Consider the following 55,555-nt stretch of genomic DNA (forward strand, 5'->3'; position numbering starts at 1 on the left):
GGCGCTGTCCCAATTATGTGTTGGAAGGCTAATCTGGAAGTAGGTCATCACCGCGAGGACCTTCATCATGGATACGCCAGCCTTCCAACACCTGTTGTCCCTCTTTCCATTACTTACTCTGCGTCAGCGCCGTGTCGCTCAGCATGAGCTCGCCGCTCCACACCCGATTACGTCCCTCCATGCCCAGTTACCCACATGCTGCGGCTGTCCCCACTGCCAGGCGGATGCCACCCAGCTGGCCCCCTGGGGCTGGAGCCGTGGGCTGCGTCGTTACCGTTGTAAGCAGTGTCGGCGAACCAGCTCCCTCCTCACCAAGACGCCTTTGGCCAGATTACGTAAGGCTGAGCATTGGGAGGACTACGCCCAGACTCTCATCGACGGGCTCACTGTCCGCCAGGCCGCCGTCCGCTGCGGTGTTTGCAAGAACACCGCCTTCTTGTGGCGTCACCGCTTCCTGAAGGCGATGGCAAACCACCAGGCAACACGGGAAGAAGGCATTGTGGAAGTGGATGAAACCTTCTTCCTCGAATCGTTCAAGGGGCAGCGAGGGTTGCCTCGTCCGGCAAGACATCGTGGCGGGAAAGGGCGTACCCGGGGGACCGGGCGGGATTACATCCCGGTGATGGTGGTGCAGGACAGGGCGGGCCATCAAGCCGACTTTCAGCTGGAAAGGCTGGATGCGCAGACGGTGAAAGCGGTGTTGCAGCCACTCATCGCGCCCGATGCAGTGCTCTGCAGTGATGGTGCAGGGGTGTATGCCAGTTTCAGCCAAGCGCGGGGCATAACACATCAGGTGGTGTACAACCGTCGAGGTGAGCGAGTCATTGGGGCATACCACATCCAGCATGTGAACGGATATCACCGGCGGTTGAAGGAGTGGATGGAACGATTCCATGGAGTCGCAACCCACTACCTGAGGAATTATCTGGGCTGGCGCAGGATGCTGGAACGTTACGGCAGGGAGGTAAATACCAAGATGTGTTTGCATGAGGCGCTAGGGCACCCGATGCAACACGTAATTGGGACATAGCCATAAAAAAACCCGGCTGATGCCGGGTTTATACTGTGTGCTCCGCTATCAGCAGCGTGAAGGAGCGGTTTCTGTGCCAGATCTTGCGTTTCATGTCGGCCAGCTTGAGCTTGCGTCTCGGGCTCCAGGCACATTTGGTTTTTCGGGCCAATATGGCTCTTCTGCGTGCTCGCATCCTGTTCTCCTCCCTGGTCTTGCGTGGGGCCGAAAGGGCCCTTGGCAGGAACTGCAACGCAATGAATACATTGCAATAAGTTCGCTCCAGCGCCCCTCGTATACCCAAGGATGGTAACAGAGAACAGGGCAGGAAAACACACCCCCGGCGAGGCTAGGGGGTGATGATCTGTTTGACCACTTCGGCGATGATGGCCGGACGCTGTGCTGGCACGTCCGGCTCGCTGCTGTCGTCCTCGTCCAGCTCCTCGCGACGATGGGCCTTCTGCTGTTCGTTGTCGAGCCAGAGCAGGCTCTGGTAGTACTGGCGCACGTTGTTGACATAGTTGCGCGCCTCGCCGCCACGGGCATAGCCATAGCGCACCTTGCGATGCCAGCGTGACTGCTGCAACAGGGGCAGCACCTCTTTCACGTCGCTCCAGGCGTCCGGGTTCTTGCCCAGCTCCTTGGTCAGGCGGCGGGCATCCATCATGTGGCCGTAGCCGATGTTGTAGGCGGTGAGGGCAAACCACACTTTCTCGTCCGCCGGGACCGAGTCGGGCACCTTCGCCATCATCTCCTGCAGGTAGCGGGCGCCCCCCTTGATGCTCTCTTCCGGGTGGGTGCGATCGTTTACCCCCATCGCCTTGGCGGTCGGGCCGGTGAGCATCATCATGCCACGCACCCCGGTGTAGGAGCGTGCCTGGGGATCCCAGTGGGATTCCTGATAGCTGATGGCGGCCAGCAGCCGCCAGTCGATATCCTTGGCGTGGGTCTGGAACAGCGCTTGGTACTTGGGCAGCAGGCTCTTGGCCCGTTGCAGGAAGGTACGGGTGTCGACGAAATCGAAGTTCTGCACGTGGCCGAAGTACTTCTCGTCGAGCTTGGCGATGGCGCCATCCATGAAGCGCTGACCGAAGAAGTCGATGATGCTGGCGTAGAGGCTGTCGTCGGGCAGCTTGGTCATGGCCCAGGCCACGGTCTGCTTGCTGGCGAGGGTCAAGCCTTCGGTGAGTTCGGGGTAGTAGCGCTGGGTACGGGCCAGTATGGTGTCCTGCACCACCGTGTAGTCCACCTTGCCGTCGGCCACCTGCTTGAGCAGCTCTTCCACGTCCGCATCCCGATTGGTGCTCCACTTCAGGTTGGGGTACTGCTTGGCCAGCTCCTTCATCAGGTCCTCGCCGGTGGAGCCCGCCGGCACCACTATGCTGCCCTTGATGTCACCGAGGTTCTTGGGCCTGGGGGAGCCGTTGCGATAGACCAGCTTGGGGGAGACCTGGTAGAAGCCTGGGCCGAAGCGGAACAGCTTGCGCCGCTCCGGGGTCACGACGATGGCGGCGGCGGCGAGATCCAGCTTGCCCTTTTGCAGTTGCTCGACCAGCTCGGCGGTGCTGTAGGCCGGTACTATGGTCAGCTTGACTCCCAGCCAGTCGGCGTAAAGCTGCGCCAGCTCGTAGTCGAACCCCAGTGCGGTGTCGTCACGCTGGTAATAGGAAGTGGGGCCATAGAGGGTGCCAACCCGGATCTCGCCTCGCTGGCGGATCTGCTCCAGTTGGCTGGAGGGGTGGTAGAAGTCGCAACCGGCCAGGGCCAGCGTCAACATCATCCCGATGAACAGTCGAAAAATGCAGCGCAAGTAGGTGAGTACCCTTGTTGAAAAAATCGGCATTTGTCAAAAAAGAGGCACCTTTATACCAGAGAGTATGAAGGGAGTCACACCGCGCGAGATGAGAAAAACGTTTGTTCAGGATGGGCCTGATCCCTATAATACGCGCGTCTCAAATCCCCCCACACTCTAAAACTTGGTGAGAAAGGTATATGGAAATCTTGCGTGGTGCCCCAGCACTGTCTGAGTTTCGTGTCCACAAGCTGCTGCAGAGCTGCGCACAGAGAGGAGTAGAGATAGCAAGCGTCTATGCGGAATACGTGCATTTTGCCGAGCTGACGAGCCCGCTGTCGCCCCCCGAGCGAGCGACCTTGGGCCAGCTTCTGCGCTACGGCCCGACCATCCCGGAACACACCCCCAGCGGTCAGCTGTTCCTCGTTACCCCCCGCCCCGGCACTATCTCCCCCTGGTCTTCCAAAGCAACCGACATCGCCCACAACTGCGGCCTGAAACAGGTCAAGCGGCTGGAGCGCGGCATTGCCTATTACGTGCAGGCCAAGGGTGAGCTGAGCGTGGCCCAGCGCAGCGAGATCGCGGCCCTGCTGCACGATCGCATGATGGAAGTGGTCTTTGCCGAGATGAACGAGGCCGCCGCCCTGTTTGCTCACCACGAGCCGCGCCCCTTTACCCAGGTAGATGTGCTGGGTGGTGGTCGCGCCGCCCTGGCAGAGGCCAACGTGACCCTGGGTCTGGCCCTGGCCGATGACGAAATAGATTACCTGGTGACCAACTTCACCCGGCTGGGTCGCAATCCCAACGACATCGAGCTCTACATGTTTGCCCAGGCGAACTCCGAGCATTGCCGTCACAAGATCTTCAACGCTGACTGGACCATCGACGGCGAGCAGCAGCCCAAGTCGCTGTTCAAGATGATCAAGAACACCTTCGAGCAGACGCCGGATCATGTCCTGTCTGCCTACAAAGACAACGCCGCGGTGATGGAAGGCAGCCAGGGTGGCCGCTTCTTCCCGAGCCCCGCCAACGGTGAGTACCAGTATCACCAGGAGCGCGTCGACATCCTGATGAAGGTGGAGACCCACAACCACCCGACCGCCATCTCTCCCTTCCCGGGTGCCGCCACCGGCTCCGGCGGCGAAATCCGCGACGAGGGTGCGACAGGCCGTGGCGCCAAACCCAAGGCGGGCCTGGTGGGCTTCTCCGTCTCCAACCTGCGCATCCCCGGTTTCGAGCAGCCCTGGGAGCAGGACTTCGGCAAGCCGAGCCGCATCGTCAGCGCCTTTGACATCATGCAGGAAGGGCCCCTTGGCGGCGCCGCCTTCAACAACGAATTCGGTCGCCCTGCCATCCTGGGTTACTTCCGTACCTTCGAAGAGCAGGTGCCGAGCCACAACGGCGTCGAGGTGCGCGGCTACCACAAGCCCATCATGCTGGCGGGTGGCATCGGCAACATCCGCAGCGAGCACGTCCAGAAAGGGGAGATCCCGGTGGGGGCGGCCCTCATCGTGCTGGGTGGTCCGGCCATGAACATCGGCCTGGGTGGCGGCGCAGCCTCCTCCATGGCGTCCGGTCAGTCTGCCGAAGATCTCGACTTCGCCTCCGTGCAGCGTGACAACCCCGAGATGGAGCGTCGCTGCCAGGAAGTGATCGACCGCTGCTGGCAACTGGGGGACGACAACCCCATCGTCTTCATCCACGACGTGGGCGCCGGTGGTCTCTCCAACGCCATGCCGGAGCTGGTGAGCGACGGGGATCGCGGTGGTCGCTTCGACTTGCGTGCCATTCCGAACGACGAACCGGGCATGAGCCCGCTGGAAGTCTGGTGCAACGAATCCCAGGAGCGCTATGTGCTGGCCGTGGCCCAGGACAAGCTGCCTCTGTTCAAGGCTTTGTGCGAGCGCGAACGCGCCCCCTATGCCGTCATCGGCACCGCCACCGAAGAGAAGCATCTCACTCTCTCTGATGATCACTTTGACAACCAGCCCATCGATCTGCCGCTGGACGTGCTGCTTGGCAAGGCGCCCAAGATGCACCGCGACGTGCAGAGCCTGCCCGCCCAGGGCAAGGCGCTGCAACTGGACGGCATCACCCTCAGCGACGCCGCCGAGCGCGTGCTGCGCCTGCCGACCGTGGCGGAGAAGTCCTTCCTCATCACCATCGGCGATCGCACCGTAACGGGCCTCGTCAACCGCGACCAGATGGTCGGCCCCTGGCAGATCCCGGTGGCTGACTGCGCCGTTACCGCCGCGACCTACGACAGCTACCACGGTGAAGCCATGTCCATGGGCGAGCGCACCCCGGTGGCGCTGCTCTCTCATGCCGCCTCCGCCCGCATGGCGGTGGCCGAGGCCTTGACCAACCTGGCACCGGCCAATATCGGCTCCCTCAAGCGGGTCAAGCTCTCCGCCAACTGGATGTCCGCAGCCGGCCACCCGGGTGAAGATGCGGGTCTCTACGAAGCCGTGAAAGCGGTGGGCGAAGAGCTCTGCCCGGCCCTTGGCATCACCATCCCGGTGGGCAAGGACTCCATGTCCATGAAGACCCGCTGGCAGCAGGACGGGGAAGAGCGCAGCGTCACCTCGCCGCTCTCCCTGCTCATCTCCGCCTTTGCCCGGGTCGAGGACGTGCGCAATACCGTGACCCCGCAACTGCGCACCGATCTCGGTGAGACCGACCTTATCCTCATCGACCTTGGCAACGGCAAGCAGCGCCTCGGCGCCTCGGCCCTGGCCCAGGTTTACCGCCAGCTTGGGCAAAGTGCCCCGGATCTGGACAACCCGGTCCAGCTCAAGGGCTTCTTCAACGCCATCCAGGCGCTGGTGGCGGATCGCAAGCTGATTGCCTACCACGACCGCTCCGACGGCGGCCTTTTCGTCACCCTGACCGAGATGGCGTTTGCCGGTCACTGCGGCCTCGATATCCAGCTCGATCGCGTGGGTGGCGACCTGCTGCCGGCCCTGTTCAACGAGGAGCTGGGGGCCGTCATCCAGGTTCGTCGCGAAGACAAGGAAGCGGTGCTGACCCTGCTGGCCGGTCACGGTCTGGCAGCCTGCTCCCATGTGCTGGGCACGGTGCGCGAAGACGACCTCATCCTGTTCCAGCGTGCCGGCAGCGAGGTGTATCGCGCCAGCCGCACCGCCCTTCGCACCATCTGGGGCGAGACCAGCTGGCAGATGCAGCGCCTGCGTGACAACCCGGAGTGCGCGGATCAGGAGCATGCCGCCCGCCAGGACGCCACCGATCCGGGTTTGCAGGCCAGGCTCACCTACAACCCGTCCGACGACGTGGCCGCGCCCTATATCGCTCGCGGGGTTTCTCCCCGTCTGGCGGTGCTGCGCGAGCAGGGGGTCAACTCCCACGTGGAGATGGCGGCCGCCTTTGACCGCGCCGGCTTTACCGCTGTCGACGTGCACATGAGCGACATCCTCGAGGGGCGCATCAAGCTGGAAGATTTCCAGACCCTGGTGGCCTGTGGCGGCTTCTCCTACGGCGACGTGCTGGGGGCGGGGGAAGGCTGGGCCAAGTCCATCCTGTTCAACGACAACGCCCGTGAGCAGTTCCAGCGCTTCTTCGAGCGCGGCGATACCCTCTCTTTGGGGGTGTGCAACGGTTGCCAGATGATGTCCAACCTGCGCGACCTCATCCCGGGGGCCGATCTCTGGCCGCGCTTCGTGCGCAACCGCTCCGAGCGCTTCGAGGCGCGCTTCAGCCTGGTGGAAGTGCAGGACTCCCCGTCTGCCTTCTTCGCCGGGATGGCTGGCTCTGTGATGCCGATTGCCGTCTCCCACGGGGAAGGGCGCGTGGAAGTGCGCGATGCCGCTCACCTGGCTGCGCTGCAACAGAGCGGTCTGGTGGGGCTGCGTTTCGTGGACAACCGCGGCAACGTCACCGTGCAATACCCGGCCAACCCCAACGGCTCCCCTGACGGTATCACCGCGGTGACCAGTGCGGACGGCCGCGCCACCATCATGATGCCGCACCCGGAGCGGGTGTTCCGCACCGTGGCCAACTCCTGGCACCCGGACAACTGGGGAGAGGATGGCGCCTGGATGCGCATGTTCCGCAATGCTCGGGTTCGCCTGGGTTAAGCGCCAGCAAGAAACCAAAAACCGGCCCCAGTGGCCGGTTTTTTTATGGGCATGGGTCTGAGAATGGGGAGGGCAGGAGGAGGCGAGCACGATGGGGGCAAGGCCATCTTCAGCTCGCTGCTCGGCGAGCTGCTTGCTGGAGGATATGGCATGGATTGAGAGGACCGATCTGGTATCGCCTGCCAGACGGGCAAGCCGGACCGGGCCTTGGCGGACATAAAAAACCGGCCACGGAGGCCGGTTTCGCTGTGTGAACTGTGAACCTGAGGCTAGCGCAGCACCACGTGCTGGAAGCCCTGTACCAGACTGATGACGGGCTGGGGGTAGATGCCGAGCAATACCACCAGAATGGCTGAGAGCAGCACCACCAGGCCCCCGGAGGAGAAGGCCCAGTCGGCCCTGGCATCGCGCAGTTGCATGCCGGGTTCACGCAGGTAGAGGGTGACCATGACCCGCAGGTAGTAGTAGAGCCCCAGGGCACTGCCGAGCACGATGGCGCCACTGAGCCACCACAGCTTGGCATCGACGGTGACGCCGATGAGGTAGAACTTGCCGATGAAGCCCAGCGTCATGGGGATACCCGCGAGGGAGAGCATCATCACCGTCATCACCGCCGTCAGATAGGGGCGCTTCCAGAACAGACCGCGATAGCTGTGCAGGGAGTCCGCATCCTTGCCGCGATAGGGGCTGGACATCATGCTGATGACGCCGAAGGCCCCCAGGCTGGTGAACAGGTACATCAGCAGGTAGACACCCGCCGCTTCCACCGGCATCTCGCCGAGGCGGCTTGCCACCACCACCGCCAGCAGATAGCCGAAGTGGGAGATGGAGGAGTAACCCATCATCCGCTTGATGTTGGTCTGGATCAGCGCCAGGAGGTTGCCGACCACGATGGAGACGACCGCCATGGCCGCCAGCAGCCAGTGGATCATGGGATCCGAGGTGGCGGGTACTGCCAGGTAGAAGCGCAGCAGCACGCAGAACACGGCTATCTTGCTGACGGTGGCGAGGAAGGTGGCCACCGGTGCCGGCGCCCCTTCATAGACGTCCGGGGTCCAGAGGTGGAAGGGGGCGAGGGACAGCTTGAACGCAAAGCCGACCAGCATCAGGCCAAAGCCCCCCATCAGCAGCGGATGGTGAGCCGGGCTCTGGGCCAGGGTCACACCGAGATCGCTGAAGCTCAGGCTTCCGGCCTGGGCGTAGAGCAGTGCCATGCCGAACAGCAGGAAGGCGGTGGCACTGGCGGAGAGCACCATGTACTTGATGCTGGCTTCCAGCGAGCGCCGCTCGCGATAGGCATACCCCACCAGACCGAACATGGGCAGGGTCAGCATCTCGATCCCGATGAAGAGAGAGGCGAGGTGACGGGAGGCCGCCAGCACCAGACCACCGGCGGTGGCGATGAGCAGCAGCAGGTAGAACTCTTCCCGGTTGTCCGGATAGCCCTTGAGCCAGGTGCGACCGAAGGTGCAGGTGGCCAGGGCCCCGATGAGCACCAGCCCCATGTAGAAGACCGCGTAAGCGTCCACTTGCAGCAGGGGAGTGACCCCCTGATCCCCTTGGGCCATCACGATGGGCAGGGAGAAGAGCGCGAGGTTGAGGCCGATGATGGTGACCACGAAGGCGGTGTCGTCACAGCGCTTCCAGGCGATGGCCAGCATCAGGGCCACCATGGCCCCCGTGGTCAGCAACAGGGGCAGCAGGGCCAGCAGTTGAGAAACAGTAAACGTCATGACAGTGCTCCCGACATGGACAAGGAAGGCGAAAGAGAAAGCATCATTGCAGCGCCCCCGTGCCCGGCAGCGCGTACCAGTGCAGCACGCTCAGGAGGCTGCTGCTGGCGGTGTCGAGCACCGGCTGGGGATAAAGACCGAGCAGCACCAAGAGGCCGGCGATGGTCAGCATCATGGTCAGTTCCCGGGTATCCAGCCCCTTGAGCATGCTCTCCTCCCGGGGCGTCCCGAAGCAGGCCCGCTGCAGCATGATGAGGGAGTAGACCGAGGCCAGCACCAGCCCGAAGGTGGCGATGACGGTGATAACGGGGGCCACCTGGAAGCTGCCGATGAGGATCAGGAACTCGCCGACGAAGTTGCCGGTCCCCGGCATCCCGAGGGATGCGACGGAGAAGAACAGCATCACGCCGGGCAGGTAGCGCAACCGTCCCCAGAGACCGCCCATCTGGCGCAGATCCCGGGTGTGCAGGCGCTCGTAGAGCTGGCCGCACAGGATGAAGAGGCCGGCGGCCGAGAGCCCGTGGGCAATCATCTGTACCACTGCCCCTTGCAGGGCGAGCTCGCTGCCGGAGTAAATGGCGATCATCACGAAGCCCATGTGGGAGATGCTGGTGTAGGCAACCAGCCGCTTGATATCGGTCTGGGCAAAGGCCAGCAGGGCGCCATAGACGATGCCGATGAGGCCGAGCACCATGGCGTAGGGGGCAAACTCGGCGGACGCCTCGGGGAAAAGCGGCAGAGTGAAGCGCAGCAGGCCGTAGGCCGCGGTTTTCAGCAAGATGCCCGCCAAGTCCACGGAGCCTGCGGTGGGCGCCTGGCTGTGGGCATCAGGGAGCCAGCCATGGAGCGGCACCAGGGGCATCTTGACCGCGAAGGCGATGAAGAAGCCCAGCATCAGCAGCCACTGTACCGTGCTGCTCATGGGGGTGTTGAGCAGCTCCTGATAGTTGAAGGTGAAGACACCGGTGGCGGCGTGGTGGGTCAGTACCAGGCCCAGGATGGCCACCAGCATGATGAGGCCGCTCGCCTGGGTGTAGATGAAGAACTTGGTGGCGGCGTTGATGCGCGACTTGCCATCGGTGACCGAGTGGCCCCAGAGCGCAATCAGGAAGTACATCGGCACCAGCATCATCTCCCAGAAGAAGAAGAAGAGGAACAGATCCACCGCCATGAAGACGCCGAGCACGCCCCCCAGGATCCACAGCAGGTTGAGGTGGAAGAAGCCGATGCGCTGGACGATCTCCTTCCAGGAACAGAGGATGGCCAGCACGCCGATGAAGCTGGTGAGGATCACCATCAGGAGCGACAGCCCGTCCACGGCGAGGTGCAGGGAGATGCCGAAGCGGGGGATCCAGGGTTGTTGCCACTCGGCTGCCCAGACGGGGAGGCCGGGGTTGGCGAGGGTGAAGTCACCACCGAGCCAGATGGCGCTGGAGAGCACCAGACAGGCGCTCATGGAGGCGAGGGCCACCCAGCGGACAAACTGTCCGCCGAGCCGCTCCATCTGCCAGCAGAGCAAGCCGCCGATGAAGGGAATTAGCAAGATCCAGAGTAAGGTCACGATATCAGCTCTCATCTAGGTTCTAGTCGGGCAGGCGCTGAGCCTGCCACACAATATTGGGCTCATGGATCAGCCGAGCAGCAGCAGGGCCAGGATCAGGGCGGCGCCCATCCCCATGGAGGCTGCGTACCAGCGCAACTTGCCGGAGACGGTCCAGGCCAGCAGCTGATGCCCCCCCTGGGCCAGCACGGCGGGCAGGTTCATCATCCTGTCCAGCGGATCCTTGCCGAGCAGGCGAGTCGCCAGCAGGTAGGGCTTGACCCAAATCAGGTCATAAAGCCAGTCAAAGCCCCAGGCATTGAACCAGAGGGTGGACAGAGCCCGCCCCAGTGCACTCTCGGCGATCCCCTTCGCCAGGCGACGTTCGCCGAGGAAGAGGAAGGCGGCCAGCGCAATGCCTGCCACGGCGATGACGCCGGAGAGGATCTCGAGGCCATGGCGTCCCTCTTCGATGTGATCTCCCGGGCCGGCCGGCAGCACTCCTGCCAGCGGTGGCACGATGAGGGCGCCGACTCCGGTGGAGAGCACCAGCAGCACCAGCAGTGGCAAATGGTGGGCAAGGCCCTGTCCGGCGTGAGCCTGGGTCTGCTCCTTGCCGTGGAAGGCGATGAAGATGAGGCGGAAGGTGTAGAGGGTGGTGAGGAAGGCACCACCCAGACCGGCCCACAGCAGGGCGCTCTGGCCACTGGCCTGCACCTGCCAGAGGATGGCGTCTTTACTGTAGAAACCGGCGGTCACCAGTGGCAGCGCGGCCAGGGCCGAGCCCCCCACCAGGAAGCAGGCGTAGACCAGCGGCAGCGATTTGCGCAGGTCTCCCATCTTGAAGATGTTCTGCTCGTGGTGGGTCGCGATTATGACGGCCCCGGCGGAGAGGAACAAGAGCGCCTTGAAGAAGGCGTGGGTCATCAGGTGGAAGATGGCCCCTTCCCAGGCACCGACCCCCAGGGCCAGGAACATGTAGCCTATCTGGCTCATGGTGGAGTAAGCCAGGATCCGCTTGATGTCGGTCTGCACCAGGGCGGCAAAACCGGCCAGCACCAGGGTGATGGCACCGACCAGCGCCACCAGATGGAGGATCTCCGGGGCCAGCAGGAAGAGGCCGTGGGTGCGGGCGATGAGGTAGACACCGGCGGTCACCATGGTGGCGGCGTGGATCAGTGCCGAGACCGGGGTCGGGCCCGCCATGGCGTCCGCCAGCCAGGTCTGCAGGGGCAGCTGGGCGGATTTGCCGACCGCGCCGCCGAGCAGCATCAGGCAGGCGAACGACAGGGCAGGGGAGCCGTCGGCAAACATCGCAGGGGATCGCACCAGCAGCTCGTGAATGTTGAGGGTGCCGAGCTCGCGGTAGAGCACGAAGAGCCCGATGGCGAGGAAGACGTCGCCGACCCGGGTCACCACGAACGCCTTGAGGGCGGCGGCGCCGTTGTTGCGATCCTTGTAGTAGAAGCCGATCAGCAGGTAGCTGCACAGCCCCACCCCTTCCCAGCCCAGGTAGACGAACAGCAGGTCATCGGCCAGCACCAGGAACAGCATGCTGGCGATGAAGAGGTTGGTGTAGGTGAAGAAGCGCGAATACCCCTCTTCCCCGCGCATGTACCAGGAGGCGAACAGGTGGATGAAGAAGCCCACCCCGGTCACGACCCCCAGCATGGTCAGCGACAGCCCGTCCAGGGAGAGACGGAAGGCGGGCTGGAACTCGCCCACCGTCATCCACTGCCACAGGGTCTGGGTATAGACGCCGCCTTCCGGCATGGTATTGAGAAAATCGATGCCGACCCACAGGGTAGTGAGGGCCGAGAGACCGATGCTGCCGACACCGATGAGCGCCGAGGTGCGCTCGCCGAGGCGGCCGAGGGAGAAGGCCAGCAGCAGCCATCCCAGCAGCGGGAACAGGAAAGTCAGATATAGGAGGCTCATCCGCGCATCTCGCTCACAGTGTCCACGTTCAGGGTGTGGTAACGACGATAGAGCAGCAGTAACAGGGCGAGGCCGATACTGGCCTCCGCTGCCGCCAGAGAAATCACCAGTATGTACATGATCTGGCCGTCGGCCTGGGCCCAGCGGCTACCCGCCACCACGAACGCCAGGGCGGACGCGTTCATCATGATTTCGATACTCATGAGGATAAACAACAGGTTGCGGCGTATCAGCAGGCCGCACAGGCCGATGGCAAACAAAATGGCCGCCAGCAGGAGGCCGTGCTCCATGGGAATTCCACTCATCGCCATGCTCCTTGTGCTTGCTGGATGGAAAGGGGGCGGGCTGCCGGCAGCGAGCCATGCCTCACCACGGGGATGTCGCTCATTGCTGACCTCCTTCCTGTGTGGTACGAGGTACGGAGAGCACTTCCCCGCTCTTGTCCTCGCGGCCCAGGTGATAGGCGGTGACCAGACCCGCCAGCAGCAGGATGGAGGCGAGCTCCACCGCCAGCACATAGGGGCCGAACAGGGCGATACCGACTTCCTTGGCGCTGACCTCGGTCAGACCCAGTTCACCGCCGGTCACGCCGAGAATGCCGTGGGCCAGAAAGCCCAGCAAAATGAGGGAGAGCAGGGCCGGGCCACCCCAGGTCATGGGGGTGAGCCACTTCTTCTCCTGATCCTGGGCGCTCCCCAGGTTCAGCATCATCACCACGAACACGAACAGCACCATGATGGCGCCGGCGTAGACGATCACCTGCAGGGCCCCCGCAAAGGCGGCGCCCAGGCAGAAGAAGATCATGGCCACGGCGATGAGGGAGATGATGAGATTGAGCAGCGCATGCATGGGGTTGCTGGTGCTGATCACCCGCAGCGTGCTGTAAACGGCGACCAGGGCCGCGGCATAGAATGCCAGTTCCATGATTGACTCCTAGGGCAGCAGGCTCTTGACATCGATGGGCTTGGCTTCGTTCTCGGCATCCCCTTTGGGTTTGCCGTCGATGGCCATCCCGCTCATGCGGTAGAAGTTGTAGTCCGGGTATTTGCCGGGGCCGCTTATCAGCAGATCTTCCTTCTCGTACACCAGATCCTGGCGACGATACTCCCCCATCTCGAAATCCGGCGTCAGCTGGATGGCGGTGGTGGGGCAGGCCTCCTCGCACAGGCCGCAGAAGATGCAGCGGGAGAAGTTGATGCGAAAGAACTCCGGGTACCAGCGGCCATCTTCCCGCTCCGACTTCTGCAAGGAGATGCAACCGACCGGGCAGGCGACCGCACACAGGTTGCACGCCACACAGCGCTCGTCGCCATCGGGATCCCGGGTCAGTACGATGCGACCGCGAAAACGGGGGGCGGCGTAGACCGGCTGCTCCGGGTAGCTCAGGGTTTCACGGGGGCGCCAGGCATGGGAGAAGACCATCCCAAGGCTGCGCAACTGGGTGCCAACACCCTTGATAATGCTCGTAATTTTCATAGGTGCCTCACTGCACATTTATCAGCACTGGCGCCTGGGCGTTTCCTTGCCGCAGACGGCCGAATCATCGTCATGTCCATCTCGTTTTGCTCACGCATTCATCAGCACCACGGCAGCGGTGACCAGCATGTTGAGCAGGGTCAGGGGCAGGCACACTTTCCAGCCAAAGGACATCACCTGGTCGAAGCGCGGGCGGGGCAGGGAGGCCCGCAGCAGGATGAAGAACACCATGAAACAGGCGGTCTTCAGGGCGAACCAGATGAAGGGCGGCAGCCAGGGGCCGTGCCAGCCACCGAAGAAGAGGGTCACGATGAGGGAAGAGATCAGCACGATGCCGATGTACTCCCCCACGAAGAAGAGACCCCACTTCATACCCGCGTACTCGATGTGATAGCCGTCGGCGAGCTCCTGCTCGGCCTCCGGCTGGTCAAACGGGTGGCGGTGGGTGACGGCGACCCCGGCAAACAGGAAGGTGACGAAGCCCAGGATCTGGGGGATCACGTTCCACATGCCGGCCTGGGCCTCGACGATGTCACGCAGGTTGAAGCTGCCAGTCTGGATGACGATGCCCATGAGCGAGAGGCCAAGGAACACCTCGTAGGAGAGGGTCTGGGCCGAGGCGCGCAGGCTGCCGAGCAGGGAGTACTTGTTGTTGCTCGACCAGCCTGCGAAGAGCACGGCATAGACCGCCAGCCCGGCGATGGCCAGGATATAGAGCAGCCCCACGTTGAGATCCGCCACGCCCCAGGTGGGGGTGATGGGCACCACCGCAAACGCCAGGATGAAGGCGGTGAAGGCGATGATGGGGGCCAGCACGAAGATCCGGCGATCCGCAAAGGGCGGGATCCAGTCCTCCTTGAAGAACATCTTGACCATGTCGGCCGCCAGTTGCAGCAGGCCGAAGGGGCCAACCCGGTTGGGGCCGTAACGGTCCTGCCACAGTGCCAGCAGGCGGCGCTCGATGAAGCTCATGAAGGCGCCAGCCCCCACGATCCCCACGAGTACGACCAGGGCCTTGCCGACCTCGATCAGCAGATCCATCAGAGAGTCGCTCATGCGATGACCTCCTGCAGGTTATCGATCAGGGCGTGGTGCAGGGCGGTTGGCAGGCCGTTCACCCCGAGTGGCAACCCTGCTAGGCCCGGAGCCAGCGCATCGCTCAGGCGCAGACGCAGGCGCCAGTGGTTGCCACCCCAGGAGAAGGCCACCAGTGCGTCAGGGGACAGTGCCAGGCGCGCGGCATCCGCCGGGTTCAGTACCAGGGTGGGTTCCCCCATGCGAGCCTGGATGACCGGGCTTCTGGCGGAGAGCTCCTCGCCACCGAACAGCTGGTCATAGCTCACCACCTGCAGGGATGCGGCGGGCAGGAAGGGGGCCGGGATGGCGCCAAACCAGCCCAGGTTGCCTTCGCCCGGCTCCAGCAGGCGGCGACCGGGATCCCCGGCACGCAGGTTGCCGCCCACCTCGTCCTGGAACTTGTTCCAGGCGGAGGGGGAGTTCCAGCCCGGTGCCCAGGCAAACGGTACCTGGGAGAGGGGCTGGCGGGCACCGGCGTAGCCTTCCATGGAGAAGGCGAACGGCGAATCGGGATCCTGGGCGACTCTGGGCTCGCTCACGTTCTGGTTCGCCAGCATGGAGGTGCGACCACTGTAGCGGTGCGGCTCCCGGGCGAGCTTCATGCCGCGAATGCGCAGGCCGGCGTTGGGTGCAGCTTCACCCATGGTGGTGAGCAGCGGGGCGCTGGCGGCGCAATCGCGACTCACATCGTCGAAGGTGTTCCAGCGAACCGAACGCGGTTGCTGGCTCCCTTGCAAGGCATCCAGCCAGCGCCAGCTCTCGCGCACCTGGATATCGGCGTTGTAGAAGGCGGGAGCATAGACCTGGAAGAAGCGCTGGGCACGGCCTTCCATGTTGACCAGGGTGCCATCGCCTTCTGCAAAACTGGCGGCAGGCAGCACCAGATCCGCCTTCTTCGCGGTGGCCGTCTCCTGATGGTCGATGACCAGCAGGTGTTGCAGGCGATCCAGGGCGGCGTCCACCCGGCTGCGGGGGGCTCGGCGGTAGAGGTCGTTCTCAAGAACGACCAGGGCAAGCCTCTCTTCCCCTTCCATGCGTTCGAGGGCTGCCTCCAGCGGGGCGGCATGCCGGGCCAGCATGGCCAGCCCCAGGCTGTTGGCTTCCTGAGCCACGAGGGCAAGCTCCGCGGCCTGGCCACGGCCCTTGAGGGCGCGGGCGATGTTGCTGGCCGCATCGATCAGAGCCTCGTTGCGGGCACCATTGCCTGCGATGATGAGGGGCTTTTTGGCGTTGCCAAGCAGGTCGGCCCATTGGGCGGCGAGGGCCTGCTGTTCGGGGGAGAGATCCGTTGGCGCCGGTGCACTGGCGTCCAGCAGGTGGGCGATGGCAAACCCGAGGCGCGCCTGATCCGCGTGGGGGGCATGCAGGGTATCGGCGGCCACGTCGTCGAGACGGGTCTGATCCAGGCTGGTGATGAGCAGCGGGTAGCGTTCATTCTGAGCGAGCGTCTGCACCGCGGCGACCTGCCACAAGTCCACCTTCAGCTTGCGGGCAATTTCGCGCCCCTTGCCTTTCACTGCCTGGCGCAGGGCCAGGGCGATGCGGGCGGCGGTCTGGGTGACATCTTCCCCGAGCACCAGCACGGCGTCGGCTTCTTCCATGTCGCGCAGGCTGGGAGTGCGCACGCCGCCGTGCTCCAGAATGTCCAGCATCTTCTGCAGGCATTTCCATTCGCTCTGCTCGACCCCGGAGTAGAAGTTGGCGGCCCCCACCAGTTCGCGCAGGGCGAAGTTGCTCTCCAAGGAGGCGCGGGGTGAGCCGATGCCGATGACGCCGCTGGCGGTGCGCAGCGCATCCGCGGCCCGGTTCAGGGCGCCATCCACCGTGATGGCCAGCTTGTCACTGCCATCCTGCAGCAGGGGCTGGCGCGGGCGGTCGGTCAGATTGACGTGGCCGTAGCCGAAGCGGCCGCGATCGCAGAGGAAATAGTGGTTCAGGGCACCGTGGAAACGGTTCTCGATGCGGCGCAGCTCGCCGTAGCGCTCACCCGGGCTGATGTTGCAGCCGACCGAGCACCCCTGGCAGATGCTGGGGGCGAACTGCATGTCCCACTTGCGGTTGTAACGCTCGGAGTGGGTCTTGTCGGTGAAGACGCCGGTGGGACAGACCTCCACCAGGTTGCCGGAGAATTCGCTCTCCAGAGTGCCATCTTCGACCCGGCCGAAGTAGACGTTGTCATGGGCGCCATAGACCCCGAGATCCTCGCCACCTGCGTAATCCTTGTAATAACGCACGCAGCGGTAGCAGGCGATGCAGCGGTTCATCTCGTGGTTGATGAAGGGGCCCAGATCCTGATTCTGGTGGGTGCGCTTGGTGAAACGGTAGCGGCGGCTGTTGTGGCCCGTCATCACCGTCATGTCCTGCAGGTGGCAGGCGCCACCCTCTTCGCACACCGGGCAGTCGTGGGGGTGGTTGGTCATCTGCCACTCCACCACTGTCTTGCGAAACTCCTTCGCCTCTTGATCCTCGATGGAGATATAGGTGCCATCGGTGGAAGGGGTCATGCAGGACATGACCAGGCGGCCGCGCTTGTCGTCGGCATTCTGATACTGTTTGACCGCGCACTGGCGGCAGGCACCGACGCTACCGAGCGCCGGGTGCCAGCAAAAATAGGGGACGTCCAGACCCAGCGACAGACAGGCTTGCAGCAGGTTGTCTGCCCCGTCTACCTCGTACTCTTTACCGTCTACATGAATGGTTGCCATACAACTTCCCTGAAACCTGTTTTATGAAATCGGCTATTGCCCGATGCGTCCTGGCGCTTACCAGCGCTCGCCCAGCAGGTTGGGCTGGATACCCTTGAACAGCTTGTGATTGTCATGGGGGGCCTTGACCCCGGCCTCGAACTCGGACCGGAAATACTTCATCGCACTGCCAAGGGGCTCGACGGCGCCGGGGGCATGGGCACAGAAGGTCTTGCCCGGGCCCAGGAAACTGACGAGCTGTTCCAGGGTCGCGAGATCCTCGGGTTGGCCCTCGCCCCGCTCCAGCGCCCGCAGGATCTTGACGCTCCAGGGCAGGCCGTCGCGGCAGGGGGTGCACCAGCCGCAGGATTCGCGGGCAAAGAACTCCTCCATGTTGCGCAGCAGGGAAACCATGTTGATGCTGTCATCCACCGCCATGGCAAGGCCCGTACCCATGCGGGTGCCCACCTTGCCGATGCCGCCAGCGTACATCTGGGCATCCAGGTGCTCGGGCAGCAGGAAGCCGGTGCCGGCACCGCCTGGTTGCCAGGTTTTCAGGCGATAGCCGGGCTTCATGCCGCCTGCGCACTCCTCGAACAGCTCGCGGGCGGTGATGCCAAAGGGCAGCTCCCACAGGCCGGGATTGTTGACCTTGCCGGAAAAGCCCATCAGCTTGGTGCCGTGATCTTCCGAACCCGGCAGTGCCAGCCCCTGATACCAGGCCACACCGTTGCCGATGATGGCGGGGACGTTGCACAGGGTTTCGACGTTGTTGACGCAGGTCGGCTTGCCCCAGACGCCGGAGACGGCGGGGAAGGGGGGTTTGGCCCGCGGGTTGGCGCGCCGTCCTTCCAGGGAGTTGATGAGGGCCGTCTCTTCGCCGCAGATGTAGCGACCTGCGCCGGTGTGGACGAACAGCTCGAAGTCAAAGCCCGAGCCCAGGATGTTCTTGCCAAGGAACCCCGCGGCCTTGGCCTCTTCCACGGCGCGGCGCAGGTGGATGGCGGCATCCACGTACTCGCCGCGCAGGAAGATGTAGCCGCGATAGGCCTTGAGAGCCCGGGCACTGATGATCATCCCCTCGATCAGCAGGTGGGGCAGCTGCTCCATCAGCATGCGGTCTTTGTAGGTATTGGGTTCCATCTCGTCGGCGTTGCAGAGCAGGTAACGGATGTTCATGCTCTCGTCTTTGGGCATCAGGCCCCACTTCACGCCGGTGGAGAAACCGGCGCCGCCGCGTCCCTTGAGGCCGGCATCCTTGACGGTGCTGACGATGTCATCCGGGCTCATCTGGCCAAGGGCCTTGCGGGCGGCCTCATAGCCCTGTTTTGCCTGATACTCCTCGAGCCAGACCGGCTGGCCGTCGTCCCGCAGGCGCCAGGTGAGAGGGTGGGTCTCGGCGGTGCGGGGGATGCGGTTGGCGGTGCCGAGGGAGGCAAGCGTCTTGCCTGGCTGAATGCTCATGGGTAAGCCTCCAGGGTTTTCAGCAGGCTGACGGCATCGAGTCCGCCATAGGTATCGTCATCGATCATGATGGCCGGCCCCTTGTCGCAGTTGCCGAGGCAGCAGACGGGCAACAGGGTGAAGCGGCCATCCGGGGAGGTCTGACCGGGGGCCAGATTGACGACCTCTTTCAGACCGGCAAGCAACTGCTCGTGGCCGTTGATGTAGCAGACCATGCTGTCGCAGACGCGGATGATGTGACGACCCACCGGCTGGCGGAAGATCTGGCTGTAGAAGGTGGCGACCCCTTCCACGTCGCTGGCGGGGATGCCGAGCTCGGCGCCGATGGCGTGAATGGCGCCGTCAGGTACCCAGCCACGGGCCTGTTGCACTATCTTGAGCGCTTCGATGCTGGCGGCACGGGGATCTTCGTAGTGGTGTTTCTCGTGTTCGATGGCATCGCGCTCAGCCTGGCTCAGGACGAAATCTCCCTGCTGGCTGCTGCATGCCCCTTGCCCTTGTGGGGTCTGGTTATTGTGACACTGACATTGGCTCATGACTTGACCTTTTGTGGCTTGTCCCTTTACTGCGCGTCTTGCCCTTCGCCCCGGCTGCCGGGGCGAGAGGACTCAACGATCCACATCTGACATAACGAAATCGATACTGCCCAGGTAGACGATAAGATCCGACACCATCTGGCCGCGGATCACCGAGGGGATCTGCTGCAGGTGAGCAAAGCTCGGGGTGCGGATCCGGGTCCGGTAGCTCATGGTGGATCCGTCGCTGGTCAGGTAATAGCTATTGACCCCCTTGGTCGCCTCTATCATCTGGAAGGACTCGGCGGCCGGCATGACAGGCCCCCAGGAGACTTGCAGGAAGTGGGTGATCAGGGTTTCGATGTCCTGCAGGGTGCGCTCTTTGGGCGGTGGCGTGGTGAGCGGGTGATCCGCCTTGAAGGGGCCCTCAGGCATGTTTTTCATGCACTGCTCGATAATGGACAGGCTCTGGCGGATCTCCTCGATGCGCACGGTGGCGCGGTCGTAGGCGTCCCCGTTGCTGCCCACCGGCACCTCGAACTCGAACTGATCGTAACCGGAATAGGGGCGCCATTTGCGCACGTCAAAGTTGAGCCCCGTGGCCCGCAGACCGCCCCCCGTGGTGCCCCAGGCCAGGGCCTGGGCCGTGTTGTAGGCGGCGACACCGATGGTGCGGCCCCGCAGTATGCTGTTGCGCATGGCCGCCTTTTCATACTCCATCAACCGCTTGGGCAGCCAGCTCAACAGGTTGTCCTGGATGAGGCGGGCCCAGCCGGCAGGCAGATCGTGGGCCACGCCGCCGATACGGAACCAGGCCGGGTGCATGCGGGCTCCGGTGATGGCCTCGATGATGGTGTAGATCTTCTGGCGGTCCGTGAAGGTGAAGAAGACCGGGGTCATGGCCCCCACGTCCTGAATGTAGGTGCCAAGGAACAGCAGGTGGCTCTGGATGCGGAACAGCTCCGCCATCATCACCCGGATCATGTCGACCCGCGCCGGCACTTTGATGCCGGCCAGCTTCTCGACCGCCAGCACATAGGGCAGGTTGTTCATCACGCCGCCCAGGTATTCGACCCGGTCGGTGTAGGGGATGTAGCTGTGCCAGGACTGGCGCTCGCCCATCTTCTCGGCGCCGCGGTGGTGATAGCCGATGTCGGGCACGCAGTCGCGGATCTCTTCCCCGTCGAGTTGCAGCACCAGGCGGAAGGCGCCGTGGGCGGAGGGGTGGTTCGGCCCGAGGTTCAGGAACATGTAGTCCTCGTTCTCGTTGCCGCGGGCCATGCCCCACTCTTCCGGCTTGAACAGCAGGTTGTCCTGCTCCTGATCCTGCTTGACCGCATCGAGCATGAAGGGATCAAACTCGGTGGCGCGCGCCGGGTAGTCCTTGCGCAGGGGGTGCCCTTGCCAGCTCTTGGGCATCATGATGCGGGTCAGATGGGGGTGGCCATCGAAGGTGATCCCCATCAGATCCCACACTTCCCGCTCGTACCAGTTGGCGTTGGGGAAGTGGCGGCTGACGGTGGGCAGATGGAGATCGCTCTCCTTGAGCGCCACTTTCAGCATCACGTCGGCGTTACGGTCGATGGAGATGAGGTGATAGAAGACGGTAAAGTCGCTCTCCGGCAGGCCGTGGCGATGGCTGCGCATCCGTTCGTCGGTGGCGCTGAGATCGAACAGCATCACGAAGGGGGAGGGCAGCTTTTGCAAGAAGCCCATCACGTCCAGCAGCAGATCCCGGGAGAGCCAGATGACCGGCACGCCGGTACGGGTGCTCTGCACGGTGAAGCGCTCGGCACCGAAGTGGGCGAACAGCTCGCCGACCACCTGGGCATCGGAGTGATCGGCGGTTTGCCACTGGGCCATGGTGTAATTGCTTGGGAATTCTCGAGTCAGTTTCATGATCAGATCTCATCCGGCGTGCGCAGGTTGGTCACGTTGATCCGCTCGCCGCGCTTGCGTTCCTTCTCGGATTGCATCTGGGGACGGTAGATCCCCTGATCCCCCACCACCCAGGAGAGGGGGCGGCGTTCCTTGCCGATGGACTCCTGCAGCAGCATCAGGGCTTGCAGGAAGGCCTCGGGGCGGGGCGGGCAGCCCGGAATGTAGACATCGACCGGCAGGAACTTGTCCACCCCCTGTACCACGGAGTAGATGTCATACATGCCGCCGGAGTTGGCACAGGCCCCCATGGAGATGACCCACTTGGGCTCGAGCAACTGCTCATAGAGCCGCTGGATGACAGGGGCCATCTTGATGAAGGGGGTGCCAGCAATCACCATGAAGTCGGCCTGACGGGGGGAGGCTCGTATGACCTCAGCGCCGAAGCGAGCCACGTCGTGGGGAGAGGTGAAGGCGGTACACATCTCCACGTAGCAGCAGGAGATGCCGAAGTTGTAGGGCCAGAGGGAGTTCTTGCGGCCCCAGTTGACGGTGTCTTGCAGCACCTCTTCGAGGCGCCCGATCATGATGCCGCGGGTCGCTTGCTGCGCCAGTGGATCATCGACGGTCTGGCGCTGTTCCTGGGGGTAGCGCTCAACGGGCGCATCCGGGTCAATCCGGGTCAGGGTGTACTTCATGGTGCAACCTCAAAGAGATAATCGGTAGTTCAGTCTGGTTTCTTGTCAGTCAGGACACGCTTTTTCGGGGCCCAGTCGAGGGCACCAATGCGCCACAGGTAGAGGAGGCCTACCAGCAGCAGGGTGATGAAGATGGTGGCTTCGATGAAGCCGACCCAGCCGCTCTCCCGAACGGAGACGGACCAGGCAAAGAGATAGAGGGCTTCGACATCGAAGATGACGAAGAACATGGCGACCAGGTAGAACTTGGCGGAGAAGCGCAGGCGGGCGTTGCCGACGGAATCCACCCCGGATTCGAAGGGTTTGTTCTTGGCACGGCCATAGGCGCGTCCCCCCAGCAAGGCCGCCAGGCCTATCATGGTCAAGCAGATACAGATGGCGCCAATGACATAGGCAGCAAAAGCCCAGTGCTGGACGGCAATATCAGCAAACATATAGGTTTTTCCCTAACCAAATTAATCATGTGACTTAACAATGATGTTACGTAGTATGCCACTTTCGTACTGATTTACATGTCATTTCAAAGGATTAATTATTAATCAACGGGATGAAAATTGTGTTTTGCTAGCGGGGTCAACTTTCTCGTTTGAGAATTGTTTTCAATCGTTTTTATGTAGCAGAAAAAAACCGGATAGTTTGAAAATCCGGGGGATGGCAGGAAACAAAAGACCCCGCATGGCGGGGTCTGTTTCAGGGTTGGAGAACGGGGAGGCTCTGCTCTGCCGCCTTGCCCTGGGAGAGCACGATCTCCACCCGGCGGTTGGCCTGGCGGTGAGCCGGGGTATCGTTTGGATAACGGGGTTGGGTATCCGCCACCCCCTGGGCGATCAGCCGTCGTGAATCCAGCTTGGGGTTGGTCAGCAGGGTGTGGGTGATGGTGGCCGCCCGCAGCACCGACAGCTCCCAGTTGTTGCGATAGAGCTCCACCGGCGCCTGGGAGTTGTCGGTGTGACCGGTGACCACCACCATGCCGGGGATGTCCGCCAGCACGTCCGAGACCTTGTTGACCAGCGGAATGAACTGGGGCTGCAAGAAGGCGGAGTCGGCCGGAAACAAGGTCTTTTCGCCGATGCGGATGACCAGTTGGCTGCCAAGCTGCTCCACCTCGATCTCTTTGGACTCGATTTGGCTCTTGAGCTGCTGATCCAGCTTCTGCTTGGTGACTGTGACCCAATCCTGCTCCTTGGTCTTGTGGGGCCAGGACTCCGTGGCCGTAGGTTTCTCCGAGGAGCCGATGGTCTCGTTGAAAGGGTCGGCCGCCGCTGCGGGCGTCTGGGTATCCAGCACCTGCTCTTTCTGGGAGGTATTGGGGGTGGTCTTGGACTCGGGTTCCAGTATGCCTGTGCCCCCCTGCATCACGGGGGAGCCGGCGGGAAGGGAGACCAGCCCTATCTTGCCAAGAGATTCGATAAAGCCCTGAATGAGCACGCGAGTCTCCGACTGCTTGGCCATGGCGAAGGAGTAGAGCACCACGAACAGGGCGAACAGCAGTGTCATGAAGTCGGCGTAGGAGACCAGCCAGCGTTCGTGGTTCTCCGGCGCCTCAGCCTTTTTCTTTTTCGCCACCGTGGCCTCCGAGGTAAGGCTCAAGGGTCACTTGCAGCCGTTGCTGTGACTCGCCGTCCACGATACAGAGGATGCCGGTGAGGGTCATCTCTTTGTAGTGGCGGATCTGGTGGGCAAACGACTTGTAGCGGTTGCCGAAGGGAAGGAAGATGAGGTTGGCGGCCGACACCCCGTAGATGGTGGCGATAAATGCCACCGCGATGGCGCCCCCCAGCTTGTCGGGGGCATCCAGCAGGCCCATGGCGTGAATGAGGCCAAATACGGCCCCGACGATCCCCATGGTCGGGCAGTAGCCCCCCATGGCCTCGTAGAATTTGACGGTCTGTTCGATATCTTCCTGCTCGAACTCGATCTCGTTTTCCAGTACCTCGTGGATTTTGGTCTTCTCGTAGCCATCGACCATCATCTGTACCCCTTTTTGCAGGAAGGGATCCTTGATGTCGTCGATCATGCCCTCCAGTGCCAGCATGCCGCTGCGCCGTGCATTGCCCGCCAGGGTTTCAAGCAGTTGGGCCTGCTCCAGCATGTCGAGGCGCAGGGGAGTAATGAGCCACTTGAAGCGTTTGAGGGTTTTACCAACCACGGAGAAGGGAAACTGGGTCAGTGCGGCACCGACGGTACCGCCGATCACGATGAGAAAGGCGGGCAGATCGAGCAGGGCGCTGGGGTGCCCCCCTTCTATCATGTTGCCACCCAGAATGGCTGCCAGGGCCAGCAGCAAGCCAATAAGACTCATTTGTCCATATCCCTATGCGATGTGTGAGGCTAGTGTAGCCATTTAACTATCAGTTTTTCAAAACGATATCCAATCGGTGAGCAATATCCGAGAGGTTGCGCAGACCCGGTAGTGTCCGGTGGCATCGGCCTGTGCCGCTTGGTCAGCAGAGCAGGTTGACGGTGCCGACCTGGCAGGACGAGGCGGTTATCCAGGTGATATCACAATATACTGTGCTATCTGTGAGAGTATGTTGGTTATTTATATCGCCACTTTCTCTTATATTGGCGTAATGCGCTGCCAACGAGAGAGGGCTGGCTGCCCTCGGGGCATATCCCCTGTCGGCAGAGAGCAGAGAGGCGGAAGGGATGGGATTGGCTGGGCGGCACTCGGCCAGGTATCGCGGCAAGCCGTTTTTTCTGGCCCCGCCAATGACGGGTTTCTCCTGCCAGGGGGTTGGCAGACACCTTGAAGAAAAAACCGACCCTGAGGTCGGTTCTTCAATCTGTACGCTGGGTCGGGATTGACTCGCGCCATCCCTGGCGCTCGACCTGCGGGCGGCCTCTGGCCGTCCAGTCGGGCTATCCTGCCCGCCTGTCGACAGGGTTCGAACCGAGCCGCCCATCATCGGATAAAGTAAAAGGCCCCGTCTTGCGACGGGGCCTTTTACTTTATTTGGCGGTGAGGGAGGAATGATTCACCACTGCGTGGCACACCCCTTCGGGGCGGCCTGCGGTCGTTCATCGCAGCAAGCTGCTCTGCTCGAACCCGACGAGGCTTCTCACCTTCTCTCCATCGGCATCGGATGTTGCCATGTCACCAGATGCAAAAAACCGACCCTTAGGTCGGTTTTTACAATTTGGCGGTGAGGGAGGGATTCGAACCCTCGATACGTTGCCGTATACACACTTTCCAGGCGTGCTCCTTCAGCCACTCGGACACCTCACCAAATTTTTACTGCTTGAAGTGGCTTTCGGAGCACGCTGCGCGTGCATCTTGCCGACTTCGTCGGTGGGCAGCCTCTCGGATACCGCACCAAATTTTTGTCTGTGGTTTAACGTGTTCAGCCAACACGGTGTCCGCTGCGCCGTTGCGCTGGAACGGGGCGTAATTTAGGGGAAAGGGCTGCCTGGGTCAACCACTTTTCCCCTTATTTTTCATAATCTTTATCGAGTGCCTATCCCTTGAACAGAATGCCGATTTTTTAATCCCGTTCAAGGCTTGTCGAGAATGATCAGGCTGTCAGGCAGCTCGTTCTGATCCCGGGTTGCGGGGAAGGCGTCGGTCAGAATGGCGCTGGTGCGCTCCACGCACTCCAGAAACCCCTGCTCGACCTCCTTGTTGCGTACCCGAACCACGAAGTCGTCGATGATCTGCTGCCACTGGGTGTTGTCGATGTGCTGGGCGATCCCGTCGTCTACCAGGATCTCCACATAGTGCTCCGCCACCGAGACGAAGATGAGCACACCGAGCCGGTCCCGGGTGCGGTGAAGTCCCTGCTCGACAAACTGCAGGCGGGCCATCAGGGCGGCCCGGTGACGGCGTACCTTGTTGGGAATGAGCCGCATCTTGATGGGCGTCCAGTGGAACAGCAGGCTCAGTAGCAACCAGACCGACCACTGCACCAGCAGGATCTCGTACCAGCCAAGCCAGAAGCCGAGCTGGAAGACCAGCAGGGGGGTGAGCATGGCCAGCAGGGCGGCCCACAGGGTCGGGATATAGCGATAGCCATCGCTGGCCGGGGCCAGCACGGTGACCAGTTCGGCATCCGTGGCCTGCTCGGCCTGTCGAACCCTGGCCTGCAAGGTGTGGAAAAACTGTTTAGAAATCATCTTGTTGTCTCTTTTTCCCTGATTACCAACCGCCAGATGCACCGCCGCCGCCAAAGCTGCCGCCGCCACCACTGAAACCGCCACCACCACCGCCAGTGCGGCCGCCAAAGGAGCCGGCACCGAATCCACCGGCCATGTAGGCGGCCCGGCGACGTCCTCCCGGCCCACCGCCGCCGCTGCGCAGGTTGTGCAGCACGATCATCGCAATCACCACCAGGATGAAGAGCCAGGGACCTCCCTGCTTGTCGGCCTTGCTGGCGTGGTCCACGGGCTGATACTCCCCGGCCAGGGCCTGCATGATGCCCTGGCTGCCGGCGAGGATGCCGGCCACCATGTCACCGCGCTTGAAGGCGGGCAGGATCCGGGTCTGGATGATATTGGCGGCGATGGCGTCGGGCAGGGCACCTTCCAGGCCATAACCCACCTCGATGCGCACCTTGCGCTCGTCCTGGGCGATGATCAGCAGAACGCCGTTGTTCTTGCCTTTTTGGCCGATGCCCCAGTGGCGACCGAGCTGGTAGCCGTACTCTTCGATGGTATCCCCCGCCAGTGTGTCGATGGAGACCACCACCAGCTGGACGCCGCTGCGCTTCTCGAAGACGGCCAGTTGCTGTGCGAGTTGGTGGGCCTGCTTGCGGGACATCAGATTGGCCTCGTCCACCACCCGCCCGGTCAGGGCCGGGAAATCGGGGGCGGCATGCAGTGCCGTGGCACAGAGCAGCAGACAGAGCGCCAGCCAGCGTCTCATCACGTTCATTGGAAGCTGACCTTGGGCGCCTCATCGGCACCGGGCTTGGCGCTGAAGGTGGGTTTGGCTTCCAGATCGGAGTAAAGCAGCTTGGACCAGATGACCCCGGGGAAGGTACGGATCTCGGTATTGAACTGGCGTACTGCTTCGATGTAATCCCGTCTGGCCACCGCGATGCGATTCTCGGTGCCTTCCAGCTGGGCCTGCAGGGTCAGGAACTGCTGGTCGGCCTTCAGATCCGGGTAGCGCTCGACCACTACCATCAGCCGGGAGAGGGCGCTGGAGAGCTGCTCCTGAGCCGCCTCGAACGCCTTGAGCTGGGAGGGGTCACTCACCTGCACGCTGCCGACTCGGGCACGGGCATCGGTGACAGCCTTGAGGGTCTCCTGCTCGTGGCTGGCGTACCCCTTGACGGTGGCCACCAGGTTGGGAATGAGATCGGCCCTGCGCTGGTATTGGTTCTCGACCTGTCCCCAGCTCGCCTTGACCTGCTCATCCAGGGTCGGAATGGTGTTCATGCCGCAGCCGGTCAAACCCAGCAGCAGGGTCAGGGTCAGCAGGGCACGGGTACCACGCTGCCAGAGTGAAGTGGCCATCTTGTTGTTCTCCATTGATATTTCTCTCGGAAATAGGTTCACCATAACAGCTTGTGGTCAGCCCTCACAACGCCTGGGTAAGAGGGGGGCGCGGTAGCTCATCGACACCTTGGGCAACTGGGGTTTGTCCTTGAGCCAGGAGGCCAGCTCCTCCCCACAGCCATTGCCGGGGGGAATGGGAGCCTGGGACTGGCAGTCCGGACTGTTTGCCGGGCAGCGCAGGCGCACGTGAAAGTGGCTGAAGTGGCCGACCCAGGGGCGCAGCTTGCCGACCCAGGCTTCACCGGGTGCCTGTTTGCACACCTCGGCCTTGATGACGGGGTTGACGAAGATACGCGCCACCTCGGGGCGATCAGCCGCAAGGCGCAGCAGATTGAGCTGCCTGGGACCGAATCGGCCGGGTAGCATCCGGTAGCTGGGTTCGTCGATCAGCGCCCACTCCCTGGGGGCATCCTGCTCCCAGCGGCTGATGGGTCTGTCAGCCATCCTGAACCAGATGTCGGCATCCAGGCCGGTCTGGTGGCTGCGATGACCTGAGGTAAAGGGCCCCCCGTGCATCATGGCGAGGTCGGCGATATAGAGATCCGGCATGCCGGCCAGTCTGGTCTGGTTGGCCAGATGCTGCAGGTAATGGATGAGGTCGGGGTGACCGTAATAGCGAAGCCGTTTGGTGCGGATCACCTGATAACCTGGGCCTTCGAGGGGCAGGGCCACGGCATTTTTCAGGCAGCCGGCGGAGTAGCCGCCGATGGCCTCGGCATAGAGTGTGCTCGCGGACAAGAGCAGGGCGATGGCGAACATGGGACTCCCGGGATGGCGCCCAGTGCGGGCTCAGACAGCCCCAAGCATACCAAGAGTGGCGGCTGGCCGTCATCCGTGTCGCGGTGGCGGTTGCATCGCGGCGCGTCGCTCGCGCACAATGCGCGGCAACGCAGCGACGGCAAGGCCGTTCGCATCACAGAAGGAGAAGAGAAGATGAGAGTCAGTGAGCTGGCAGCGCAAGAGAACGTGAGCTGGCTGATGCCCCCGGCCCGGCGGTTTTACGGGGTGATGATCTGCCTGTTGCTGGCGAGTCTCGCCACTGTGGTGGCCGCCCTCTGGCTGGGATATCCCGACATGGGCCTGCTGCCCTGGGTCGGGGTGGTCTTTGGCGGTATCGTGCTGGTGATGATGGTGTTGCCGCGCAACTGGCAGCGCTGGCGTCTGGCGGAGCTTGCCTGGGATGAACGCCATCTCTATCTGCTCAATGGCGGCGAAGACCGGGCCTTGGCGCTGCCCAGGGCCGTGCTGGTGGGCATGGAGCGGGATCGCAAGGTGGGACACGATGGCCAGTGGCTCGATTTCAGCCTGGATCTCGGGCTGGATGAGGTGACCCTGGCGACGGCCACCAGCCTGCTCGGGTTGTCCCGGGAAGGGACTCACGAAGTGGCCCCCGGGGTCTATCGATTCGGGTTCAAACGTGCCTGGCATGGGCGTCGTGCCCTCGGCACATTGCTGGCCGAGCTGCACCCGATCTGACTATTTTCTCGACAATTCATCCCAATGCTCAGATACTGCCTCTGATTCGATTTGATCTTTCCTGCTCTGATAACCCAAGAGATCAAGGACTTGGGATACGAAGCTGGAAGTGCCATGGCATGATGCCGTGGCTGGTCCGGCAGGGGGGTTGTGCCCTTACTCCCAGGTCGGTGGATGCATAGATAAGGCACCTTGAATCGAGAGTGGATGGCATGAAGATTTACGTAGGTAATCTGTCGTACCGGATGACGGCCGACGAACTGACAACCGTGTTCAGCCAATTTGGGCAGGTAGACAAGGTCGATATCATCATCGACCGCGATACCGGTCAGTCCAAGGGGTTTGGTTTCATTGAAATGCCGGTCAATGGTGAGGCCGAGAAGGCCATCGCCGAGTTGCACGGCACCGAGGTCGGCGGCCGCACCATCACGGTCAATCAGGCCAAACCGAAGACGGATGCACCCCGTGGTCGCCCCCAGCGCCATCGTTGAATCGTCTCGATAACGGAAAACGGCATGGAATCCTCCATGCCGTTTTTGTTTTCAGGGTCTGGTGCAGACTCAGGGAACGTCATAACCCAGAGCGGCCTTGCGGATGCGGAACCACTGCTGGCGAGTGAGCTCAATGGACTCGGCTGCCACGGCGGCGGCGATCCGCTCCCGTTTGCCGGAGCCGATGAGGGGCAGCGGCTGACTCGGTAGCATCATCACCCAGGCGTAGACCACCTGCTCCAGACAGTCGGCGCCCACCTCCTGGCGGATCTGCTCGAGTTCCGCCCGCAGCGGGGCATATTCGGGGGCATGGAACAGCCGCCCGCCGCCAAGGCAGGACCAGGCCATGGGCTTGATGCGCTGTTGCTGGCATTGATCCAGGGCACCATCCAGCGTCCCCTCCTGATGGAGCGGGGAGATCTCCAGCTGGTTGGTGACCAGGGGGAAGGGCAGGCGGGATTGCAGCAGGGCGAACTGGTGGGGCGTGAAGTTGGAGACCCCGGCGTGCTTGATCTTGCCTGCCTGCTTGAGGGTGATGAAGGCGTCGGCCACCTCGTCGGCGTTCATCAGGGGGTCGGGGCGATGGATCAGCAACAGATCCAGATGATCGGTGCCGAGCTTTTGCAAGGAGGCTTCGGCACTGGCGACGATGTGTCCCTTGCCGGTGTTGTAGTGATTCAGGGCGTGGGCCGGATTGGCGGTGAGGGCGATGCCGCACTTGCTGACGATCTCCATGCGATCGCGCAGGGAGGGCTCCAGGCGCAGGGCATGGCCGAAGGCCTCCTCGCATTGGTAGCCACCGTAGATGTCGGCGTGATCGATGGTGGTGACCCCGAGATCAAGGTGATATTTCATCAGGTCCAGCAGGGCGGCGGGGGAGAGCTGCCACTCCATCAGGCGCCAGTAGCCCATGATGAGGCGGGAGAAGGTGGGGCCTTGCTCATGCAGGGCCAGACGGGATACGGACATGGTGACTCCTCTGGAGATAAAAATGCGAAAAGAAAGGGGCAAAATCATGTGCCAGCATCTTGGTCTCTTCCGGCGGACAAGGCAATAATGCCCCCTTCGCGAATTCGAACTATGGTTCTGACTCCGACGGGTCAAGATCCCGGTGTCAGTGAGAGGAGAAGGGGTGATGGAAGGATTTGCCGCCAGGCTGCAAAGCCTTATTGGGGAGGGGAGCGTGAGCGCCTTTGCCCGCAAGGTGGGGTTGAGTGAAGCCCTGATCCGCAAGTATCTGAAAGGGGCCGAGCCCGGCCTTGGCAAGGCGAACCAGATTGCCATGGCGGCCAACTGCTCGCTGGAGTGGCTCGCCACCGGTTGCGGGTATCTCTATCGTCAGGCCGAGGTGGTGGACAGGGACGCGCTGGCGGCGGCGGGGTCGCTGGTGCAGGAGACCCGTCCGGGAAAACCCATGCCGGATGAGGAGCAACTGGTGACCCTGCTCGCCTATTACCAGTTCCTGCGCAGCCACAAGCAGGCGGACGGTTTTCTGGACCTGGCCCGGGCGCGGGAGTTTGGGCGCCATCTGGCCGAGGCCTGAGCCTGACGGGGGCTCCCGGCAGTCCGCCATTCTTCTGATACCCTCTAAGCAGTGATCAAATCCAAGGACACGCAGATGAGCTATCTGATCCTGGGCAGTGGCGGGTTGGGCAGTGCGCTGGCACGGGCGCTGGCCAGACGGGGAGAAGAGTGGTTGCTGGCGGGCAGGCAACTGCCCAGGGGACTGGATCCCGCCTGCTACTTTCCGCTGCAGGAGGTGGACTCGCTCTCCTTTGAAGCCCTCTTCACCCTCTATGACAGCACCACCCTGCCGACAGTGGTGATCAACACCATAGGCCTGCTCCATGATCTTGCCCACATGCCGGAGCGGCGGGTGGAGGAGGTGACCCCCCAATGGCTCGAAGAGAGTCTGCTGGCCAATGCCTGGCCCCACCTGGCCCTTGGTGCCAACCTCAGCCGGCGCATGATGCCCCAGAGCACGCTCTGGCTCTGCACCCTCTCGGATCGGGCGGGAAGCCTGGAGGAGGGGGGCCAGGAGGCCATGTGCCATTACAGCTACCGCATGAGCAAGGCCGCCCTCAACATGGGCTCCCGGATCCTGGCGGGTGAGTGGGCTGGACGTTTTCCCGGCGCCGGTGTCATCACCGTGCATCCCGGCCTCATGAATACCCCCATGCAGCAACCTTTTCTTCAGGAGATGGATCCCACCTTGCTGCAGGACCCCGCCGAGGTCGCCGTCCGCCTGCTGGATCTGATGGCCACACTGACGCCGGCGCACTCGGGCCGTTTCGTGGATCTGCAGGGTCAGTGGCTGCCCTGGTGAGCCGCCGGGCTCACATTCCCGCTTGCCGTTTCTTGCCAGCCGGGTGTCGGCTGGTTAATGTCATCGTCCTGCATCAGGAGGATGACATGCGCTATATCGATTTACGAAGTGATACCGTGACCCAACCCACGGAAGCCATGCGCCAGAGCATGCTGCATGCCGAGGTGGGAGACGATGTCTATGGGGAAGATCCCAGCATCAATGCGCTGGAGCGCCGCGGCGCCAAACTGCTTGGCAAGGAGGCGGCCCTGTTCGTGCCCTCCGGCACCATGTCCAACCTGCTGGCCATGATGAGTCACTGCCAGCGTGGGGAAGGAGCCGTGCTGGGGGCGGCTTCCCACATCTATCGCTACGAGGCCCAGGGCTCTGCCGTGCTGGGCTCGGTGGCCCTGCAATCCGTCCCCATGCAGGCGGACGGCACCCTGGCCATCGAGGATGTGCGGGGGGCCATCGCTCCCGATGATCCCCATTTCGTCCAGACGCGCCTCGTCTGCCTGGAAAATACCCATAACGGCAAGGTGCTGCCATTGACCTACCTGCGCGCCATGCGCGAATTCGTCGACGAGAAGGGGTTGAAGCTGCACCTGGACGGGGCTCGCCTCTTCAATGCGGTGGTGGCGAGCGGGGAACCGGTGGCCGCCATCGCGGCGCCTTTTGACAGCATCTCTGTCTGCCTCTCCAAGGGACTGGGAGCACCGGTGGGTTCCCTGCTGGTGGGATCGGCTGCGTTCATCGCCCGCGCCAGACGGCTGCGCAAGATGCTGGGGGGCGGCATGCGCCAGGGAGGGATCCTGGCCCAGGCCGCCCTGTTCGCGCTGGATCAGCACGTTGCCCGGCTGGCGGATGATCATCGCCGCGCCAGGCGTCTGGCAGAGGGGCTGGCCGTGTTGCCAGGCATCACACTCAACATGGGTGAGGTGCAGACCAACATGGTATTCCTGCGCCTGACTCAGGAGGATCCCGCCACCTTGCTGGGTTTCATGAAGGAGCGCGGTATTCTCTTCTCCGGCTACGGGGAGCTCAGGTTGGTGACCCACCTGCAAATCACCGACGATGACATCGACGAGGTGATCGACGCCTTCACCGAGTACCTGAGTGGCTGACGCCATTTCCTATCGCAACAACAAGGGCGCCATCGGGCGCCCTTGTTGTCATGGCCGGGTCGGTCATCCCTGGCGCTGGCCGGTGATCAGCATGGCCTCGTCGGTGGCGTCATAGATCATGATGGCCAGGTGGGTGACCTCTCCGGCGAAGTCGGCCAGCGGCACCAGGGTCAGGTTCTGGTACATGTAGGGGGCCGATCCCGTGATGGGGCGGTAGTTGGAGAAGCGCAACAGGTAGGGGCGCTGCTCCCAGGTGCTGAAGGCACGGTTGTTGAGCTTGAACACCATGTTGGCCTTGCGCTCGAACCAGGTCTTGTCCACATCGGGGAAGAGCGAGAACAGCCCCTGATCGCGCACTTCGCCTGCCAGCCGGCCGCTGTGACTCTCCATGAAGCCGTTCCACACCTGGATCCGGTACTCCCTGTCGAGCACGACCAGCCCCACGTCCAGATTCTGGACGATGTTCATCAGCCAATGAAACTCCCGAATGTCCATGGTCACTCCTGGTGGTTGCTGCCGCGGGGCGGTCAGAGCATGTGCATGATCTTGTTGTTCATGGTGGCGATGGAATCTTCGGTAAACAGCAGCAAGAGATCGCACTGCACCGCATAGCCCTGCACCCGATAGTTGATCTCGATGGCCAGAGTGCGGCGCCAGCGGCTCTGGTTGGTCCGAATGAGATCCTGAATGGGCCTGTGCTGGCCAAGCACCACGGGGTGACCCTGGCTAAAAGGGGTGTCGAGCTGGTTGGCGTAGCCGCGCAGGAAGGCGCCAATCAGCACGTTGGCGGTGTCCATCAGCAGTTCCAGCTCGGCGCCGTGATCCAGCTCCCCCTGATGGTTCATCAGGCGGGCCAGGTCCTGGAAGCTGGCATCGTGGAACAGCAGCAGGGCCTCCCCGGCGATCCCGGCCCCGATGAAGCCCTGGCAGACCGCAGAGAGCGTCTCCGACTCGGCGGCGGCCGAGAGCGCCATGTGCAGCTCGGAGACCTCCAGCACGTTGACGTTGGGGATGGGGAGCAGCACGAAGGCGCCGAGCAGGCGGGCCAGAAGATCCGCCCCCTGGCCCATGGCGACGTTGGCCAGCTCCTGATAGACATCCCGCAGCTCGGGGGTGAACTGGATGCTGCTCTGGGCAGCCTGGTGGCTGGCGACGGGCTGGTGCTGGATGGCCGTCACCTGGGTGGCTGATTGCCACAGACCGTGGCGCTTGAGCAAGGCAAGGAGGGTGTCCGGGGAAGCCGGCTTCTTGATGAAATCGAGGGCGCCAAGAGCCATGACACGCTCATGGGCTTCCGGCTGGATGTCGCCGGAGACCACGATCACCTTGCTGCGCACCCCCTCTCGCTTGAGGGTCTCGAGCACGCCATAACCGTCCATCTCCGGCATGGTGAGATCGAGAAAGATCAGGTCCCCGTGCCCCATCAGGATCTGCTCGACCCCTTCCAGTCCGTCCGCGGCCTGGTGCAAGGTGACACCCCAATCGGCGGGCAGGGCGCGCACCAGCTGTTTGCGCGCGAACCCGGAGTCATCACATATCAATACATTCATAGTGTTAGCCGACCTGTGCAACGAGGATTGCGCTAAGTGTGGGTCATCAGCCGTCAGATGCAACGTGCAGCGGCTGCGCCGGTGAAAATTGATCGTTCTGCTGGCGGGTACGATAGCGCTCGGAGTGCTTCTCGACGAAATCGGCGAACATCTTAACACGCAACGGGGTGAACCGGGGCTGACAATGGAGCATGTAGAAGGGACGTTTTCCTGACTGCCAGTCAGGCAGGACGGGGACGAGCTGACCATCTTGCAGGAAGGGGTGCACATAGTGCTGCGGGGCGTTGACGATGCCGAGGTGGCGCTGGGCTGCCCGTACGGCGGCCTGGGTCTGGTCGATGCAAAGGCGGGGAGTGCGCTTGATGCAGATCGCCTGTTTGTCCCGCCCGCTCAGTTGCCAGTGCTGGTGGGGCCAGCAGTAGATGAGATCGTGCTCTTCCAGCTGGGTCGGGTGGGAGGGCACACCCATCTTCTCCAGATAGAGGGGGGAGGCGAACAGACCGTACTGGATGTGACCCAGACAGAGGGCGTTGGGCAGGGTCTGGGGGAGCTCGCCGTTGAAAAAGACCAGGTCCCTGTCCTGATCCGCCTGGAGGGCATGGTCGTTGGACTGGCGGATGTCGAATTGTACCCCGGGATAGCGCAGGCCGAAGTCCACCAGCATGTCGACCAGGATGGTGTTGGAGAGGGCGATGGGGGCCGCGAGGCGGATGAGGCCGCTGATGTCCGTCTCCTCACCCCGAATTTCGCCGGTGGCCTGCTCTATTTCCGCAAGGGGGGTACAGAGGCGCTCGTAATAGCGCAGCCCTTCGTCCGTGAGACGCAGCTTGCGGGTGGATCTGTGCAGCAGGCTGCATCCGAGCTGCTCTTCCAGTTGGGAGATACGTCGACTGATGGTGCCGGTCGGCATGCCCAGCGCAGCGGCGGCGTGGGAGAAACCGCCCTCTTGCACCACCTTGACGAACAGATAGAACTCTTCGATGTACTTCATAAGCGGTTTTAGGGGGTGTTCTGGCTGTAACAAGCCAGTGACCTTATGAAGAGTCACCGGGCTTGGCAAGCGCAATCCGGCGTTTAATTGATCTGGATTAGATTCGACTCGCGCTGGTATTGCTGGAGCAGATGGACGAAATCTTCCGGGGATCTGTCCAGGCTGTTGTCGGGCACCAGCAGATCGTACCCCAACAGATCACGCAGCCGTGCCATCCGGTTGCCGAGCATGGCGATCACCCCCTCATAGCGCTGGCCGGAGGGTGAGCAGAAGCGGCTCTCCTCCAGCAGTCCCTCTCCCAGGAGCCCACTGCCGCACCCTCCGGTCGGGCAGTCGGAGCGCTCGCTTCGCATGGCCTGCATCAGCACGGCGCGCTGCTCGGTCAGCAGACGGACGGCGAGCCGGGGTGTGATCAGCGTCAAAAAAGCGTCGTAATCCTTTATTTTCAAGCCGATGTAGGGCAGCTCCACCAGATCCCACCCCAAATGGATACGTGGTTGGTCAATTCGCTGAATATTTCTCCATTTCAGGATCCAGCCGCCGTACTTGTGATGGTATTGCAGGCAGTCCTGACACAAAGAGAGACTAAAATGAGGCTCACCCAGTTTCCAAACCCCGACAAGAATTGTCATCAGGCCCGCCAAGAGGAGGGAAATGGCGGGGATTAGTAGTTGTTCACGAAGAAAAAAAAGTATAAAAATCATAGCAATGGTTATCACCATGCCCAACAATACCAGTGTGAGTCCATTTCTTCGTACCATGGGGATCACATGTAGCGTTTTCATATGATTTCGGCCTTTTTTCATCCGTTTGTTATCCGATTATGGGCCGGAACGGATTTTGTACCAGCGTGAATACTCCTGTCAGGGGGCGCAAGCGACTGGTTCGACCATGAGCTTTCAGCATGAATCATCACTCAACATGAATACGCTAGACGAACGCCTGCTCACCGTGATGGATGTCCTCCACACGCCTGTCTGGGTCTATGACATCCAGCGTCATCATATTTACTGGGCCAACGATGCTGCCCTCGGGCTCTGGGAGGCGAGCTCCCTGGCCGAGCTGAAGTCCCGGGATTTCTCCGCCGACATGGCCGCCGCCATCGATCTGCTGCTGCAGCGCTATCTCGGTGATTTCCAGCAGGAGCGCAGTTACAACGAGTGGTGGACCCTCTCGCCCAAGGGGGTCAAGAAGCAGGTCTATCTGCGTCTTTCCGGGATCCAGCTTGCCGGAAGGCAGATGATGATGGCGGAAGCGGTCATCGATGCCGACACCCTCTATCAGGAGTCCTCCCTCGCCACCGGCGACACCCTGGCCTGTCTCTTTGACAACGAGGGGCGCCTCGAGAGCGGCAACCATCACTTCGACATGTGCTTTGGCACCGGCATTCTGACGCTGCCCCAGATCTTCTCCGGTGCGGACGAGGCCTTCTATCGTCGCCTCTCCCGTCTGGACGAAGTAGTGGCCGAAGGGGAGTGCCGCACCCAGAAGGGGATGCGCTGGTTCCAGTACCAGTTTCGCCATATCCAGCAGGGGGCACGGATCCTGCTGACCATGCGGGACATCACGGATCGCAAGCTCGAAGAGCTGGAGCATCGCCACCTGGCCTGGCACGACTCCCTCACCGGGCTGCTCAACCGCTACGGCCTGATGAAATCCCTGGAAGCCTATTGCGGCCTCGGGGGGCGCTTTGCCCTGGTGTTCATGGATCTGGACAACTTCAAGCTGGTCAATGACAACTACGGCCACAAGGCAGGGGATCGCCTGCTGGAGCGGGTCGCCGGACGGCTCAAGCAGATCTGCCCGCGGGACGTGGAGCTGGCGCGCCTTGGCGGGGACGAGTTCACCGCCCTGGTGCCCCTCAACCAGGCGAGCGATCGGGCCCAGGAGGTGGCGGATCTCATGCTCTCCCAGATGAGCAAGCCACTGCAGCTGAGCGGTGTCCCCGAGGTCACCATCGGCGGCAGCATCGGCATCGCCATCTACCCGGACGACGCCGATGATGGCGACAACCTCATCACCCGTGCCGACATGGCCATGTATCAGGCCAAGCAGATGGGGCGGCTTCGCTGGCAACGCTTCACCCCCAGCATGCAGCAGAGCCTGCATCGCAAGCTGACCCTGAAGCAGTTCCTGGCCAAGGCCGTCGGTCGGGGAGAGCTCAGCCTGCGCTATCAGCCCCAGGTGGATGTGGCGCAAGGTCGGGTCATCGGTTTCGAGGCCCTGGTACGCTGGTACAATCCCGTGCTCGGCCATGTGTCGCCGGCGGAGTTCATTCCGCTGGCCGAAGAGATGGGGCTCATCCGGGAAATCGGAAGCTGGGTGCTTTCCACCGCATTGGCCCAGATGGGGGAGTGGCAGCGACAGGACGGGGTGAGGGTGCCGGTGTCAGTCAATCTCTCGGGCTTCCAGCTCTCTGCCAGTTTGCCGGAGCTGGTGGCCCAACTGCTCGAGGTATTCTCGGTGGAGGCGGCGCTGCTGACCCTGGAGCTGACCGAGACGGTGCTGATGCTCGACATGAAGGGGTGCATCGAGATCCTCGACGCCCTGAGCGAGCAGGGGATCAAGATCGCCATCGACGACTTCGGGACGGGCTACTCCTCCCTGGCCTACCTCAACCGGTTGCCCATCGACACCATCAAGCTGGACCGCTCCTTCGTGGTGGGACTCAACCTGCCGGTGATCCGGGCGACGGTGGCCATGGCCACCAGTCTGGGGCTCGGGATCCTGGCGGAAGGGGTGGAGGAGGAGCACGAGCTCGCGGCCCTGCAGACCCAGGGTTGCCATGTCTTCCAGGGGTTCCTGTTCAGCCGTCCCATGACCCCGGAAGAGGTGGCGGCGGCGGGGTTTGCTGTACAGTGCCGACTGGGTCGCTACCCCCTCGCAAACCATTGAGCAAGTTGTCGATAAATGTGCGGCATCTCCCATTTATGAAGTGCGAGATGCCAAATTAAACATAATTAATCGAATTTTTGTCTCATATCATGGGATCCATTAGACGTTATCGCTAGTATGCGCGCTCATTCCTTGGTAATGGAGTATCACCATAATGAGTCAAGCTGCAGTGAACGAGCGTCCGGCCCCTCCCAACGGCTGGTTGAACCGCTTTCTGAACGGGGTGGAGAAGGCGGGCAACAAGCTGCCGGATCCCGCCATGCTCTTCCTCTATGCCTTGCTGATCGTCTGGGTCGGCTCTTGGATAGGCTCCCAGTTCTCCTTCGATCTGGTCAATCCCCGCACCGGAGAGGCCGTGGTCATCAACAACCTGTTGACCGGGGCAGGGCTGGCGGACTTTCTCGCCAGCATGGTCACCACGTTCACCGGGTTTGCTCCCCTTGGCATCGTGCTGGTGGCCATGCTGGGGGTCGGGGTGGCTGAACAGTCCGGTTTCATCAACACCGGGCTCAAGAAGCTGCTCAAGGTGACGCCGGCGCGCTTTCTGACCCCCATGCTGATCCTGGTGGCCATCGTCAGCCATACCGCCGCCGATGCGGGCTATGTGCTGGTGATCCCCATTGGCGGCATCATCTTCCATGCGGCGGGTCGCCACCCGCTGGCGGGGATTGCCGCAGCCTTTGCCGGGGTTTCCGGCGGGTTTGCCGCCAACTTCCTGCCCTCCGGCGGGGATGCGCTGCTTCAGGGTTTCACCCAGTCTGCAGCCCAGTTGTTCGACCCTGACTACATGGTCAACACCCTGTGCAATATCATCTTCACCGGCGCTTCTTCCTTGCTGATCATCTGCGTGGGCTGGTTTGTCACCGAGAAGATTGTCGAGCCGCGCCTCAAGCAGGTGCCTCTCAACGAGGATCTGGAGAGCGCCGACGAGATGGGCCGTTACAGCGCCCAGGAAAGCCGGGCCTTCAACTGGGCCGGGTTCGCCATGCTGGCGGCCGTGGTGCTGCTGGGGCTGGCGCTGGCCCCCGGCGACTCGCCGATGCGGGCACCGGACGGTTCCCTCACCACCTTCGCCGCGCCGGTGATGAAGTCCATCGTGCCCCTCATTTTCCTGCTCTTCATCCTGCCCGGGATCGTCTATGGCTTTGTCGCCGGCAGCTTCAAGAGCGGCAAGGATGTGATCGACGCCATGTCGGCCACCATGAACAAGATGGGCTCCTACATGGTGATGGCCTTCTTCTGCGCCCTCTTCATCAAGGCGTTCGGGGATTCCAACCTCGGTACCCTGCTGGCGCTCTCCGGTGCCGAGGTGCTTCACGCCCTGGCGCTGCCGGGAGAGGTGACCATCGTCGGCATCATACTGCTGACGGCCACCGTCAACCTGGTGGTGGGCTCGGCCTCCGCCAAGTGGGCCCTCATCAGCCCCATCCTGGTGCCCATGCTGATGGCGGTGGGGATCTCGCCCGAGCTGACTCAGGCCGCGTATCGGGTGGGGGATTCCGCCTCCAACATCATCACCCCGCTGATGGTCTTCTTCCCCCTGGTGGTGGTTTATTGCCAGCAGTATGTGAAGAGCACAGGCATCGGCACCCTGGTCTCCATGATGCTGCCTTACTCCCTGGCCTTCCTGGTGAGCTGGACGGGCTTCCTGCTGCTCTACTGGGCGCTGGGGTTCCCGCTTGGGTTGCAGGCCCCCTATGTCTATCCTGCCCCTTGAGGGTGACGGGGGGCCTTGGGCCCCCCGCTTTTTTTGGGTAGAGTGTGACCTTCATCCCGGAGGTACCATGAACCCGACCATCGATCTCATTCTTTCCCATCGCTCCATTCGCCAGTTCACCCCAGAGCCCGTCAGCGCAGAGCAGCTGGATCAGATCCTGAGCGCCGCCCAGAGCGCCGCGAGCTCCAGCTTCCTCCAGGCCAACAGCATCATCCGGGTCACCGACAAGGGGCTGCGGGCCACCCTGGCGGAGCTGGCCGGTCATCAGGCCTATGTGGTTGAGGCGGCGGAGTTTCTGGTGTTTTGCGCCGACTACCATCGTCACAGCCAGATAGTGCCGGAGGCCCGCACCGGCTTTGTGGAGCAGCTCATGATCGGGGCCATCGACGGCGCCCTGATGGCGCAAAATGCCTTGCTGGCGGCCCAGTCACTTGGGTTGGGCGGGGTCTATATCGGCGGCATTCGCAACAATCCGGCCGAGGTGAGCGAGGTGCTGGGTCTGCCCCATCAGGTGATCCCGCTGTTTGGCCTCTGCCTGGGTCATCCCGCCCAGCGGCCGGAGCAAAAACCGCGGCTGCCCCGGGCGCTGGTGGTGCACGAGAACCGCTATCCTGCCACCCTGGACCGCGCCCTGCTGGCCCGGTACGACGGGCAGATCCACGACTACTACCAGGCCCGCAGCAGCAACAACAAGGATCAGACCTGGAGCGGGCAGATCAGGGGGATCCTGGGCAAGGAGGCGAGGCCCTTCATGCTGGGATTCCTGCAGTCGAAGGGTTTTTGCCTCAAGTAATGGGGGCGGCGGGCGATATGGAGCAAGACGCACCGGATGCGGTCACCGCCTGGGAGCGTTCTTGTGAGGCAATACGGGATCTGGGCGCTACCCTATGAGGCTAAGCTGTTGTAGGATCTCGCAATTGGATTGGGACTGGAGTGTGAACACCCTATGATTTTAACCCTGATATTGCTGTCAATCGGCGCACTCCTGTTTCTGGTCATCGCCTATAACGTGGTGCAGCAATACAAGCAGAAGGCCGAATCGGACAAGCGCCAGGCCATTGCCCGTCACAAGGCGGTGGCAGACGAGACTGAAGAGGTGTTGCTGAACGTCAATCTGGTGCCCTTTTCCAAAAACATGGTGCTGCTGTTGCAACACCGGATCCTGGATGCCTACCGCGCCATCGCGCTGGTGATGCCCAATGCGCAGGTCAAGCAGCGCATCGCCGACGTCCAGCTCCAGATCAAGAACGTGCAGGAGAACTACAGCAGCCAGGACGAGGGGCATTTCAAGACGCCGGAGTCCGACCGCCAGGCCATCCAGATGCTGCAACTGGCCAAGAAGATGCGGGCCGTGCTGCGGGTCGAGCACAACAAGGGCAAGATAGATCCCCAGGGCTTTGCCCAGGAGGATCGCCGCCTCGAGCTGATGCAGCTCAAGATCAACATCGCCAACTTGCTCAAGCGGGCCATGGATGCCCAGATCCAGGGGCAGTACGGCACCTGCCGCCAGCTCTACACCAAGGGACTGGGGGCGCTGGCCAATGTCACCGACAAGGATCCCTACCTGCTGGCGCGGGAAGAGGACATGCGTCAGGGGATGCGCCAGCTGGAAGAACACCTGCAGCAGCACAGCGAGAAGGAGCTGCAAAACATCAAGGACAAAGAGACGGACGAACTGGACGTCCTGTTCCAACCCAAGAAGAAATGGTGATCATGTCACATCCACTGGATTCCACACTGGGGCCCATGGCCCCATTTGTTTGCCAACTGCTCACGGAAATGCATGCCGTCATGGGAGTCAAGGACTCCCCCGTGGTGGATCACCTCTGCTACCGCGCCGCCACCCTGCCGGAATATCTGGAGTTGAAAGCGGTGCTGGCCGCCCACGGAGTCTTGCTGGTGGAGGGGATGATAGGCGGTCGTCCCATCGCCACCTATCGCTTGCACCAGCCTGTCTGCTGGGAGCAGGTGACCGTCCCCTGCATCGAACTGGCCGCCCCCAAGGCGGGTCGAAGCCATCAGGCCGGGCTCGAACATATCGAGCTGGTGGTGCCCTCGCTCACGACCTTGGTGACGACGCATCCGGATGTCCCCTTCAAGACCGGCAACATCGATGACGGACGCAATCCGGATATAGGATTGATGCTGCCCTCCGGGCAGATCAAGTTTCATCTGCGCCCGCTTGAGGAGGTGATCGACGAAGAGCTCTGCACCGGCGCCGTGGTGCCGGTACCGGCGGACTATTATGACGGTCTGTGAGGGAAGGACCCGTTGACGGGAGCCTGATCCTGTGGCGTCAACGCACAAGCGGGCGCCACACGTCCTTTCAAGTGACCGAGCCAGAGGCTCAACCCGGCGGTGATCATCAACACCAGCTCGATGCCGAGCACCAGACCCCATAGCCCCCCTTGCTCCCAGAAGGGATGCAGATAAAGCCCGCCCAGGCTGGCCCCCAGGTAATACCCCACCAGATAGAGCGACGAGGCGAGCGCCCGGTTGTGCTCCACGTGCTGGCCGACCCAGGCGCTGGCACAGGCGTGGGCCAGGAAGAAGCCGAAGCTCGAGACAAGCAATCCCCCGATGATGGCGACAAGGCTCCCCTGCAACAGGGCCAGACTGCCGAGTGCCATCAAGGTTATTCCCGCCAGCAGCAGACGATGTGCTCCCCAGCGATGGGCCCCGCGGCCGCTCAGTGAAGAGGCGACGGTGCCGGTGAGGTAGGTCAGAAACAGCATGCCGAGCCACTGGGTCGGCAGGGAGAAGGGGGCCTTGGCCAGCAGGAAGGTGAGATAGCTGTACTGGTTCAGGAAGACCATGAAGTTGAGGCCGCCGATGAGATAGGCCCCCACCAGCAAGGGGTTGCCAAGGTGGCTCTGGATGGCGCGGCGCAGTTGCCCAGGCGCTGCCTCCACGGCCACGAAGCAGCGCTGGGCGGGCAGCAGCCAGATGACCAGTGGCAGCAGGGCGAGGCTGATGATCCCGATACCGAGGAAAGTGTGCTGCCAGTCACCAAACCAGCCAGCCAGCAGACCGCCGACCACCCGGCCCGCGATGCCTCCCAGGGAGTTGGCCGCGATATAGACGCCGACGGCTACGATGAGGGCACGTTTGCTGAACTCTTCCCCCATGTAGGCAATGGCGGTGGCGGGCAGCCCTGCCAGCAGGACGCCTTGCAGGATGCGCAGGCTCACCAGCACATCAAAGTGGGTGACCCAGGGGATGCACAGGGAGAGCAGGATGGCGGCCGCCAGGGTCCACAGCATGATCCGCCGCCGTCCGAACCGATCAGCCAGACGGGCACAGACGAGCAGGGAGCCTGCCAGCCCTGCGGTACAGCCTGCCAGCGTCCAGCTGGCGGACAAGGCGCTGACCGAGAAAACCTCTGCCAGGAGCGGCAGCAGGGGATGGGTCTGGTAGAGATTGAGGAATACCAGGAAGGAGCCCAGGCTGAGAGCCAGGGTGGCGCGTATCCATTCGCGACTACCTATTTCAATCATATGGAGTTGTCCCGACGACTTTTGTGCAGGGTAGTGCGACGAAACGTATAAATATAATATATTTAAGTTATCACCCTGATAAATGAAATTGATATGGACCTGAAACAGCTCGGATACCTGCTGGCGGTGCGCGATGCCGGCTCCTTCACCAGGGCGGCCCAGGGGCTGAACGTGGCCCAGCCTGCCGTCAGCATGGCCATCGCCAAGCTGGAGCAGCAGCTCGATCTGCGGCTGTTTGACCGGCAGGACCGCAGCGTGCGCCTCACCCCGGAGGGAGAGGTCCTCTGCCGCCACGCCGAACGGCTGCTGCGCCAAATGCACCAGGCCGAGGCCGAGATGGCCGAGCTCAAGGGGCTGGAACGGGGGGAGGTGCGCATCGGCATCCCCTACATGATGGGATCCTATTACTTCCCGCCAATCCTGATGGCGTTCAAGCATCGCTACCCCGGCTTGAAGATCCGGGTGGAGGAGGCGGGCACCCGGGAGCTGCTCAGCCGCATGGTGGATGGCAGTCTGGATCTCGCCATCCTCATCACCAGCGATCTGCCACCGGCCCTCGAGGGGGCGCAACTGCTGCGGGAAGAGATGCTGATGGTGGTGGGGGAGGAGCACCCGCTGCGCGGCGCTGAGTCGGTCTCGCTGCCACAGTTCTTCGGCCAGGAGCTCGCCATGTTCCGGCGAGGCTTCTACCACAGGGAACACATGGAGGTGTTGGCGCAGGGGTTGGGGGTAGAGCCTGACATCGCGTTCGAAAGCAATCTCATCCCGCTGCTCAAGGCGGTGGTGCGTCAGGGATTCGCCGTGACCACCTTCCTGCGCATGGCGCTGGAAGAGGAGCCGGCCCTCACCGGCATCCCTTTTTCACCCCCTATCTTCCTGGATCTCTGCGTAGCCTGGCGACGGGGGGATCCGCTCTCCATGGCGAACCGGGCATTGCGGGATTTTTTGCTGGCACAAGGGGATGTTTCTCACCATTGCGCTACAGATACTCAATGATTGAGTGGTATCACCAATAAAAACGCCTCCAATCTGGAGGCGTATGCTGACAAGGTGGATGCAACCTTATTTCTTGAACAGGTGATCCAGCTTGTTTGCCTTGGTGGAGAGATAAAACTCGTTGTGGGGATTGCGACCTTCCTGAAGGGGCACGCGCTCCGCCACCGGGATGCCAAAGGATTCCATCGCCTTCAACTTGCGCGGGTTGTTGGTCATCAGGCGCAGGGACTTGACCTCGAGCGCCTTGAGCATGTCGGCGCAGATGGTGTAGTCACGCATGTCGGCGGCAAAGCCAAGCGCCACGTTGGCCTCCACGGTATCGGCCCCCTGATCCTGCAGATGATAGGCCCGGATCTTGTTGAGCAAGCCGATGCCTCGCCCTTCTTGACGGACATACAGCAGGACGCCGCGGCCCGCCTTGGCGATGTTTTCCAGAGCGGCCTGCAATTGGAAGCCGCAGTCACAACGCAGACTGAACAGGGCATCCCCGGTCAGACACTCGGAATGAATGCGTCCCAGCACGGGTTCGCCGTCTGCGATATCGCCCATCACCAGCGCGGCATGATCCTTGCCTGTGCCGGTTTCCTGAAAACCAACCAGCGTGAAAGTGCCCCAGGGGGTCGGCAACTTGGATTTGGCCACGAGGGTAACGCTGCTCATATGGTTGCTCCTGACTACAGCTGCTTAAAAAAGGGCGGCCAGTTTAGCGCGCATTGTCCGGAACAACCATAAGAACAAAACCTTGCGTGAGAAGTGGGTTAACCCGATTGGTCAGAATAGGTGCAATCACGACGACTTTTGCGCAATTGTGTGCCCTGACAACTGCCAGAGACGGCGCATTCGGGTATAATCGGCGCCCATTAACCCATCCCGACAGGGATGTGTGCAACCAGTCAAGATGCCGAGTGCGCAGGAGAAACGTTATGGCTCAGATGGCCCCCGTGATGACTATTGATGGCCCAAGTGGAGCAGGAAAAGGCACCTTGTGCCAGTTGCTGGCTGAAAAACTGGGCTGGCACCTGCTCGATTCCGGTGCCATCTACCGGGTGCTCTCCCTGGCAGCCCTGCATCACGATGTGGAGCTCGATTCCGAAGCCGCATTGGTTCCCCTGGCCGCCAATCTGGATGTGCAATTCCAGGTAGAAGGGGCGCTGGTCAAGGTGATCCTCGAAGGGGAGGATGTTTCCCGTACCATTCGTACTGAAGAAGTGGGCAACGCGGCCAGCAAAATCGCGGCGTTTCCCCGGGTACGTGAAGCCCTGCTGCGCCGTCAGCGTGCATTCCGCCAAGCCCCCGGTCTCATCGCCGACGGTCGCGACATGGGTACAGTGGTTTTCCCCGAGGCGGATGTGAAGATTTTCCTCGACGCCAGCGCCGAGGAGCGGGCCCAGCGCCGCTATAAGCAGTTGCAAGATAAGGGCTTTGATGTTAACTTTGAGCGTCTTTTAACCGAGATTCGGGAACGTGACGATCGCGACAGAAATCGCGCCGTCGCTCCCCTGAAACCCGCGGAAGATGCTCTTGTTGTAGACTCAACGTCCATGACCATAGATGAAGTGCTGGCAACGGTGCTTGCCTATGCAGAGCAACAACTTGGTGATGTCAGCGCAAACTGATGTCAGTCGTCTGCACCAAGGATGGCGCAGATAATTTAAAACAACCCCGCTTGTGCCGGATTGCAAGTGGATGTTTCATTTGTGACATAAACAATGATCGAATCTTTTGCTCAACTCTTTGAAGAGTCCCTGAATGCCGTTGAAACCCGTCAAGGTTCCATCGTCAAGGGCACTGTCGTTGCTATCGAGAACGGTTTCGTACTGGTTGATGCCGGTCTGAAATCCGAGTCTGCTATCCCGGCTGAAGAATTCAAGAACGCCATGGGCGAGCTGGAAATCAACGTAGGTGACTCCGTTGACGTGGCTCTGGACTCTATCGAAGATGGTTTCGGCGAAACCAAGCTGTCCCGCGAAAAAGCCAAGCGCCACGAAGCCTGGCTGCAGCTTGAAAAAGCTTACGAAGAGCAAGCTACCGTTATCGGTATCATCAACGGCAAGGTCAAGGGTGGTTTCACCGTTGAGCTGAACGGCATCCGTGCCTTCCTGCCGGGTTCTCTGGTTGACGTGCGTCCGATCCGTGACACCGCTCACCTGGAAAACAAAGAACTCGAGTTCAAAGTCATCAAGCTGGACCAGAAGCGCAACAACGTTGTTGTTTCCCGTCGTGCCGTGATCGAGACCGAGAACACCTCCGAGCGTGAAAGCCTGCTGGCCAACCTGCAAGAAGGTCAAGAAGTTAAGGGTATCGTCAAGAACCTGACCGACTACGGTGCATTCGTAGATCTGGGCGGTGTTGACGGCCTGCTGCACATCACCGACATGGCGTGGAAGCGCGTTAAGCATCCTTCCGAAATCGTCAACGTTGGCGACGAGATCGCTGTCAAGGTTCTGAAGTTCGACCGCGAGCGTACCCGTGTATCCCTGGGCCTGAAGCAGCTGGGCGAAGATCCCTGGGTTGCTATCGCCAAGCGTTACCCGGAGACCACCCGTCTGTCTGGCCGCGTGACCAACCTGACCGACTACGGCTGCTTCGTTGAAATCGAAGAAGGCGTGGAAGGCTTGGTACACGTATCCGAGATGGATTGGACCAACAAGAACATCCACCCGTCCAAGGTTGTCAACGTTGGCGACGTGGTTGACGTGATGGTTCTGGACATCGACGAAGAGCGTCGTCGTATCTCCCTGGGTCTGAAGCAGTGCAAATCCAACCCGTGGCAGCTGTTTGCCGAAACTCACGCCAAGGGCGACCGTGTTTCCGGCAAGATCAAGTCCATCACTGACTTCGGTATCTTCATCGGTCTGGATGGCGGCATCGACGGCCTGGTTCACCTGTCTGACATCTCCTGGAACAACCAGGGCGAAGAAGCCGTGCGTGAATTCAAGAAGGGCGACGAGATCGAAGCCGTTGTTCTGCAAGTGGACCCGGAGCGTGAGCGCATCTCCCTGGGCGTCAAGCAGATCGAAGAAGACCCGTTCAATAAGTACCTGTCTGACAACAAGAAAGGTGCTATTGTGAAGGGCAAGGTTACCGAGGTTGATGCCAAGGGTGCCGTGATCGAACTGGCTGACGGCGTAGAAGGCTACCTGCGTGCCTCCGACGCTGCTCGTGACCGCGTAGAAGACGCCACTCTGGTGCTGTCTGTTGGTGACGAAGTTGAAGCCAAATTCATGGGCGTTGATCGCAAGAACCGTACCGTAAGCCTGTCTGTCCGTGCCAAGGACGAGGCTGACGAGCGTGTTGCCATCGACAGCCTGAACCAACAAGAAGAAGTTGTGTTCAGCAATGCCATGATGGAAGCGTTCAAAGCCGCCAAGGGTGAGTAATCCTTGATGCAAGAAAAGGGCGGCATTGCGCCGCCCTTTTTTATCTTGGCAAAATGATTATTGCATGTGATCGGGGAAGGAGATTTAACCTTATGACCAAATCAGATCTCATCGAACAACTGGCAGCCAGCCGCATGCATATGCCGGCCAAGGATGTCGAAGCCGCTATCAAGGAGATCCTTGAGCAGATGGCATCGACCTTGCAAAACGGCGACCGGATTGAAATCCGAGGATTTGGCAGTTTCTCGCTGCACTATCGTGCGCCCCGCGTGGGTCGCAACCCCAAGACCGGGGACAAGGTTGAACTGACCGGGAAATATGTCCCGCACTTCAAACCTGGCAAAGAGTTGCGCGAACGCGTCAACATCATCGAATAATGCAGAAAACGGCATACCTGAGTATGCCTTTTTCATTTTTATGTTCTGGAGTCTGCCCGTTGTCGGGTTTCTCACACTCTTTTCCCATTCGCGCTAGAGTCTGCCTGTGATTTTAAGGATAATCAGTCACTCATTCGCTACAGACAGGGAGCTCCCATGAAGCGTATCTTGGCCCTCATTCCACTGGTGCTGGTGTTTGTCCTGACCCTTGCCATCGGTTCTCAAAATGGTCAGCTGGTGCAGTTCAACTACTTGATCGCCCAGGGGGAGTTCTCGCTCTCCATGTTGCTGGGGTTCTTCTTCGCCGGCGGTTTTCTGCTGGGCTGGCTGGTATTTGGTCTGCTGTTCCTGCGTCTCAAACTGCAAAATCGCACCCTGAACCGAACCATGCGTCGTCAATCTCGCGAGTTGGAGCTTGCCCGGTCGACAACCAAGGAATAATGTCCCTCGATGCTTGAACTGCTTTTCCTGCTGTTGCCCATCGCCGCCGGTTATGGCTGGTACATGGGCCGCAGGAGTGTTCGCCAGGACACCCAGCAACAGAGTAACCAGTTTTCCCGCCAGTACGTGGCGGGCCTCAACTATTTGCTCTCTGACGAGTCGGACAAGGCGGTGGATCTCTTTATCCAGCTGCTGGAAGTCGACAGCGAAACCATCGAAACCCACCTCTCCCTCGGCAACCTGTTCCGTCAACGGGGCGAGGTCGATCGCGCCATCAAGATCCACCAGAACCTGGTCGCCCGTCAGCTGACCCGTGAGCAGCGTCAGCTTGCCTTGCAGGAGCTGGCCCGTGACTTTCTGGCTGCCGGATTGCTCGATCGGGCCGAAGCACTCTGGAAAGAGCTGTGTGATGACAGCGATTTCGAAGAGACGGCTCTGGCACAGCTCCTGATCATTCATCAGCAGTTGCGTGACTGGGACAATGCCATCGCCGTGGCGGTGCGTCTGCAGAAATTCCAGGGCAAGAAACTGGCCGAGCCCATTTCCCACTTCTATTGCGAACAGGCGGAGAGTGCCTTGCGCGATGGCGACAAGCCTGCGGGCATCGCCAAGCTCAAGCGTGCGCTCGGTGCCCACCCGGCCTGTGCCCGCGCCAGCCTGCGGCTGGCCGATCTGGCGATGGAGGAGGGCAGGTTCGAGGATGCGGCCAAGGAGCTCCTGCGGGTGTTCGAGCAGGACATCGACTTTGCCTCCGAAGCCATGCCAAAACTGCTCGAATGCTATCGCCAGCTTGGTCGCAGCCAGGAGCTGATCCCGCTGCTTGAAAAAGCGGTAGAGGATCATGCGGGGGTCAGCGTGACCCTGGCGCTGGCCAATCTGGTGGAGGCCCGCGATGGGTTGAGTCAGGCCCGTGCGCTGGTGCTGCGCCAACTGCGTCGCCACCCCTCCATGAAGGGGTTTTATCAGCTGGTCGGTTTCCAGTTGGCCAGTGCCGAGGAGGGGCCTGCCAAGGAGAGCCTGGAGCTGCTGCAACAGTTGGTCGGTGAGCAGATCAAGATCAAGTCGACCCACAAGTGCCGTCAGTGCGGCTTTGCCACCCATTCGCTGTTCTGGCAATGCCCTTCCTGCCGGCAGTGGGGCACCATCAAGCCGATCCGAGGGCTGGATGGGGAGTAAACGCCAGCGAGGCCAACACGCCCGGGCGAGCACGGATACCCAAGAATTTCAGATGCCAGCGTGCAACCGGGCCCCGGCTCTGCTGCGCCTGGCTGTGGCATAACAATCCATAGGAAGTGACATGCAAGACCCCAAAGTACTGGTCGCGCTGGATTATCAGCACGAAGCCGACGCCTTTGCCTTCATTGAGCAGATCTCACCGGCCCAGTGCCGCCTCAAAGTAGGCAAGGAGATGTTTACCCTGTTTGGTCCCCAGTTCGTTCGTCAACTGGTGGCCAAGGGGTTCGACGTCTTCCTGGATCTGAAATTTCACGACATTCCCAACACCGTCGCCAAGGCGGTGGCGGCCAGTGCGGAGCTGGGCGTCTGGATGGTGAATGTCCATGCCAGCGGTGGCGAACGCATGATGCGTGCCGCCAGAGAGGCGTTGCTGCCATACGGGGACAAGGCGCCCCTGCTCATCGGGGTAACCGTGCTGACCAGCATGGAGCAGTCCGACATGGCGCCCCTGGGTCTGGATGTGACGCCGGCAGAACAGGTGATCCGCCTGGCCACCCTTGCCAAGGCGGCCGGGCTGGATGGTGTGGTCTGCTCCGCGGAAGAGGCGAGTGTGCTGAAGGGGCTGCTGGGAGCCGAATTCAAGCTGGTGACGCCGGGCATTCGTCCGAGCGGATCGGCTGCCGGTGATCAGCGCCGCGTCATGACGCCGCTGGCAGCGGTGGAGGCGGGGGCGGATTATCTGGTGATCGGCCGTCCTATCACCCAGTCCTCGGATCCCGCCGCCGTGCTTGGGGCGATCAATGCCGAGCTTTGCCGGTAACGGCGTAATGGGCGAATGAGCGCAGGCCGGATCCCAGATCCGGCCTGCTGCATTTTGGCCGTGGGCTGGCCCTGCCTATAGGGAGTTCAGGAGTGGACGGCCTGGGTGTCCAGACGAATGGGGAAGAGGCCGAGCAGCAGGCCGGCGAGTGCGCCGATGAAGTGTGACTCGATGTGCACCCTGGCACCGATCAAGGCGGAGACAGGGCTCTCGCCGGCACTGTAAAAGTCCACACCGAGCTTGATGGCGACGCCCGCCAGCATCAGCCAGCCGGAGTGACGGCGAAAGCGGATGTCCTGCATGGCACCCCATACGAACAAGCCGTGCAGCAGGCCGGAGAGTCCCATGTACCACTGGGTTTGCGGGCAGCCCCACCAGATGCCGAGTCCGACCGCCGTTCCCAGCAGCAGCAACAGCACGGGCAGGCGCCATCCCGTCAGGTACTCCTGAAACAGGCTGTAGAGCACGGCCAGACCGCTCAGGTTGAGCAGCAGGTGCCATCCATTGGTGTGTGCCAGATTGCCTGTTATGATGCGCCACCCTTCGCCCTGGGCGATCAGGTCGCGATCGAAGGCGAGCTGATGATTTGGCACGGTGAAAAAGAGCAAGGCAGTGACGAGCGAAAGCGCGATGACCCAGAGCAGACCCGATTTTCCTGACAACATGAAGCAGCCCAACGACAAAGAGAGCCGATACTGTACACGCTGTACCCGGGCCCTCAAAGCGTGCCTGTGCGATTATATTCAGCGGGTGCCGAACCTGGCTGCGCTCCATATTCTGCAACACCCTGCCGAAGTAGGTCACCCCAAGGGGACGGCTGCGTTGCTGGCGGCGTCCCTGACCGATGTACGCATTCATGTGGGAGAGGATTTTTCCGACGACGAAGGGCTCAATGCCCTGCTTGCCGACCCCGCTGTCCAGTGCTACGTGCTGTGGCCCGATGAGGAGGCCCTGACCCTGATAGAGGCAAGGGAGCATCTCCTGAGAAGTGGGCGCACCGTGCGAGCCCACTTCATCCTCCTCGATGGCACCTGGCGCAAAGCCTATCGCATGTTGCACAGCTCGCCTGCACTGCTCGGGTTGCCGCGGATCTCCCTCGGCGCCATTGCTGGACAATATTCCATTCGCAAAAAGCCCTTTGAGGAGGCATTGTCCACCCTGGAAGCGGGCTACCATCTGTTGTCCCGGTGGGAAGGAGAGCCTGAGCGCTTCGCCCCGCTGATGACCCTGTTTACCCATTTGAACCGGCAGTGGCATGACTTTGCACAAGGCCGCCGCCGTTGAGTTGCCCAGAGGAGTGAAAAACATGAAAAAAGCCGTCGTGGTCTTCAGTGGTGGGCAGGACAGCACCACCTGTCTGGTGCAGGCACAGGCCCGCTATGACGAAGTGCATGCCATCACCTTCGATTACGGCCAGCGCCATCGGGCGGAGATTGACACCGCCCGCCATCTGGCGACGGCGCTCGGGATCGCCGCCCACAAGGTAATGGATGTGACCATGCTCGGGGAGCTGGCCATCTCTGCGCTGACCCGGGACGACATACCGGTGAGCTTCGAGCTTCAGGAGAACGGCCTGCCCAACACCTTCGTACCGGGACGCAACATCCTGTTCCTGACCCTGGCGGCCATCTATGCCTATCAGGTGGGTGCCGAAGCGGTGATCACTGGGGTGTGCGAGACCGACTTTTCCGGTTATCCCGATTGCCGCGACGACTTCGTAAAGGCGCTCAATCAGGCGGTCTCCCTGGGGCTGGATCGCCCCATCCGCTTCGAAACCCCCCTGATGTGGCTCGACAAGGCCGAAACCTGGGCGCTGGCGGATCATTACGGTCACCTCGATACCGTGCGTCACCAGACGCTCACTTGCTACAACGGAATCCAGGGAGATGGTTGCGGGGCCTGTCCGGCCTGCGAGCTGCGTCGCCGTGGCCTGGATCACTATCTGGCTGACAAGACCGGCATCCGTGCCAGACTTTACGAGAAGAGTGGACTGGGCGAGAAAAGCGGATCCTGAGCCTGTGCCTAGCCCGGGTTTGGGGTATAATCCGCCCCTTTTGCAGCAAGTCGTGACCAAGATGCACTACCCAATCAACGAGATCTTCCAGACCATCCAGGGGGAGGGGGTATTTACCGGCCTGCCCGCCATCTTCGTTCGCCTTCAGGGCTGCCCGGTGGGCTGCCCCTGGTGCGATACCCGCCACACCTGGGTGGTGGACCCCGAGCGTGAGGTGGCCCCTGGCGAGGTGCTCGATCGTTCCAATGAGTCCGACGGCTGGAGCAAGATGAGCACGGAAGATATCCTGGCCAGCTTTACCCGGCTCGGTTACCGGGCCCGTCACGTGGTGTTGACCGGTGGTGAGCCCTGCCTCTACGACTTGCGCGAGCTCTCTTCGGCCCTGGTGGCATCGGGTTATCAGGTGCAGATCGAAACCAGCGGGACCAGCGAGGTGCTGACCCATGAGCAGACCTGGGTGACTGTTTCCCCCAAGATCGGCATGAAGGGTGGGTTGCCGGTGCTGGTCTCTGCACTGGAGCGGGCCAACGAGATCAAGCACCCGGTGGCCACCGAGCACCATATCGAGGAGCTGGATGCCCTGCTGGCCACCGCCCGGCTGCGCCCCGATGTGATGATTGCGCTGCAACCCATCAGCCAGAAAGCCAGGGCCACGGAGCTGGCCATGGCGACCTGCATCGCCCGTAACTGGCGACTCTCCATCCAGACCCATAAATACCTGAATATCGATTGATATGGATGGACTCAGCGATGAGCGCATCTTGCTGATGCTGGCCAGCAAGATGCCTTACGGGAAATACAAGGGGCGGCGCATCATCGATATTCCCGAACCCTATCTGGTATGGATGGCGCGAAGCGGTTTTCCGGCCGGTATCCTGGGCCAGTCTCTGGCACTGGCCTACGAGGTAAAGCTCAATGGACTCGAGTCCATGATTATTCCCATTATTAACAGGATGTCAGAATGAGAATATATACAAGGCAAGGGGACAAGGGGCTCACGCGACTGGCCGATGGCACTTCCTTGGCCAAAGACGATAAACGTGTCGAGACCTATGGCGCCATCGACGAGCTGAATTCCCAAATAGGCTTGTTGATGGCTGAAATACCCGTCGGGGAGAGCACACTCCTGGCCGATCTCATATTGTTGCAGCAGGAGCTGTTTGATCTGGGCGGGGAGCTGGCATTTTCCAGTGAATCGCAAACGGATGCGCTGTGGCAGGTGAATGAGGCTTGGACGAACAGGCTCGAGCAACAGATCGATGCCTACAGTGCCGGGTTGCCGGTGCTGCGCAATTTTATTTTGCCGAGCGGTTCGCGGGCGGCGGCCCAGGCACATGTGGTGCGTACCCTGACCCGTCGCTGTGAGCGCCTGCTGCTTGGGTTGAGCCGCGTAGAGCGGGTGAATCCGGCCGTTTTGCCCTACCTCAACCGGCTGAGCGACTGGTTTTTCACCATCGCCAGATACCTGCTGGTATCGTCGGGTACCCCGGAGATCCTCTGGGTCAAGGCGGCTGACAGAGGCTGACCACCGCTCGAAGCAGCAATAAAAAACCTCGCCTTGCGAGGTTTTTTATTGCTGTGGAAAGGGGCCTGATATTGCAGTCAGATGGCAAAGGCTTCCACAGATTTGCCTTCAGCAACGGCCTTGGCAATGACCGAGGGCATGCGGCCCTGACCGGTCCAGGTTTTTTCCACGCCATTGTCAAGATAACGATATTTGGCGGGGCGGGGCGCACGTTTGCTGACCTTGGTATTCTCGGGAACCACGGTGTTGACCAATTCGGCGGGATCGATCCCTGCGGCCCTCAGCATTTCGGCATATTCGGCAATTTTCTTTTGATGCTCTTCACGGGCCTGGCGTTCGGCGGATTCATCTTGTCGACGTTCATCGACGATGGCGGAGAGCTTTTCCAAGCCTTCTTCCAGTTGTTCCAGCGTCAAATCGCGGCAAACTGCACGCAGGCTACGGATATTCAACAGCACTTTCAGAAATTCGTTCATATTGGCTACCACGCGAGCAAAATATTAAGGGAAGAACTGGTTTTTCGATAATTTATAGGGGTGTTTGGCACCAAGTCAAGCCTGCCCAAATAATTAATTAGGCTGATAAATTAAGTCTTGAAATAGATATGAAGGATATTTTTATCCGTTTGACGGGCCAGCATCTTCGAATGGGTTCATGTCAGATGAAAATATCGCCAGTAGAGTCTTTGATGAACCATTTGACTATCTTTGAAGATGTGGGTGCCACAGAAACCTTGAAATTTAATCAAAAAACTTGCTATCACCCGGCGGCTCGATAAAATGTGGCGCGAATACCTTTAAGTAGAGGCGCGCTGCCTATGAGTAACCGAGCGGAGGGTGATGCCTGCGATGCTCGATGAAAGGAGTCGGCGCCGAAGTGACCAGGCCATCATACCGGGTTGCTGGTTCTGCATCTAATAGGTGCAGGACTGCCATAGTCATCCACTATGGAGCGCTACCTGAAGGGGCTGAGGAGTATACCCTCCCCATGGGTTTTGTTTCTTTGATCCTCTCGGTAGATCTCCACCTGTTGTCTTTAGGTGCAAAGAGATCATGGACATCGTTCATTACGCCGACTCCGGTTGGTCCGTCGTTCCCCCCCTGCTGGCCGTTGCGCTGGCGATCATCACCCGCCGCGTCCTGGTGTCGCTGGGGGTGGGCATAGTCGCAGGCAGCCTGCTGCTCAACCAGTTTTCTCCCCTTGCGTCCCTGCATTACATGCTCGACACCGTGCTCAGGATCTTCTGGGTCGACGGTGCGCTCAATCGTGACAACGTCAACATGATCCTCTTCATGTTGCTGCTGGGCGGCCTCATCAGCCTGATGAGCGTCTCCGGTGCGACCCGGGCGTTTGCCGAGTGGGCGGAGCGCCGCGCCAAGACCC

Annotated in this window: 54 protein-coding genes, 1 tRNA gene, 1 other RNA gene and 1 riboswitch (1 of these 57 cut by a window edge); of the genes, 25 read left to right on the plus strand and 31 right to left on the minus strand. The window is 61.6% G+C overall.

All coding sequences use genetic code 11. From position 1 onward, the window contains the following. Positions 1-67 precede the first annotated feature (67 nt). Positions 68-1,030 (plus strand): IS1595 family transposase, encoded by a 963-nt coding sequence (locus tag AB5Y50_RS04105; RefSeq protein ID WP_319882837.1) that lies wholly within the window; start codon positions 68-70, stop codon positions 1,028-1,030. Positions 1,031-1,358: 328 nt separating this feature from the next. Here AB5Y50_RS04105 and mltF read toward each other — a convergent pair whose 3' ends face one another. Continuing rightward, positions 1,359-2,852, minus strand: coding sequence for a membrane-bound lytic murein transglycosylase MltF (mltF, locus tag AB5Y50_RS04110; RefSeq protein ID WP_029314683.1), 1,494 nt, complete (start codon positions 2,850-2,852; stop codon positions 1,359-1,361). Positions 2,853-3,001: 149 nt separating this feature from the next. Here mltF and purL point away from each other — a divergent pair, with 149 nt between their 5' ends. Beyond that, positions 3,002-6,895, plus strand: coding sequence for a phosphoribosylformylglycinamidine synthase (gene purL, locus AB5Y50_RS04115; protein WP_010675040.1), 3,894 nt, complete (start codon positions 3,002-3,004; stop codon positions 6,893-6,895). A 269-nt stretch (positions 6,896-7,164) separates the two neighbouring features. Here purL and nuoN read toward each other — a convergent pair whose 3' ends face one another. From nuoN to mepA, 21 genes are all read right to left on the minus strand, one after another. Further along, the gene (nuoN, locus tag AB5Y50_RS04120) at positions 7,165-8,628 is read right to left on the minus strand and encodes an NADH-quinone oxidoreductase subunit NuoN (RefSeq protein ID WP_010675039.1); all 1,464 of its coding nucleotides are present in this window, start codon (positions 8,626-8,628) and stop codon (positions 7,165-7,167) included. Between the two features lie 43 nt (positions 8,629-8,671). Further along, on the minus strand, positions 8,672-10,189 hold the full coding sequence (gene nuoM / locus AB5Y50_RS04125; RefSeq protein ID WP_010675038.1) for an NADH-quinone oxidoreductase subunit M: 1,518 nt from the start codon (positions 10,187-10,189) through the stop codon (positions 8,672-8,674). Between the two features lie 69 nt (positions 10,190-10,258). Continuing rightward, positions 10,259-12,106, minus strand: coding sequence for an NADH-quinone oxidoreductase subunit L (nuoL, locus tag AB5Y50_RS04130; RefSeq protein WP_010675037.1), 1,848 nt, complete (start codon positions 12,104-12,106; stop codon positions 10,259-10,261). Further along, positions 12,103-12,411 (minus strand): NADH-quinone oxidoreductase subunit NuoK, encoded by a 309-nt coding sequence (gene nuoK, locus AB5Y50_RS04135; protein ID WP_010675036.1) that lies wholly within the window; start codon positions 12,409-12,411, stop codon positions 12,103-12,105. The genes nuoL and nuoK overlap by 4 nt, the downstream gene beginning before the upstream one ends. A 79-nt stretch (positions 12,412-12,490) precedes the next feature. Next, positions 12,491-13,030, minus strand: a complete 540-nt coding sequence (gene nuoJ, locus AB5Y50_RS04140) for an NADH-quinone oxidoreductase subunit J (RefSeq protein WP_010675035.1) — start codon at positions 13,028-13,030, stop codon at positions 12,491-12,493. Positions 13,031-13,039: 9 nt separating this feature from the next. Beyond that, entirely contained in the window at positions 13,040-13,582 is a 543-nt protein-coding gene (gene nuoI / locus AB5Y50_RS04145) for an NADH-quinone oxidoreductase subunit NuoI (RefSeq protein WP_010675034.1), read from the minus strand. 90 nt (positions 13,583-13,672) lie between these two features. After that, positions 13,673-14,638 carry an NADH-quinone oxidoreductase subunit NuoH gene (nuoH, locus tag AB5Y50_RS04150; RefSeq protein WP_010675033.1) on the minus strand — a complete coding sequence of 322 codons (966 nt, stop codon included), beginning with the start codon at positions 14,636-14,638 and terminating at the stop codon, positions 13,673-13,675. Further along, positions 14,635-17,364 (minus strand): NADH-quinone oxidoreductase subunit NuoG, encoded by a 2,730-nt coding sequence (gene nuoG / locus AB5Y50_RS04155; RefSeq protein ID WP_010675032.1) that lies wholly within the window; start codon positions 17,362-17,364, stop codon positions 14,635-14,637. The genes nuoH and nuoG overlap by 4 nt, the downstream gene beginning before the upstream one ends. Positions 17,365-17,421: 57 nt before the next feature. Further along, entirely contained in the window at positions 17,422-18,807 is a 1,386-nt protein-coding gene (nuoF, locus tag AB5Y50_RS04160) for an NADH-quinone oxidoreductase subunit NuoF (RefSeq protein WP_010675031.1), read from the minus strand. Next, positions 18,804-19,343, minus strand: coding sequence for an NADH-quinone oxidoreductase subunit NuoE (gene nuoE / locus AB5Y50_RS04165; RefSeq protein WP_010675030.1), 540 nt, complete (start codon positions 19,341-19,343; stop codon positions 18,804-18,806). Before nuoE ends, nuoF begins: the two co-directional genes overlap by 4 nt. Before the next feature lie 72 nt (positions 19,344-19,415). Beyond that, positions 19,416-21,185 carry an NADH-quinone oxidoreductase subunit C/D gene (gene nuoC, locus AB5Y50_RS04170; RefSeq protein ID WP_010675029.1) on the minus strand — a complete coding sequence of 590 codons (1,770 nt, stop codon included), beginning with the start codon at positions 21,183-21,185 and terminating at the stop codon, positions 19,416-19,418. Positions 21,186-21,223: 38 nt separating this feature from the next. After that, a complete protein-coding gene (locus AB5Y50_RS04175) occupies positions 21,224-21,898 on the minus strand; it encodes an NADH-quinone oxidoreductase subunit B family protein (RefSeq protein WP_010675028.1) in 675 nt (224 codons plus the stop codon). Positions 21,899-21,927: 29 nt separating this feature from the next. Beyond that, on the minus strand, positions 21,928-22,332 hold the full coding sequence (locus AB5Y50_RS04180) for an NADH-quinone oxidoreductase subunit A (RefSeq protein ID WP_010675027.1): 405 nt from the start codon (positions 22,330-22,332) through the stop codon (positions 21,928-21,930). Positions 22,333-22,588: 256 nt separating this feature from the next. Continuing rightward, the gene (locus tag AB5Y50_RS04185; protein WP_010675026.1) at positions 22,589-23,464 is read right to left on the minus strand and encodes a flagellar motor protein MotB; all 876 of its coding nucleotides are present in this window, start codon (positions 23,462-23,464) and stop codon (positions 22,589-22,591) included. Then, entirely contained in the window at positions 23,442-24,200 is a 759-nt protein-coding gene (locus AB5Y50_RS04190) for a flagellar motor protein (RefSeq protein WP_029314677.1), read from the minus strand. Before AB5Y50_RS04190 ends, AB5Y50_RS04185 begins: the two co-directional genes overlap by 23 nt. Positions 24,201-24,855: 655 nt before the next feature. After that, positions 24,856-24,984: non-coding RNA, RtT sRNA (locus tag AB5Y50_RS04195), on the minus strand. Between the two features lie 55 nt (positions 24,985-25,039). Beyond that, positions 25,040-25,127 (minus strand) — tRNA-Ser (locus tag AB5Y50_RS04200). Between the two features lie 266 nt (positions 25,128-25,393). Beyond that, entirely contained in the window at positions 25,394-26,011 is a 618-nt protein-coding gene (locus tag AB5Y50_RS04205; protein WP_010675024.1) for a TPM domain-containing protein, read from the minus strand. Between the two features lie 22 nt (positions 26,012-26,033). Then, the gene (locus tag AB5Y50_RS04210) at positions 26,034-26,768 is read right to left on the minus strand and encodes a YgcG family protein (protein ID WP_043154789.1); all 735 of its coding nucleotides are present in this window, start codon (positions 26,766-26,768) and stop codon (positions 26,034-26,036) included. Beyond that, positions 26,765-27,370: a LemA family protein gene (locus tag AB5Y50_RS04215; protein WP_010675022.1), complete on the minus strand. Its 606-nt coding sequence runs from the start codon at positions 27,368-27,370 to the stop codon at positions 26,765-26,767. The genes AB5Y50_RS04210 and AB5Y50_RS04215 overlap by 4 nt, the downstream gene beginning before the upstream one ends. Positions 27,371-27,412: 42 nt before the next feature. Continuing rightward, a complete protein-coding gene (gene mepA, locus AB5Y50_RS04220) occupies positions 27,413-28,156 on the minus strand; it encodes a penicillin-insensitive murein endopeptidase (protein ID WP_010675021.1) in 744 nt (247 codons plus the stop codon). Between the two features lie 174 nt (positions 28,157-28,330). Here mepA and AB5Y50_RS04225 point away from each other — a divergent pair, with 174 nt between their 5' ends. Then, a complete protein-coding gene (locus AB5Y50_RS04225; RefSeq protein WP_010675020.1) occupies positions 28,331-28,873 on the plus strand; it encodes a hypothetical protein in 543 nt (180 codons plus the stop codon). A 212-nt stretch (positions 28,874-29,085) separates the two neighbouring features. Continuing rightward, complete coding sequence (locus AB5Y50_RS04230) at positions 29,086-29,364, plus strand: RNA-binding protein (protein ID WP_029314670.1); 279 nt, start codon at positions 29,086-29,088, stop codon at positions 29,362-29,364. A gap of 69 nt (positions 29,365-29,433) precedes the next feature. On the opposite strand, the gene AB5Y50_RS04235 is transcribed toward AB5Y50_RS04230, so the two are convergent. Beyond that, positions 29,434-30,333: an aldo/keto reductase family oxidoreductase gene (locus AB5Y50_RS04235; protein ID WP_010675018.1), complete on the minus strand. Its 900-nt coding sequence runs from the start codon at positions 30,331-30,333 to the stop codon at positions 29,434-29,436. 166 nt (positions 30,334-30,499) lie between these two features. Here AB5Y50_RS04235 and AB5Y50_RS04240 point away from each other — a divergent pair, with 166 nt between their 5' ends. From AB5Y50_RS04240 to ltaE, 3 genes are all read left to right on the plus strand, one after another. Continuing rightward, positions 30,500-30,907: a helix-turn-helix transcriptional regulator gene (locus AB5Y50_RS04240; RefSeq protein ID WP_010675017.1), complete on the plus strand. Its 408-nt coding sequence runs from the start codon at positions 30,500-30,502 to the stop codon at positions 30,905-30,907. Between the two features lie 75 nt (positions 30,908-30,982). Next, positions 30,983-31,690, plus strand: coding sequence for a short-chain dehydrogenase (locus tag AB5Y50_RS04245; RefSeq protein ID WP_010675016.1), 708 nt, complete (start codon positions 30,983-30,985; stop codon positions 31,688-31,690). A gap of 86 nt (positions 31,691-31,776) precedes the next feature. Beyond that, the gene (gene ltaE / locus AB5Y50_RS04250) at positions 31,777-32,793 is read left to right on the plus strand and encodes a low-specificity L-threonine aldolase (RefSeq protein ID WP_010675015.1); all 1,017 of its coding nucleotides are present in this window, start codon (positions 31,777-31,779) and stop codon (positions 32,791-32,793) included. Between the two features lie 63 nt (positions 32,794-32,856). Here ltaE and AB5Y50_RS04255 read toward each other — a convergent pair whose 3' ends face one another. The 4 genes from AB5Y50_RS04255 to AB5Y50_RS04270 form a co-directional block, all read right to left on the minus strand. Next, a complete protein-coding gene (locus AB5Y50_RS04255) occupies positions 32,857-33,288 on the minus strand; it encodes a PAS domain-containing protein (RefSeq protein WP_010675014.1) in 432 nt (143 codons plus the stop codon). A gap of 32 nt (positions 33,289-33,320) precedes the next feature. Beyond that, complete coding sequence (locus tag AB5Y50_RS04260; protein ID WP_029314668.1) at positions 33,321-34,343, minus strand: response regulator; 1,023 nt, start codon at positions 34,341-34,343, stop codon at positions 33,321-33,323. Between the two features lie 46 nt (positions 34,344-34,389). Then, on the minus strand, positions 34,390-35,334 hold the full coding sequence (locus tag AB5Y50_RS04265) for a LysR family transcriptional regulator (protein WP_010675012.1): 945 nt from the start codon (positions 35,332-35,334) through the stop codon (positions 34,390-34,392). A gap of 83 nt (positions 35,335-35,417) precedes the next feature. Further along, positions 35,418-36,140 carry a DUF2982 domain-containing protein gene (locus AB5Y50_RS04270; protein WP_275058586.1) on the minus strand — a complete coding sequence of 241 codons (723 nt, stop codon included), beginning with the start codon at positions 36,138-36,140 and terminating at the stop codon, positions 35,418-35,420. A 148-nt stretch (positions 36,141-36,288) separates the two neighbouring features. Here AB5Y50_RS04270 and AB5Y50_RS04275 point away from each other — a divergent pair, with 148 nt between their 5' ends. The 5 genes from AB5Y50_RS04275 to AB5Y50_RS04295 all read left to right on the plus strand — a co-directional run bounded on the left by AB5Y50_RS04275 (position 36,289) and on the right by AB5Y50_RS04295 (position 42,205). Further along, entirely contained in the window at positions 36,289-38,229 is a 1,941-nt protein-coding gene (locus tag AB5Y50_RS04275; protein ID WP_029314665.1) for a bifunctional diguanylate cyclase/phosphodiesterase, read from the plus strand. 154 nt (positions 38,230-38,383) lie between these two features. Then, positions 38,384-39,946 (plus strand): AbgT family transporter, encoded by a 1,563-nt coding sequence (locus AB5Y50_RS04280; RefSeq protein ID WP_010675009.1) that lies wholly within the window; start codon positions 38,384-38,386, stop codon positions 39,944-39,946. Between the two features lie 67 nt (positions 39,947-40,013). Next, positions 40,014-40,739 (plus strand): oxygen-insensitive NADPH nitroreductase, encoded by a 726-nt coding sequence (gene nfsA / locus AB5Y50_RS04285; protein WP_010675008.1) that lies wholly within the window; start codon positions 40,014-40,016, stop codon positions 40,737-40,739. A gap of 153 nt (positions 40,740-40,892) precedes the next feature. Further along, positions 40,893-41,657: a hypothetical protein gene (locus tag AB5Y50_RS04290; protein ID WP_010675007.1), complete on the plus strand. Its 765-nt coding sequence runs from the start codon at positions 40,893-40,895 to the stop codon at positions 41,655-41,657. Next, a complete protein-coding gene (locus tag AB5Y50_RS04295) occupies positions 41,651-42,205 on the plus strand; it encodes a VOC family protein (protein WP_010675006.1) in 555 nt (184 codons plus the stop codon). Before AB5Y50_RS04290 ends, AB5Y50_RS04295 begins: the two co-directional genes overlap by 7 nt. Here AB5Y50_RS04295 and AB5Y50_RS04300 read toward each other — a convergent pair. Further along, positions 42,190-43,443 carry an MFS transporter gene (locus AB5Y50_RS04300; RefSeq protein ID WP_010675005.1) on the minus strand — a complete coding sequence of 418 codons (1,254 nt, stop codon included), beginning with the start codon at positions 43,441-43,443 and terminating at the stop codon, positions 42,190-42,192. The two genes, AB5Y50_RS04295 and AB5Y50_RS04300, sit on opposite strands and share 16 nt — an antisense overlap. 93 nt (positions 43,444-43,536) lie before the next feature. Between AB5Y50_RS04300 and AB5Y50_RS04305 the strand changes: the two genes are divergently transcribed. Further along, entirely contained in the window at positions 43,537-44,439 is a 903-nt protein-coding gene (locus tag AB5Y50_RS04305) for a LysR family transcriptional regulator (RefSeq protein ID WP_010675004.1), read from the plus strand. Positions 44,440-44,505: 66 nt separating this feature from the next. Here the strand turns inward: AB5Y50_RS04305 and ribA are convergent, their stop codons facing one another. After that, positions 44,506-45,099, minus strand: a complete 594-nt coding sequence (gene ribA / locus AB5Y50_RS04310; protein WP_010675003.1) for a GTP cyclohydrolase II — start codon at positions 45,097-45,099, stop codon at positions 44,506-44,508. Positions 45,100-45,362: 263 nt separating this feature from the next. On the opposite strand from ribA, the gene cmk reads away from it, so the two are divergent. The 6 genes from cmk to pyrF all read left to right on the plus strand — a co-directional run bounded on the left by cmk (position 45,363) and on the right by pyrF (position 50,633). Beyond that, positions 45,363-46,055: a (d)CMP kinase gene (gene cmk / locus AB5Y50_RS04315; protein WP_010675002.1), complete on the plus strand. Its 693-nt coding sequence runs from the start codon at positions 45,363-45,365 to the stop codon at positions 46,053-46,055. 93 nt (positions 46,056-46,148) lie between these two features. Continuing rightward, positions 46,149-47,819 carry a 30S ribosomal protein S1 gene (rpsA, locus tag AB5Y50_RS04320; protein WP_010675001.1) on the plus strand — a complete coding sequence of 557 codons (1,671 nt, stop codon included), beginning with the start codon at positions 46,149-46,151 and terminating at the stop codon, positions 47,817-47,819. Between the two features lie 92 nt (positions 47,820-47,911). Next, positions 47,912-48,196 (plus strand): integration host factor subunit beta, encoded by a 285-nt coding sequence (gene ihfB, locus AB5Y50_RS04325; protein WP_005299934.1) that lies wholly within the window; start codon positions 47,912-47,914, stop codon positions 48,194-48,196. A 156-nt stretch (positions 48,197-48,352) separates the two neighbouring features. Continuing rightward, positions 48,353-48,637: a LapA family protein gene (locus AB5Y50_RS04330; protein WP_010675000.1), complete on the plus strand. Its 285-nt coding sequence runs from the start codon at positions 48,353-48,355 to the stop codon at positions 48,635-48,637. 9 nt (positions 48,638-48,646) lie between these two features. Then, positions 48,647-49,813, plus strand: a complete 1,167-nt coding sequence (lapB, locus tag AB5Y50_RS04335) for a lipopolysaccharide assembly protein LapB (RefSeq protein WP_010674999.1) — start codon at positions 48,647-48,649, stop codon at positions 49,811-49,813. Between the two features lie 121 nt (positions 49,814-49,934). Further along, positions 49,935-50,633, plus strand: coding sequence for an orotidine-5'-phosphate decarboxylase (pyrF, locus tag AB5Y50_RS04340; RefSeq protein ID WP_010674998.1), 699 nt, complete (start codon positions 49,935-49,937; stop codon positions 50,631-50,633). Between the two features lie 86 nt (positions 50,634-50,719). Here pyrF and rrtA read toward each other — a convergent pair whose 3' ends face one another. Further along, a complete protein-coding gene (rrtA, locus tag AB5Y50_RS04345; protein ID WP_223937785.1) occupies positions 50,720-51,298 on the minus strand; it encodes a rhombosortase in 579 nt (192 codons plus the stop codon). On the opposite strand from rrtA, the gene AB5Y50_RS04350 reads away from it, so the two are divergent. From AB5Y50_RS04350 to AB5Y50_RS04370, 5 genes are all read left to right on the plus strand, one after another. Further along, a complete protein-coding gene (locus tag AB5Y50_RS04350; RefSeq protein ID WP_174217460.1) occupies positions 51,264-51,917 on the plus strand; it encodes a tRNA-uridine aminocarboxypropyltransferase in 654 nt (217 codons plus the stop codon). The genes rrtA and AB5Y50_RS04350 overlap by 35 nt on opposite strands. A gap of 22 nt (positions 51,918-51,939) precedes the next feature. After that, positions 51,940-52,647, plus strand: a complete 708-nt coding sequence (queC, locus tag AB5Y50_RS04355; protein WP_010674995.1) for a 7-cyano-7-deazaguanine synthase QueC — start codon at positions 51,940-51,942, stop codon at positions 52,645-52,647. A 61-nt stretch (positions 52,648-52,708) separates the two neighbouring features. Next, on the plus strand, positions 52,709-53,380 hold the full coding sequence (queE, locus tag AB5Y50_RS04360) for a 7-carboxy-7-deazaguanine synthase QueE (RefSeq protein ID WP_010674994.1): 672 nt from the start codon (positions 52,709-52,711) through the stop codon (positions 53,378-53,380). Between the two features lies 1 nt (position 53,381). Continuing rightward, positions 53,382-53,612, plus strand: coding sequence for a DUF3820 family protein (locus tag AB5Y50_RS04365; protein WP_010674993.1), 231 nt, complete (start codon positions 53,382-53,384; stop codon positions 53,610-53,612). Continuing rightward, the gene (locus AB5Y50_RS04370) at positions 53,609-54,172 is read left to right on the plus strand and encodes a cob(I)yrinic acid a,c-diamide adenosyltransferase (protein WP_010674992.1); all 564 of its coding nucleotides are present in this window, start codon (positions 53,609-53,611) and stop codon (positions 54,170-54,172) included. The genes AB5Y50_RS04365 and AB5Y50_RS04370 overlap by 4 nt, the downstream gene beginning before the upstream one ends. Positions 54,173-54,249: 77 nt before the next feature. Here AB5Y50_RS04370 and AB5Y50_RS04375 read toward each other — a convergent pair whose 3' ends face one another. Next, positions 54,250-54,648, minus strand: a complete 399-nt coding sequence (locus AB5Y50_RS04375; RefSeq protein WP_010674991.1) for an H-NS family nucleoid-associated regulatory protein — start codon at positions 54,646-54,648, stop codon at positions 54,250-54,252. A 317-nt stretch (positions 54,649-54,965) separates the two neighbouring features. Continuing rightward, positions 54,966-55,137: riboswitch (Lysine riboswitch) on the plus strand. A gap of 87 nt (positions 55,138-55,224) precedes the next feature. On the opposite strand from AB5Y50_RS04375, the gene AB5Y50_RS04380 reads away from it, so the two are divergent. Further along, positions 55,225-55,555, plus strand: partial view of a Na+/H+ antiporter NhaC family protein gene (locus AB5Y50_RS04380; RefSeq protein ID WP_368162419.1) — the 5' end (the start) only. It continues 1,250 nt past the right edge of the window; 331 of the gene's 1,581 nt are visible here — the first part of the coding sequence; its start codon is at positions 55,225-55,227; its stop codon lies off the right edge, out of view.

Origin of the sequence: Aeromonas sp. s6 (assembly GCF_040907815.1) — a bacterium.
Lineage (GTDB): Bacteria > Pseudomonadota > Gammaproteobacteria > Enterobacterales > Aeromonadaceae > Aeromonas > Aeromonas caviae.

What these genes read in the sequence shown, in the direction of transcription:
- AB5Y50_RS04240 (WP_010675017.1), top strand. Translation starts at nt 30,500, where the DNA reads ATGGAAGGATTTGCCGCCAGGCTGCAAAGCCTTATTGGGGAGGGGAGC.
- nuoF (WP_010675031.1), bottom strand. Translation starts at nt 18,807, where the DNA reads ATGAGCATTCAGCCAGGCAAGACGCTTGCCTCCCTCGGCACCGCCAAC.
- mepA (WP_010675021.1), bottom strand. Translation starts at nt 28,156, where the DNA reads ATGTTCGCCATCGCCCTGCTCTTGTCCGCGAGCACACTCTATGCCGAG.
- nuoN (WP_010675039.1), bottom strand. Translation starts at nt 8,628, where the DNA reads ATGACGTTTACTGTTTCTCAACTGCTGGCCCTGCTGCCCCTGTTGCTG.
- cmk (WP_010675002.1), top strand. Translation starts at nt 45,363, where the DNA reads ATGGCTCAGATGGCCCCCGTGATGACTATTGATGGCCCAAGTGGAGCA.
- AB5Y50_RS04370 (WP_010674992.1), top strand. Translation starts at nt 53,609, where the DNA reads ATGAGAATATATACAAGGCAAGGGGACAAGGGGCTCACGCGACTGGCC.
- AB5Y50_RS04230 (WP_029314670.1), top strand. Translation starts at nt 29,086, where the DNA reads ATGAAGATTTACGTAGGTAATCTGTCGTACCGGATGACGGCCGACGAA.
- AB5Y50_RS04295 (WP_010675006.1), top strand. Translation starts at nt 41,651, where the DNA reads ATGGTGATCATGTCACATCCACTGGATTCCACACTGGGGCCCATGGCC.
- AB5Y50_RS04105 (WP_319882837.1), top strand. Translation starts at nt 68, where the DNA reads ATGGATACGCCAGCCTTCCAACACCTGTTGTCCCTCTTTCCATTACTT.
- AB5Y50_RS04375 (WP_010674991.1), bottom strand. Translation starts at nt 54,648, where the DNA reads ATGAACGAATTTCTGAAAGTGCTGTTGAATATCCGTAGCCTGCGTGCA.
- nuoI (WP_010675034.1), bottom strand. Translation starts at nt 13,582, where the DNA reads ATGAAAATTACGAGCATTATCAAGGGTGTTGGCACCCAGTTGCGCAGC.
- AB5Y50_RS04205 (WP_010675024.1), bottom strand. Translation starts at nt 26,011, where the DNA reads ATGATTTCTAAACAGTTTTTCCACACCTTGCAGGCCAGGGTTCGACAG.
- AB5Y50_RS04215 (WP_010675022.1), bottom strand. Translation starts at nt 27,370, where the DNA reads ATGGAGAACAACAAGATGGCCACTTCACTCTGGCAGCGTGGTACCCGT.
- AB5Y50_RS04245 (WP_010675016.1), top strand. Translation starts at nt 30,983, where the DNA reads ATGAGCTATCTGATCCTGGGCAGTGGCGGGTTGGGCAGTGCGCTGGCA.
- AB5Y50_RS04225 (WP_010675020.1), top strand. Translation starts at nt 28,331, where the DNA reads ATGAGAGTCAGTGAGCTGGCAGCGCAAGAGAACGTGAGCTGGCTGATG.
- AB5Y50_RS04255 (WP_010675014.1), bottom strand. Translation starts at nt 33,288, where the DNA reads ATGGACATTCGGGAGTTTCATTGGCTGATGAACATCGTCCAGAATCTG.
- AB5Y50_RS04235 (WP_010675018.1), bottom strand. Translation starts at nt 30,333, where the DNA reads ATGTCCGTATCCCGTCTGGCCCTGCATGAGCAAGGCCCCACCTTCTCC.
- AB5Y50_RS04175 (WP_010675028.1), bottom strand. Translation starts at nt 21,898, where the DNA reads ATGAAGTACACCCTGACCCGGATTGACCCGGATGCGCCCGTTGAGCGC.
- AB5Y50_RS04210 (WP_043154789.1), bottom strand. Translation starts at nt 26,768, where the DNA reads ATGAACGTGATGAGACGCTGGCTGGCGCTCTGTCTGCTGCTCTGTGCC.
- nuoC (WP_010675029.1), bottom strand. Translation starts at nt 21,185, where the DNA reads ATGGCCCAGTGGCAAACCGCCGATCACTCCGATGCCCAGGTGGTCGGC.
- AB5Y50_RS04270 (WP_275058586.1), bottom strand. Translation starts at nt 36,140, where the DNA reads ATGAAAAAAGGCCGAAATCATATGAAAACGCTACATGTGATCCCCATG.
- mltF (WP_029314683.1), bottom strand. Translation starts at nt 2,852, where the DNA reads ATGCCGATTTTTTCAACAAGGGTACTCACCTACTTGCGCTGCATTTTT.
- AB5Y50_RS04180 (WP_010675027.1), bottom strand. Translation starts at nt 22,332, where the DNA reads ATGTTTGCTGATATTGCCGTCCAGCACTGGGCTTTTGCTGCCTATGTC.
- queE (WP_010674994.1), top strand. Translation starts at nt 52,709, where the DNA reads ATGCACTACCCAATCAACGAGATCTTCCAGACCATCCAGGGGGAGGGG.
- nuoG (WP_010675032.1), bottom strand. Translation starts at nt 17,364, where the DNA reads ATGGCAACCATTCATGTAGACGGTAAAGAGTACGAGGTAGACGGGGCA.
- nuoE (WP_010675030.1), bottom strand. Translation starts at nt 19,343, where the DNA reads ATGAGCCAATGTCAGTGTCACAATAACCAGACCCCACAAGGGCAAGGG.
- ihfB (WP_005299934.1), top strand. Translation starts at nt 47,912, where the DNA reads ATGACCAAATCAGATCTCATCGAACAACTGGCAGCCAGCCGCATGCAT.
- AB5Y50_RS04260 (WP_029314668.1), bottom strand. Translation starts at nt 34,343, where the DNA reads ATGAATGTATTGATATGTGATGACTCCGGGTTCGCGCGCAAACAGCTG.
- pyrF (WP_010674998.1), top strand. Translation starts at nt 49,935, where the DNA reads ATGCAAGACCCCAAAGTACTGGTCGCGCTGGATTATCAGCACGAAGCC.
- AB5Y50_RS04290 (WP_010675007.1), top strand. Translation starts at nt 40,893, where the DNA reads ATGATTTTAACCCTGATATTGCTGTCAATCGGCGCACTCCTGTTTCTG.
- nuoL (WP_010675037.1), bottom strand. Translation starts at nt 12,106, where the DNA reads ATGAGCCTCCTATATCTGACTTTCCTGTTCCCGCTGCTGGGATGGCTG.
- ltaE (WP_010675015.1), top strand. Translation starts at nt 31,777, where the DNA reads ATGCGCTATATCGATTTACGAAGTGATACCGTGACCCAACCCACGGAA.
- AB5Y50_RS04305 (WP_010675004.1), top strand. Translation starts at nt 43,537, where the DNA reads ATGGACCTGAAACAGCTCGGATACCTGCTGGCGGTGCGCGATGCCGGC.
- nfsA (WP_010675008.1), top strand. Translation starts at nt 40,014, where the DNA reads ATGAACCCGACCATCGATCTCATTCTTTCCCATCGCTCCATTCGCCAG.
- nuoK (WP_010675036.1), bottom strand. Translation starts at nt 12,411, where the DNA reads ATGAGTGGAATTCCCATGGAGCACGGCCTCCTGCTGGCGGCCATTTTG.
- queC (WP_010674995.1), top strand. Translation starts at nt 51,940, where the DNA reads ATGAAAAAAGCCGTCGTGGTCTTCAGTGGTGGGCAGGACAGCACCACC.
- ribA (WP_010675003.1), bottom strand. Translation starts at nt 45,099, where the DNA reads ATGAGCAGCGTTACCCTCGTGGCCAAATCCAAGTTGCCGACCCCCTGG.
- AB5Y50_RS04190 (WP_029314677.1), bottom strand. Translation starts at nt 24,200, where the DNA reads ATGAGTCTTATTGGCTTGCTGCTGGCCCTGGCAGCCATTCTGGGTGGC.
- AB5Y50_RS04265 (WP_010675012.1), bottom strand. Translation starts at nt 35,334, where the DNA reads ATGAAGTACATCGAAGAGTTCTATCTGTTCGTCAAGGTGGTGCAAGAG.
- lapB (WP_010674999.1), top strand. Translation starts at nt 48,647, where the DNA reads ATGCTTGAACTGCTTTTCCTGCTGTTGCCCATCGCCGCCGGTTATGGC.
- AB5Y50_RS04365 (WP_010674993.1), top strand. Translation starts at nt 53,382, where the DNA reads ATGGATGGACTCAGCGATGAGCGCATCTTGCTGATGCTGGCCAGCAAG.
- nuoH (WP_010675033.1), bottom strand. Translation starts at nt 14,638, where the DNA reads ATGAGCGACTCTCTGATGGATCTGCTGATCGAGGTCGGCAAGGCCCTG.
- nuoJ (WP_010675035.1), bottom strand. Translation starts at nt 13,030, where the DNA reads ATGGAACTGGCATTCTATGCCGCGGCCCTGGTCGCCGTTTACAGCACG.
- rpsA (WP_010675001.1), top strand. Translation starts at nt 46,149, where the DNA reads ATGATCGAATCTTTTGCTCAACTCTTTGAAGAGTCCCTGAATGCCGTT.
- AB5Y50_RS04350 (WP_174217460.1), top strand. Translation starts at nt 51,264, where the DNA reads ATGACCCAGAGCAGACCCGATTTTCCTGACAACATGAAGCAGCCCAAC.
- AB5Y50_RS04275 (WP_029314665.1), top strand. Translation starts at nt 36,289, where the DNA reads ATGGATGTCCTCCACACGCCTGTCTGGGTCTATGACATCCAGCGTCAT.
- AB5Y50_RS04280 (WP_010675009.1), top strand. Translation starts at nt 38,384, where the DNA reads ATGAGTCAAGCTGCAGTGAACGAGCGTCCGGCCCCTCCCAACGGCTGG.
- AB5Y50_RS04330 (WP_010675000.1), top strand. Translation starts at nt 48,353, where the DNA reads ATGAAGCGTATCTTGGCCCTCATTCCACTGGTGCTGGTGTTTGTCCTG.
- rrtA (WP_223937785.1), bottom strand. Translation starts at nt 51,298, where the DNA reads ATGTTGTCAGGAAAATCGGGTCTGCTCTGGGTCATCGCGCTTTCGCTC.
- AB5Y50_RS04300 (WP_010675005.1), bottom strand. Translation starts at nt 43,443, where the DNA reads ATGATTGAAATAGGTAGTCGCGAATGGATACGCGCCACCCTGGCTCTC.
- purL (WP_010675040.1), top strand. Translation starts at nt 3,002, where the DNA reads ATGGAAATCTTGCGTGGTGCCCCAGCACTGTCTGAGTTTCGTGTCCAC.